The following is a 56,469-nucleotide window of genomic DNA, read 5'->3' as shown; positions in this document are numbered from 1 at the left end:
GGCGCGACCATATGATTGAGGGCGAAGTCGATCGTTGACGACATGGCGGCAGTCCTCCCCTCCGGCTGCGCGTTCTTGTGCGCGTTCTGCCGGCCAAGATGGAACGTTTGTAACATTCCAATTGGTGTTTAGACTGCCCGTTCCATTCCGGAAGTGTCAAACCGGAAGATTGTTTCCTATCACGAACCTATCATTGCCCATCATTTTGGTGATGATAGGCGATGACGGAAACTTCAGGGTTCAGATGTTCTCGCTGATATAGAGGTCTGCCGGTAGCAGGACCTGGGTCATGCCGCGCTGCGGCTCGGACACGGCCTGCGCCAGGACCTCGACCGTTCGCTGGGCCAGCGCCGGAACCGGCGTTCCCAGGACCAGGTCGATAACGCCATCGATGAGCGCCTGCCGGGTTACCGGCGTGAGCTCGTTGCAGACCGTGACGATGCGCCGTCCCCTGGCCTCTTCGCGCAGGGCCCGCACCAGCCCCTCCTCGCCGCCGCCACAGCAGTAGATCCCGACGAGATCCGGATGCGAGGTCACGAGGTCGATGACCGCCTCGTAGCAGAGCTGGTGGTCATCGAGGTTCACCACCGGCTCGAGCAGAGTGAATTGCGGCGCATTCTCCCGCATGTAGCTGCGAAAGCTGATCTCCGACGTCTCCTGGCTGAGATAGCGATGACTGCCGATCACGATGCCGACCTTGCCTGCCTCCGGCGACAGCCGGGAGATCGCCCAGGCGGCAGTGCGCCCCGACTTATGCCGATCGGCCATCAGGCAGCCGGCCCGGTTGGGCGCCGTCACGTCGGTGATCAGCGTCACCACCGGCTTGCCACTGGCAGCGAGTTCGCCGATCGCCTCGTTGACGATCGGATGGTCGACGGCAACGACAGCGACGGCATCCACGCGTGGCGCGATCTCGCGCAGGCGTGCGGCGATGCTCGACGGCACGATCTCGTCTATATGCTCGACGATGGCGCGGCCCTGGATAAAGCTGGCGCTGCGCGTCGCCTCGATGAGAGCCTCCGCAAGCGCTGTGTAGTAGGCGTTGCGGCGCTGCAGCAGGAACCCGAACGTGCGCTGCGGCACCTCGTTCAGCCGCTGCTTCAACAGGCCCGTTGCGTGATAGCCGATCGCTTCAGCCGCCTCGACCACGCGCAGCGCTGTCGCCTCGCGGACGGGTAGGCGTCGGTTCAGCACACGGTCCACTGTGGCCACGCTCACGCCGGCGACATCGGCGAGATCGGCAATGGTTGGTCGCTTCATCGTGGCACGTTCCGCTCATTGGCTGATGGGGCAGATGATTGTTTCTGATAGAATACATCATGGCGGCGTTGCGCCACAACGACTATTGCGGGTAGCCGTTGCTCGACGTTGCCGGTCCATCCGGCAGTGTGGAGGAGACGATGACGAACCCAACAACGACCAGGCGCGACTACAGCCTGTTCGGGCCTGACGCCCAACGCGCCGTGGAAAGCGGCCTCGCTGCCGCCGAGTGGTACCACACCGATGTGCCGCGCAAGCAGATGAAGGAGCTGATGCAGCGCTCGGATGCGCCCGCCATCCGCGACACCATCATATGGCTGGGCCTGATGGCTATCTTTGCGGCCGGCGGCATCTACTTCTGGGGCTCGTGGTGGGCCGTGCCGCTCTTCCTCGCCTATGGCGTGCTCTACGGCTCGGCCACAGACTCGCGCTGGCACGAATGCGGCCACGGCACAGCGTTCAAGACGCAGTGGATGAACCGCGCCGTCTATCAGCTCGCGTGCTTCATGATCATGCGCAACCCGGTGACCTGGCGCTGGAGCCACGCCCGGCACCACACCGACACGGTTATCGTCGGGCGCGATCCCGAGATCGCGGTGATGCGGCCGCCGGACCTGTTGCGGCTCATCGCCAACTTCGTCGGCCTCTACGACGCCTGGTTCGCGATCGGCGACATGCTGCGCAACGCCGCCGGCAACCTCAGCTCGGCCGAAAAGAGCTTCATCCCTGAGATGGAGCAGCACAAGGTGATCCGCGTCGCCCGGATCTGGCTCGCGATCTACGCCGTGGTGATCGGCCTCGCCCTGTACATGCAGTCGATCCTGCCGCTGATGCTGGTCGGGCTGCCCCGGCTCTACGGCGCCTGGCACCACGTGATGACCGGGCTGTTGCAGCATGGCGGGCTGGCCGAGAACGTCACCGACCACCGGCTCAATTCGCGCAGCGTCCTGATGAACCCGATCAGCCGGTTCATCTACTGGAACATGAACTACCACGTGGAGCACCACATGTTCCCGATGGTGCCCTACCACGCGCTGCCCAGGCTGCACGAGGCGATCAAGCATGACCTGCCGGCGCCGACCCCGTCCGTTCTCGCCGGCTATCGCGAGATGATCCCGGCCTTCCTGCGCCAGCTGAAATACGAGGACTATTTCCTCAAGCGCGAGCTGCCGCCGACGGCCAAACCGTACCGCGAAGAGCTGCACGCTGCGCCAGTGCCGGCCGCAGCCGAATAGACGAACTGACTGGGAGGAGAGCCCGATGGGCCAGTGGGTACAAGCCTGCAGCGTGGACGATGTCGACGAGGAGGACCTGATCCGCTTCGATCACGCCGGGCGGGTGTTCGCCATCTACAAGAGCCCCGACGGCGAGTTCTTCGCTACGGACGGCATCTGCACGCACGAGCATGCGTTCCTGTCGGACGGGCTTGTCATGGGCGACGTGATCGAGTGCCCCAAGCACAATGGCCGCTTCAGCTACAAGACCGGCGTGGCGAAGAGCGCCCCGGCCTGCGTCAACCTCGTGACCTATCCGGTGAAGGTCGAGGACGACGCGGTCCTCGTGGAGATCGGTTGAGCCATGCGCGCCGGCATGGTCATCGTTGGAGCGGGCGAATGCGGATTGCGCGCTGCCCTTGCCCTGCGCAGCAAGGGCTATGACGGCCCCATCGACCTGATCGGCTCCGAGCCGCATCTCCCCTACGAGCGCCCGCCGCTGTCGAAGGCTGTCCTCGCCACAGACGATGCGCCGGCGCGGTTCGTGACGCATCGCGACCAACTGGCTGAGGCGCGGATCACGCATCGGGTAAGCCTCGTCACCGCCATCGACCGACACCGCAAACGGATCAGCCTCGGCGACGGCGACACCCTTGCATACGATCGGCTGCTGCTTGCCACCGGAGCGCGACCGCGCAAGCTCATGCACGAAGGGATCTACATCCCCGGCATCGCCTATCTGCGCACGATCGACGACTGCGTCTCGCTACGCGATCGCCTGCCGCAAGGCGCGGAGCTCCTTGTCCTCGGGGGCGGCTTTCTCGGTCTCGAGATCGCTGCGACGGCCCGCGACCGCGGTGCGAAAGTGACCGTTATCGAGACGCAGCCGCGCATCCTCATGCGCGGCGTCCCCGAGGCGATCGCTGAAGTGGTTGCGGCGCGGCACGCCATGGCCGGCGTCGAGATCCATTGCGGCACGCCCGTCGAGCGCATCGATACCAACGCCACCGACGCAGCGGTCACGCTCGCCGACGGCCGCACCTTCCTCGGCGACCTGCTGGTCGCGAGTATCGGTGCAGTCCCCAATGCCGAGCTTGCGGCGGCGGCAGGCCTCACCGTCGATAACGGCATCGTCGTCGATACCCGGCTTGCGACGACCGACCCCGACATCTTTGCCGCCGGCGATTGCTGCGCCTTTCCGCTCGCGAGCCGCGATGGCCGCATCGTGCGCCTCGAATCCTGGCGCAACGCCACCGACCAGGCCGAAATCGCCGCCGCCAACATGCTGGGCGAGGCGACACAGCATTCGGCCGTGCCCTGGTTCTGGTCCGATCAGTACGACCTCACGCTGCAGGTCGCCGGCCTCGCCGATCCGGACCACAAGACTGTCCGCCGCGATCTCGGCGATGGCGCCTTCATTCTGTTCCATCTCGACGAGGGCGGCCGGCTGCTGGCCGCCAGTGGCATCGGGGTGGGCGGCGCCGTCGCACGCGACATCCGGCTTGCCGAAATGCTGATCGCACGCGGCACGCGGCCGGATCCGATACTGTTGGCCCGAGCCGACGCGAAATTGAAAACGATGCTCGCCGCCTGACGAAGATCGGGGGAGTTCGACAAACGGGAGAGTTGAGACATGCAGTTCGCCAAGTTCAGGGATGACGCCACCCGCGTCAGCCGGCTGGGGTTCGGCGCAATGGGCTTTGCGGGCTGGTTCGGCGCGCAAAGCGACAGAGAACACGTGCACGCCCTGCACCTCGCCATGGAGCGCGGAGTGAACTTCATCGACACGGCACGTGCCTACGGTGAATCCGAGCGCATCGTCGGTGTCGCCATCAAGGAGTGGAGCGGCCTCCGACCGTTCGTCGCCACCAAGGTCGCGGGCTTGGCCGGACAGCGCCAATGGGGCACGCCGGTCGACGTGAACGCGGCTTATCCAAAAGGTCACTGCACCGCCGATTGCGAGCGGTCGCTCAGGACGCTGGGGCTCGAGCAGATCGACCTACTGCAGCTGCACACCTATTGGGCCTCCTGGGGCACTTCCGGTCATTGGCTGGACGAGCTGCAGAGGCTCAAGGAGCAGGGCAAGGTGCGCTATATCGGGGTATCGATCCCCGATCACCGCTCCGACATGGCGCTGGCACTGGCGCAAAACGGCGCGATCGACAGCATCCAGACCATCATCAACATCTTCGATCCGCTGGCGCTCGAGATGCTGGTGCCGGCCTGTGCCGCCAACTCCGTGGCAGTGATTGCGCGCTGCGTCCTCGATGAGGGCGGGCTCACGGGCTATCTGCAGCGCGACACCCGGTTCGAGCCGGGCGATTTCCGCGATGGCTATTTCGATCTATCGGTGCCGCGAGAGGCCTACATTGCCAAGGTCGATCGCCTGCGCCGCTACATCCCGAAATACGCCTCTTCTCTTGCCGCCCTCGCTCTACGCTTCGTGCTGCAGCACCCCGGCGTCACCACCGCCATTTCCTCGATGCATGTGCCGCAGCACGCGCAGATGAATATCGACGCGGTCGCCGAGGGCCCGCTACCCGACGAGGTCTTCACCGAGCTGTTCGAAAAGCACCGCTGGACGAAGAACTTCGCCGACTTCAAGAACTTCGGCTTGCTCGAGGACGCCTGACGGATTGTCCCGTCGACCGAGGGCTAGCTCAGCGGGCCGCCTTGTTCCTTGACCATCTGGACCAGTCGCTTGAAGACACTGGCGCTCTGGCGGATGCCGTCATGCTCGAACTCGTTGGTGATCCACGGCGTGAGGTTGCCGACCTCCGAGGCGGTCTCGAGCGACAGCCCGGCATCGACATAGAGATCGTCATGATAGACGACCGCCGCGACGGGAACGTCGTTCGCCGTCAGGCGGGCGGGGTCGTAGAGCGGTAGATATGTCTCTCTTTTGGCGAGGGCCTCGGTGGCCGCGCGGAAGGGACGGAGAGAGCGGATTTCCTCGAACATCCACGGGAACATCATCTCGCCGGTGAACAGCAGCGGCCGGGCCGCCGGCGAGAACTCGGGATGGTTGAGGCGTTCGCGCTCGGCGGCCCAATTGGTGGCGCCGGCATTGTGGCCGTAAATGCTCTCCTGCAAGGCGGCGAAGAGCGGGCCACCGTCGTAGCTGGTCTCGCTCATGATCGTCGCAAGGAAATGGTCCGAGAGATGCTCGGGTGAAGAGAATGCCTCGTCGATCAACCAATGGATGTTCTCGAGCCCGGGTCCCATGCCCAGGTCGATGCCGACGATCTGGAGGCGCCTGACCGTCAGCCGGTCGCCGTCCGGCAACCGCACATCATTGGCATCGATGAAATCGGCCAGAGCGGCAACGCGGGCCACATCGTCGGGGTAGCGCTTGTAGAAGCGCGCCGATTTGGCCGCGGCGCGTGGGTAGGTGCGACGATAGACTTCTTCGGCCGATGGCCTGAGGCTCCCGAGACCGCCGGCGACGTAGCAGGCGCCAAGGGCGTCGGGGTAGCGCGACAGGTAGGTGAGGGTCAAAAAGCCGCCGTAGCTTTGCCCGAGCGACTCCCAGCGCTTGCCGGCGAAAAGCGTCTTCCGCACATGCTCGAAGTCATCGACGATCGAATCGGCGCGGAACTTGACGAGATAGTCCGCACCGGCTGCGCCATCGGCGAACTGCGCCATCGTCGCGGCCTCGATGCGGGTGGAGCGTCCGGTGCCGCGTTGATCGGGGAGGATGACGCGATGGGTTTTCAGCGCCTCGGCGAGCCACGATGGGCTGCCGGCGGTGGGACGTGGCGACTTGCCCCCGGGGCCGCCCTGGAGAAACACCAGCAGCGGCAGATTGTCAGCCTTCTTGGTCGGGTCGACGACTTCGCGCACGAACACTTCGATCATGGGCGAGCTGGTCGGATCGGCCCAGTCGAGCGGCACCGGAACCAGATGGTCGCGAATGTGCATGCCGGGAATGGTGTATTCGGCGACTGGCATGTCGGTCTTTCCTAGCGGACGCGCGGGTCGAGCAAAACGTAGATGATGTCGACGGCGATGTTGGCAATGACGATGAAGAAGCCGCCCAGGAGGACGACGCCGATAATGATGGGCCGATCGAGATTGGCCACGGCCTGCACGGCCAGCGCGCCCACGCCCTGAAGCCCATAAACCTGCTCGATGACGATGGCACCGCCCAGCAGCAGCGCGACATCGGCGCCGAGCTGGCTGACGAGCGGCGTCAGCGTCGCGCGCATGGCGTGCTTCCAGACGACCTTGCGCTCACTGAGGCCCTTGGCGCGGGCGGTGCGGATGTAGTCCTCGCCCATCACCTCGAGCATCTGCCCGCGCGTCAATCGCGCATAGACGGCCGAGGTAGTGAGAGCGAGTGTCGACCATGGCAGGATCAGGTGCCAGGCCCAGATTGCAGGGTTGGGCAGGAATGGCTTGAAACCGCCCGCAGGGAGCAAAGTGAAGCCCGCCTGTCGCGGCAGGAAATAGAACAGGTAGAGCGACACCATGCCGAGGACGAAGGTTGGAAAGCTCAGCCCGATGAGGATGAAGCCCTGCCCCACCCGATCGCGCAGACCTCCCGCATGCCGTGCCGACATGATGCCGACGGGAATGCCCACTGCAAGCCAGACGATGACGCCGCCGATGACCAGCGAAAGGGTCGCCGGCAGCCGGTTGATGATCAGTTTCGCGACCGGCTGCTGGTTGCGATACGAGAAGCCGAGATCGCCGTGGAGCGCATTGCCGATGAAGCGGACATATTGCTCGGTGATGGGGCGATCGAGTCCGAGATTGGTGCGGATCTGGATGAGCTGCGTTTCGGTCGCCTTGTCGCCGGCGATCATGCGGGCGGGATCGCCGGGCGCGATGAAGAACAGGAAGAAGACGAAGACGCTGAGCGCGAACAGCACCAGTGCGCCGAACATCACGCGGCCGGCGAGAAAGCGGATCATGGCTTCGTCCTCACCTGGCCTACCACCCGCCTGCCCTTCGGATCGAGCGCATCGCGGAGCCCATCGCCGAGGATGTTGAAGGCCAGCGTGGTGAGGAGCAGGGCCAGACCGGGAATCAGCACCAGCCACCAGGCGACGAGATAGATCGAGTTCGCGGCGGCATCGGCGAGCATCCCGCCCCAGCTTGGCGCCGGAGGCACGATACCCATGCCGAGGAAGGACAGCGTGGCCTCGAAGACGATCGAGCCGGGGATCATCATGGTCGTGTAGACGATGATGGGCACGCTGAGATTGGGCAGGATGTCGACGAACATGATCGACAGCGGCCCTGCCCCCAGCGAGCGGCTCGCTTCCACGAACTCCTGCCGGCGCAGCGAGATCACCTGGCCGCGGATGACGCGGCCCATCGTGGTCCAGCTGAAAAAGACGATAACGCCGATGCTGAGAGAGAGGCTGGGCCCGAAGACGGAAACCAGCGCGAGGGCGCAGAGCAGGAACGGCACGCTCATCACGAGGTCCATGGCGCGGCTCAGCACCGTGTCGACCCAGCCACCGAAGAAGCCGGCGACCATGCCGACCGTGACGCCAACGACGGCGGCGGCAAGTGCCGCGAGAATGCCGACGGTCAGCGATACGCTCGCCCCATACGCGAGGCGCACCAGCACGTCGCGGCCAAGATGATCGGTACCGAAGACGAACTCGCTGTTGGGCGCGACCGGCAGGCCCATGGGTGACAGGCCGGTGTCGCGATACTGCTCGATCGGCGAGTGGCCTGTGGCCGACGCGATCAGCGGCGCGGAGAAGGCGAAGATCACCGTGAGGATGATGAAGCAGAAGGCGGCAACGCTCGCCGGATCGCGCAAGAGGCGGCGCAGGGTGAGCGCGAGCGAGCTGCGCTGGACAACGGGGGAGGCCGCGCCGACGCTCATGCCAGCTCCGTGGCGACGGAGGTGACGAGGCGGCGACCGGCAACCGGATGGCGCGGCGGCGGTGAGACCGATGCGGCAAGCAGCGTGCGCGTATAAGGATGCTGGGGCGCGGCGTAGAGCGTTTCGGTGTCCGCCATCTCGACGATCCGGCCCGCCTCCATCACCGCGACACGGTCGCAGACATGCCGCACCACGGCGAGGTCGTGCGAGATGAAGAGGTAGGTCAGGCCCAGCTGTTCTTGCAGTGAGCGCATGAGGTTGAGGATCTGCGCCTGGATGGAGACATCGAGCGCGGAGACCGGCTCGTCATAGATGATCAGGGCGGGGTTGAGCGCCAGCGCCCGGGCGATGCCGATGCGCTGCCGCTGGCCGCCGGAGAATTCGGAGGGGAAGCGGTTGTAGTGCTCCGGATTGAGGCCGACCAGTTCCATCAGGCGCTGTACTTCGGTCTTGCGCTCGGGACCCGAGGCGATGCCGTGGATGCGGAATGGATCGCCGATGATGGCGCCGACGCGCCGGCGTGGATTGAGGGCGCCGTAGGGGTTCTGGAACACGAGCTGGACTTGCCGCCGCAGCGCCTGCCAGGCGGCGGTATCGAGCGTTGAGATGTCCTGTCCGAGCAGCGTGACGCGACCGGCGGTCATCGGGATGAGCCCCGCGATGACGCGCGCCAGCGTGGACTTGCCGCAGCCGCTCTCGCCCACCAGTCCCAGTGTCGCTCCGCGCCGCAGTTCGAGGTTGATGCCCTTGAGGACTTCGACCTCCTGCCCCCGCCAGAGCGGCCCGCCGCCCCGGAAGCTCAGGCGCACCCCTTCCACGGTGACGACGACATCGGAGGATTCGACTTTGCCTTGGCTTGCCGACGCTGGGACGGCGGCGGGCACGGGCGTGGTTTCCAGCCAGCATAAGGCTTCGAGGCCGTCGCTATAGACGCGAAGCGGCGGCGGCATGCTGCAGGCCGGCATCGCGCTCGAGCAGCGCGGCGCGAATACGCAGCCGGTCGGGTTCTGCAGCAGGCTCGGTGGGCGGCCCGGGATCGGCACCAGCTCGGCACCGGCCGCGTAGTTGGATGGCGACGAGGCAAGCAGGCCCGCCGTGTAGGGATGGCTTGGTGCCGCAAAGAGCGGCGCACTCGGCCCGATCTCCATGCGGCGCCCGGCATACATCACCATGATGTGGTCGGCGACACTCGACAGCAGCCCGAGATCGTGGGTGATCATGATCACCGTGGTACCCAGTTCGCGGCGCATCTCGTCGAGCAGGGCCACGACCTGTGCCTGTACGGTAACGTCGAGCGCTGTGGTCGGTTCGTCGGCGATCACCAGCGGCGGCCGCAGCACCAGCGCCATGGCGATCATCACGCGCTGCCGCATGCCGCCGGAGAACTGATGCGGAAAATGATCGTACCGCTCGTCGGGCGAAGTGATGCCGACGCGCGCAAGGATATCGACGACGCGCCGGCGCGCCGCTTCGCGCGACACCTTCTCATGGGCGTGGATCATCTCGGCGACCTGGCTGCCCACCGAGTAGTAGGGATGAAGGCTCGACATCGGATCCTGAAAGATCATGCCGATGCGGGAGCCTCGTATCGATTGCTGCTCACGCTGCGACAGATCGAGGAGACTTCGACCTTCGAACAGCACCTCGCCGCTGACGCGCGCCATGGGCAACAGACCGAGGATCGACTGGGCCAGAACGCTCTTTCCGGAGCCGGACTCGCCGGCGATACCGAACAGCTCGCCAGCCTCGATCGAGAACGAGACATCGCGGACCGCGTGGATGATGCCGTCTTCGGTTGGGATATCGACGCTGAGATGCCGCGCTTCCAGAACAGCCAAGCCACGCACTCCGCTAGCGAGGAGAGACCCGCGCACCTCATGGGCGCGCGGGCGTGCCTTCAGATCAGAGCCTAGCGTTGCAGCCAGACATTGGTCCAGTCACCCTGGACGCCCAGCGAGTAGGGCTCGAAACCCTGCACCGCGGCTCCATGATAGAGCACGATGAGGTTGGCGATGAGCGGAACTACGGGCGCGTCGGCCATGACCAGTTCGTCGACCTGCCCCCAGAGCTTGCCGACTTCTTCGGCGGTCGGCGCATTGATGGCCTGGTCGGCCAGCGCGTTCGCCTTGTCGTTGTTGTAGTCGGTGTAGTTGTAGGTCTGGTGCGTGCCGTCGTAGCTGAACTGGGGCTGGAACACGGAGCGCGCGGCGCCACCGGCCCAGTCGGGCGTCCAGCCCACGGGCGCGATGTCCCAGGTGCCGTCCTTGGTGTTCACCGGGTTGGTCATGAACTTCGAATAGTAGTCGGAAGCGGTGACCGGGGTGAGCTCGAGGGTGATGCCCGCACGTGCCATCGAGGCCTGGATGGTCTGGGCGATGTTGGGCTCGATGCCCTTGTTGCGGTACGGCATCTTGAGGGTGATGCCGTTGGGGAAGCCGGCCTCGGCGAGCAGCGCCTTGGCCTTTTCCGGATCACCCTTGTCGCCATCGGACGGATAGAGGTTGAACTCGTGATAGCCCAGCACACCGACACCGAAGATGCCGTTGACCGGCTTGGCGATCTCGGGGCCGCCCTGCTGTTGCACCACCGCCGCCTTGTCGACGGCATAGTTCAGCGCTTGGCGGACGCGCAGGTCCTTGAGCGCGCCATTGTTGTTGCCCGAGACGGTGTTGATGAAGATGAAATTGGTGTTGCCTGACGACACCGTCACCAGCTTGTCGTCGCCTGCAGCGATCAGCGTCTGCAGCACGGCCGGCGGAATGGTGACGTCATAGGTCATGTCGCCATCGCCCGACTGCAATTGCTGCATGATGGCATCGACGGTGAGCCCAAAGGTGAGTTGGATCTCATCGACATAGGCTTTGCGCAGCGGATCGCTGTCGGCTTTCCAGGATGGATTGCGCACCAGCTGCATCGAGCTGTCCGGCGTGTATTCGGCCGGGGTATAGGGGCCGCTGGCGATGAAGTTGGCGCGGTAGTCCGGGCCATCCGGCATGTAGTCGAGAACTTCGACCGGAGCCGGCGCGGAAGTGGGCAGCGACAGCATGAAGATGAAGTCGCCGGCACGCTGCTTGAGCTTGATGACGATGGTTTCGTCGTCCGGCGTCTCGATGCCGGGGATGTCGTTGCCTTCGATATAGGCCTTCATGGCCTCGACGGTCGGCTCGACCTTGGCAAACCCGTCGCAGAACTCGGCGAGGCCCGCGATCAGACCCGTATAGTAGGTCAGCGCCGCCGAGCCCAGGGCCGGGTTGCACATGCGTTTGACGCCACGCTCGAAATCGGCCGAGGTGATCTGGCGGGCGCCGGACGCCGCATTCCACATCGCGCCCTGGCGCAGCTTGAACGTGTAGGTCAGCCCATCGTCGGTGGGCTGCGGGACTTCCGTCGCGAGGTCACCCTCGGGCGTCACGCGGACCAGCTCGTCATTGGACGATTTGTAGGAGATCAGCTGGCGCGTCGTGGCGCGCAGGAAGTTATTCGACGTGACGAGAGCCGCCGAGGTTGGATCGAAATGGTCAATATCCTCGGTGCCCAGAATGCGCAGTACCCCACCCGCTTCCTGTGCGGAGGCCGTTAGCGCCGGGATTGAACAGGCGCCAGCCAGCAGCCCTACGAGCGCCAGCCGCGACAACAGTCTCGAACGTCCCATGAAGACCCTCCTGTGTTTTTCGGCGCGATCGTCCCTGCTGGGCCGTCGCTGCCGGTCGCATACTTGTCCGCTCCCAAATTCACGTCAAGCGTATTGTCGACATCTTGCCGACAGAAGATCGCGGCCCTATGAGTGGGGCTCGTGACCGTTGTCGAACGGTGCCTTCACAGTCCCGAGGTTCAGATGAACAAGAGCGATTTTCGCGGCGTACTTCCCGCCCTCACCACCAAGCTCAAGGCCGATCAGGAGGTGGATTATGCGGGCGTGAGAGCCGACGTCGCCTTCCAGATCGAGGCGGGCGTCGACGGCGTCATCATGTGCGGATCGCTCGGCGAAGCGAGCAGCCTCGTGCGCGAAGAAAAGCTGGCGATCGCGCGGGCGGCGATCGAGGAAGCGGCCGGTCGGGTCCCGGTACTGCTGACCATTGCCGAGGACTCGACGCGCGCCGGCGCCGAACTCGCCGCCGAGGCAGCCAAGGCCGGCATCGAGGGTCTGATGGTGCTGCCCGCCATGCGCTACCTCGCCGATGACCGCGAGGTGGTCACCCATTACCGCGCCATCGCCGCGGCCTCGCCATTGCCCATCATCATCTACAACAACCCCCTCGCCTACGGCATCGATATCAATGCCGCGATGCTGCAGGAGATGTCGGACGAACCCAAATTCGTCGCCATCAAAGAGTCGACCGGTGACACGCGGCGCATCAACGAAACACTCAACGCCGTCGGCGATCGCTACCAACTTCTCACAGGCGTCGATGACCTTGCGCTCGAGAGTCTTATCCTCGGCTGCAGCGGGTGGATTGCCGGCCTCGTCGTCGCCTTTCCGCATGAGACCGTCGCGATCTACAAGCTCGTGCAACAGGGCCGGATCGCCGAGGCACTAGAAATCTACCGCTGGTTCCTGCCGCTCCTGCACATGGATATCGGCCCGAAATTCGTCCAGAACATCAAGCTGGTCGAGCACATCGTCCGCGGCACCTCGCCCCTTGTGCGCCAGCCTCGCCTGCCATTGATCGGTGCCGAGGAGGCGCATGTACGCAAGGTCACGGAAACCGGCCTCAAGAACCGGCCGAACCTCGCCCGCTACGGCTTCTGACGATGGCCACGAACGACGTTCTCCCGCTTCTGAGGCGCCATCTATCCTCGGTTGGGCTCGATGGCATGGTGGTTCCCCGCTTCGACGCCCATCAGGGCGAGAGCGTTGCGCCACACGACGAGCGCCTGCGCCATGTGACCGGCTTCAGTGGTTCAGCCGGCATCGCACTGGTGCTCGCCAACCGGGCGGTGATCTTCGTCGATGGCCGCTACCAGGTTCAGGTGCGCAAGGAGATCGATCTGGGGGCCATCGAGATCGCGCATTTCTACGATTTCCCCATCGAGCGCTGGATCGCTGAGAATTTGCCGCGCGGCAGCCGCATTGGCGTCAACGCGATGCTGGTGCCATCGGAACTCTACGGGAAGCTCGAGCGCGCCGTAACGGAGGCCGGCGGCTCGCTGGTCCTCGTCGACGGCGATCCTGTCGATGCGATCTGGGCCGACCAACCGCCACCGCCGATGGGCCGCATCTCGAACTTCCCGTTGGGCTTTGCGGGTGAAACTTCGCAGAGTAAGCGCCGGCGGATCGGCGAGCGACTGGCCGAACTGGGCGCCGACCTCATGGTCGAGACCCAGCCGGACAATATTGCGTGGCTGCTCAACGTGCGAGGCAGCGATATCGCCCACATGCCGATGCCGCATTCCTTCGTGCTGCTCGACCGCACCGGCAACACCGAGTGGTTCGTCGCCGAGGGCAAGCTGCCCAATGATCGGAGCGAATACGAGCTTGATGGCGTCGATATCCGCGACCCGGCGGCACTGCTGCCCACACTGGAGAAGCGCTCCGATGGTCAGGCCGTGCTGGTCGACCCGACCTTCGCATCCGCGGCGGCCGGGCTGTCGGTCACCCGCGGCAATGGTCGCATCGTCGGAGCAATCAGCCCGATCACGGTTGCCAAAGCGCTCAAGAACCCTGCCGAGTTGCAGGGCTTCCGCGATTCCCACGTGGCGGACGGCATTGCCTGGACGGAGTTCATGACCTGGCTTCACGACAATGTTGCGGGGCGTCATGCATCAGGCCGGCCCATCACTGAACTCGAGGCGGAAGACAAGATCCTCGAGTTCCGCCAGCAGGGCGCGAACTTCGTTGAGGCGAGCTTCCATACCATCGCGGCGTCCGCCGCCAACGCCGCCATGTGCCACTACAGTTCGAGCGACGCGACCAATACGGCAATCACCGCGGCGGCGCCCTTCCTGCTCGATTCCGGCGGGCAGTATCTCGGGGGCACCACCGATGCGACGCGCACCACTGCTTTCGGCCCGGTCGCCGATGACGTGCGCAGCGCCTACACGGCGGTGCTGAAGGGCTTCATCGCGCTCATGATCGCGCAATTCCCCAAGGGCACGACGGGCCATCAGCTCGATGCGCTGGCGCGCCGCCCACTATGGGACCTGGGGCTCGATTTCGATCATGGGACCGGGCACGGCGTCGGCCACTACCTTGCCGTACATGAGCATCCCCATCGCTTCGGCAAGACACACAACCCCCATGCCCTCGAAGCGGGCGTGATCATGACGATCGAGCCGGGCTATTATCGCGAGGATGCGTTCGGCCTCAGGATCGAGAACGAGGTGGAAACGGTGGCCGGCAGCAACGGCTTCCTCCGCTTCGAGACATTGACGCTGGTGCCGATTGACCTGTCGCTGGCCGATCTCGATGCACTGACGCGCAGCGAGGTCACCTTTCTCGACGCGTACCATGCGCGTGTGCGCAGCGTGCTGTGGGATGGCCTGTCCGAGGCCGCGCGACGGCGGGTCGAACGCTGGACCGCACCGGTCGCGGAGCAGCGCGCCTAGCGCTCCATGTCTTCGAGCGGCACCTGCGTCACCGTTTCGCGCGCAAGGTAACTGCGGATCTGCTGCACGATCTGGGCGGCATGCGCACTCGCCAGCCGGTCGCACAGCTCGGCGTCGCCCGCTTCGATTGCGCCGACGATGGCGTCGTGCTCGGCGACATATTGCTGGGGCAGCTTGTCGCCGAACGATTGGTAATAGAGGCGCAGGATGCGCCTGCCCTCGTCCAGCAGCCGCGTGAACAGCGCGGTGAAGTAGTCGTTGCCACCCGCCTCGGCGATGGCGACGTGGAAGTCGCGGTTCGACACGATCATGCCGACGGCGTCACGACGATTGACAGCTTCGGCGAAAGCCGCCTGATGGCCACGGATCGCGACCATGTGCTCCTCGCCGTGGTGAACCGCAGCCGAGCGCGTGGTCACACGATACATCAGCGTCAGCGCCTCGAAGTAGATCGGCAGGCGGACGAAATCGATGACCGACACGATGGTGCTGCGGTTGGGCAAGGTGGTCACGAGGCCGTCGGCTGCAAGGCGAACCAGCGCCTCTCGGATCGGGCTGCGCGACATGTCGAACTGCGTCGACAGGCTCACCTCGTCCAGCGGACTGCCGGGCTCCAGCTCAAGGTCGAGAATGGCGTGCCGGAGCGTCTCGTAGACGATGCGCGAGCCGTGGCCACGCGAGCGAGCGGGTTTCTCCGCCCCTGTCTCGGACACTCTGGCCTTACCCACCTGTGTGGCTGGCACGTTCAACTCCCTGCCTCATGCGACTCCTCTATGCCGAAGGCACTCGTCTCACAACTACCTCGGCACGTGCGAAAATATGCGAAATATCGAGAAATCAATTTCTCGAATGTGCGAAAATAGTGACGCGTGTTCATCGACTCTCGGTTCGACCCATTGCTAGCGTCTTGGTAGCCAGGCGCCACATGGGGCGCCGGTCCACGGAGGGAGTGCGAAATGAGAAAAAGGTATCTTGCCAGCTTTTCGCTAGGCTTGCTGCTGGCGGGGGCCGCGATCGGCCAATCCGCAGCCGAAGAAATCAACCTATGGGTGCGTACGTCGTCGGGAGCCGTGCTTCAGGCCCTGGCCGACCAGTTCAATGCCAGCCATGAGGACAAGGTCGTCATCACGCAGATCACTGCCGAGCAGATGGTGACCAAGCTCGGCGCCTCGATCGCCGCCGGCGCACCGCCGGACGGCGCAGTGCTCGACCTGATCTATCTGCCGACCTTCGCGGCTACCGACAGCCTCGAGGACATCACCGACTTCATCGACGGCCTGTCCTACGCCAACAGCATGAGCCCGTCGCACTTGCGTCTGGGCACCTACAATGGCCGGAAATACGCTGTGCCGACGCTGCCGGATGCCTCGGTCATCGCTTACAACAAGGATCTGTTCGCGAAGGCCGGCCTCGATCCCGAGAAGGGACCGACCTCGCTCAAGGAAGTTGCTGCCGATGCAGCCAAGGTCCGCGCCCTCAGCGACGACATCTACGGCTTCTTCTTCGTCGCCCCGTCGGGCAGCTGGCAGGTCTACACCTTCACGCCGCACGTGTGGGCGGCGGGCGCCGACATCCTCTCCGCCGACGGTCGCACTGCCACGATCGACACGCCGGAACTGCGCGCCGTCCTCGGCCTCTACAACCAGATGTGGAAGGATGGTTCCATCCACCCGACCTCGCGCTCAGGCAATGGCAGCGACGCCGTCGCGGCCTTCGCGTCGGGCAAGGTCGGCGTGCTGATGACCGGCTCGTACATCGTCAACCTGCTCACCAGCCAGTATCCGGACGTGAACTTCGGCATCGTGCCGATCTCGGGTCCGGATGGCGGGCAGTCGAGCTTTGCCGGCGGCGATGCCCTTACGCTGATGAAGGGCATCTCGCCCGAGAAGAAGGCGGTCGCCGAAGCTTTCGTCGACTTCTACATGCAGCCCGCCCAGCAGGTGTTCATCACCAAGGAATCGGGCATGCCGCCGCGCACCGACGTGGCCGACGAGGCCTATGCGCAGTTCGATCCGCGCAACCTCATCGCCTACAACATGCTGGCCAATGCCAAGACCCCCTACACGTTTGCGTCGGACGAGCTTTTCGTCAGCCGCACGGGTCCGTGGCTCAACCTGCTCAATCGCGCAATCTTCGATGGCGACATCGATGGGGCGATCGCGGCCGGCCAGGCCGAGTTCACCAAGATCCTCGACCGGACCAACCCCGAGTAAGTCCTCCCGGACGGGGTCGGCGCTTCGGCGCCGGCCCTCCGCTATCACCACCGAGTCCCGCGATGACCGACACCACCGCCTCCAAGACCATCCCGCACGTCGCACGCAAGACCATCTCGCGCGTCGGGCGCGAGCCCAAGCAATGGCTCGGCCTCGCCTTCATCTCGCCAAGCATCTTGATGATTGCGGTGTTCTTCCTGCTGCCGCTGGGCATGACGGTGTGGATGAGCTTTTACAACTGGCCGCTGCTCGGCAAAGCCAGCTTCATTGGCGGCGACAACTATCTCGAGCTCATCGGCGACCAGCAGCTCTGGCGCAGCCTGGGCTTCACCGCGCTCTACACCGTCCTCGTCACCGTTGCGCTGTTCGTCGTGGCGATGCCGCTGGCGCTGCTGGTGGACAGGCCCCTGCGCGCTGCCGGCCTGTTCCGCACCATCTATTTCATGCCCGTCGTCATCGGCTTCGGCGCTGCCTCAACTCTCTGGATCTGGCTGCTCAACCCCGATAGCGGCGTGTTTGCGAAACTCCTCTTGGGCCTCGGACTCATCAACTCCGCGCCGCGGCCATTGGAACAGTTCTGGCCTGCGATGGGGGTCATCATCCTGATGGTCGTGTGGAAGAGCGCAGGCTTCTCCATGGTGATCCTGCTGACCGGCCTTCAAAGCGTTCCCAACGAACTCATCGAAGCTGCCAAGATCGATGGTGCCAGCCCATGGAGCAGGTTCCGCCTCATTACGCTGCCGCTGATCCGCAACTCGATCCTCCTGGTCCTCGTGCTCAACATCACCTCATCCATGCTGGCGTTCGACCAGTTCTTCATCATCACGCAAGGCGGGCCGCAGAACTCGACCATCTCGGCGGTGTTCTCGATCTTCCTCGCGTCCTTCACCTCGTACCGGCTGGGCTATGGATCGGCATTGTCGCTGGTGCTCCTGGTCGTGCTCGTCGCCATCAGCTCCATCCAGCTTGCTTTCCTGCGCAGCCGGCCGGAGGAAAGCTGATGCCCATGACGCCTTTGCAGCGCACCGGGCTCTACCTCGCCTGGGTCCTCCTCGCGGTCTTCTTTCTGGGGCCGATGGTCTGGTCGGTTGCCAATTCCTTCAAGCCCGCCGCGGCGGCGCTCGCTGACCCCGTGTCACTCTTTTCGAACCGCTTTTCGCTTGAGAATTACGGGCGGCTCCAGACTGTCGGCGCGGGCTGGCACGTCTACGCCACCAATTCCGTGCTCATTGCCGCCGGTACGGTGGCGCTGACGCTCCTCGTAGCCGTGCCGGCGGGGTACGGCTTCTCCAAGTTCAAGTTTCCGGGGCAGCTCGCGCTCTTCGTCGTCGTGATGGCGACGCTGATGATCCCCTTCCAGTCGATCCTGACGCCGCTCTTCCTCGTGCTGAAGTTCCTGAGGCTCCAGAACAGCCAGCTCGGCCTCGTGCTGATCTACACAACCTTCCAGCTGCCCTTCTCGATCTTCATGATGCGCAACGCGTTCGACGCCGTGCCCAAGGCGCTGGTCGAAGCCGCGAGGATCGATGGCGCATCGCAATGGACGCTGCTGATGGGCATCATGGTGCCAATCGCTTTCCCCGGCGTCGCGACCGTTGCCCTGTTCGCCTTCCTCAATTCCTGGAACGAGTTTCTGGCCGCGTTGATTTTCCTCTCCGATCAGAACAAGTTCACGCTCCCCATCATGCTGGTGAACGTCTCGTCGGGCCTCTACGGCATCATCGACTGGGGCGCCCTGCAGGCGGGCGTCACCCTCACCATGCTTCCCTGTCTCGTCCTCTTCCTGCTGCTGCAGCGCTACTACGTGCGCGGCATGACGGCAGGCGCCGTGAAATAACCCAGAGCCAACATGTCAGACCTTTCCAATCCGCGCCGTATCGAACGCTATTTGCCGGCCGACCACACCAAGGTCGACTTTGCCGGCGGCTTTTGGGAGAGCTGGTCCGAGACTGTGCGCAAGGTCACGGTACCTTCCCAGCACAGGCGGCTCGACGAGGAAGGCTTCCTCGAGGTCCTCAATTTCCGCAATCCTCCCGCTCCGCTGGTCCGTCCGATCCAGCCGAGCGGCCTGTCGATGCAGCACTTCTTCGACAGCGACTTCGGCAAGTGGATCGAGGCATCGAGTTACACGCTGCGCGCCCACCCCAACCCCGAGCTTGAAGCCAAGATCGACGATATCGTCGACAAGCTCGCCGACGGACAGCTTGCGGATGGCTATCTCAACTCGTGGTTCATTCGCCGCGAGCCCGACAAGCGCTGGACCAATCTGCGCGACCTGCACGAAATGTACTCGATGGGCCACCTGCTGGAAGGCGCGGTCGCTTATTTCGAGGCAACGGGGAAGCGGCGCTTCCTCGACGTCATGCTGAAGCTTGTCGATCACATCATCGACACGTTCGGCCCCGAGCCCGGCAAGAAGCAGGGCTACGATGCGCATGAAGAAATGGAAATCGCGCTCATCAAGCTCTACCGCGTGACCAAGGATCCGCGGCATCTCGAACTGGCGAAGTTCTTCATCGATGCCCGCGGCCAGATGCCGTCATACTATGACGACGAAGCGCGGCGCCGCGGCGACGATCCCGCCAGGTACATCTTCAAGGATTATTCCTACAGCCAGGCCCACATGCCCGTGCGCGAGCAGACGCAGGTCGTCGGTCACGCCGTTCGGGCAATGTATCTGTTCTCGGCGATGGCCGATGTCGCGGTCGAGACCGGCGACATGTCGCTGCTGGCGGCCTGCAACCGGCTCTTCGACAACCTGACCACTCGCCAGCTCTACGTAACGGGCGGCCTTGGTCCGGCGCATTCCAACGAGGGCTTCACCCGCGAATACGACCTGCCCAACGACACGGCTTACGCCGAAACTTGCGCCGCGGTTGCGCTCGCCTTCTGGGGTCACCGCATGGCGCAGATCGATCTCGATGCGCGCTTCACCGATCACGTCGAGCTCGTGTTGTTCAACGGAGCGCTCTCGGGCATCTCCCGCGACGGCGAGCACTACTTCTACGACAACGTTCTCGAGAGCCACGGCGAAAACCGACGCTGGAAGTGGCACTACTGCCCGTGCTGCCCGACCAACATCGCCCGCCTGCTGGCGTCGCTGGGCAGCTATTTCTACACGACGCGCGGCGCTGATCTGGCAGTCCACCTCTATGGCGCCAATACTGCCGAGCTGACCGTCGACGGCCAGCGCGTCACCGTCGCCCAGACCACACATTACCCCTGGGACGGAGACGTCCGGATCAGCGTGTCGCCGGAGGTACCACGGCGCATGGCGCTCAAGCTTCGGGTGCCGGGCTGGTGCCGCGGCGCAAGATTTGCGGTGAACGGCGACGCGGTGCAGCCGCCGATCGCCAAAGGCTACGCGACGATCGACCGAGAATGGCGGGCAGGCGACGAGATCAGGATGCACCTCGATATGCCGGTCGAGCGCCTGAGCGCCCACCCGGCGGTGAGCCAGGATATGGGTCGTATCGCGCTGAAGCGCGGACCTATCGTCTATTGCCTCGAGGAAGTCGACAATGCGATGGCGCCGCAACGCTTCGTGCTGAAGGACGGTCCCATCGAGACCCAGTTCGTACCGAGCCTGCTTGGTGGCGCGGTCGTTCTCACCGGGGAGGCCGAGGTGACATCAGAAGACGGTTGGACAGGTGCGCTGTACCGGTCGGAACCGCCATTGCGAGAGCCCCGGCGTTTCCGCGCGATTCCCTATCACTTGTGGGCCAACCGCGAGGCGGGAGGCATGCAGGTCTGGATACGCGCGGAAGGTGCGTAGCGGCGATGCCGGAGCGGTGAACCACGTGGATAAGTCAGCCATGCACGCCCAGCGCGAGAATCCGTTTCCCTGCTGAAGCTCGGCTCGGATAGACAACGATGGCCGGGTTGGCGCGGCGACGTTCAGGCGACGACAATGAACAGTTCGGACAGTTCCAAGACAGTCAAATCGCCGACGCTGGCCGACGTCTCGCAGCGCGCCGGGGTCTCGATGGCGACTGCCTCGAAGGCCCTCAACGGCCGCGAACGTGTGAGCGAGGCAACCCGTCGACGCGTCGAGCAGGCGGCGCGTGACCTGACCTATCTCCATGCGGGCAGCGTCCGCCCGTTTCACGGCAAATCGGGAACGGTTGGCCTGCTGACTTCCGATCTCGAAGGGCGCTTCAGCCTCCCCATCCTCATGGCGGCCGAGGACACGTTCGGAGCCGGACAAGTCTCGGTCTTCCTCTGCGACGCGCGTGGGGACGTCATCCGGGAAAAGCACTACATCAACGAACTGCTCAACCGGAACGTCGACGCCATCATGGTCGTTGGCAGCCGAACCGACCACAGGCTGCCGATCGCGCCGGATCTGCCGGTGCCGGTCGTCTACGTCTACACGCCTTCAGCCGACCCTCGTGATCTCTCGATCACGCCCGACAATATCGGCGGTGGTCGTCTCGCCATTCAGCATTTGCTGGAGACGGGCCGCAAGCGGATCGCCCACATCACCGGCCCGCAAAACGAGCGCGCCAGCATCGACCGGGCCGAAGGCATTCGCAGTGTGCTCGAAGCCCAAGGGACGAACCTCGTCTACGAGACCTCGCATGGCGAGTGGACGGAACGCTGGGGCCGCTCGGCTTGTGCCATGATCCTTGATCAGGGGCTCGAGATCGATGCGATTATCTGCGACTCCGACCAGATCGCGCGGGGCGCTATCGACGCCCTGCGCGAACGCGGAAAGTCGATCCCGCGCGACGTCGCCATCATGGGTTTCGACAATTGGGACGTGATCGTCGACGGCACCTACCCCACCCTCACCAGCATCGACATGAACCTGACGCTGCTCGGTCAGCTGGCGGCGACGCGGCTTTACGAAGCCATCGACGGCAAGCCGCTGCCGACCGGCATCGACTACCAGCCGTGCCGACTCACCATCCGCGCCTCGACGGTGGGCTAGGCGACCTCGTCTGTCGCGGCCTCGAACTCAGCTCGACGGTGGCGCGGCGACGGAGCTTCGCAGGACCAGCTCGCACTCGAGCTTGACCACGCGGTAGCTCTCCGCCCTGGCCGTTGCCAGGTCGAGCGCCAGCTCGACGGCCCGAGCGCCCATCAAATGGCGGGGGAACTTGAGGGTCGTAAGCTCGGGCATGAGGTGGCTGGCGATCTCATCGTCATCGAAACCGACAACGGAAACATCGTCGGGGATGCGATAGCCGAGCTCCTTGAGCGCCTCGTAGCAGCCTATGGCCATGCGGTCGTTGCCGCAGAAGATCGCCGTGGGTGGCCGGGAGAGCGTCATCAGGTCCTTGGTGGCGGCATAGCCGGAACTGAGCTGCCAGTTGCCTTCGCGGACCAGCGCCGGATCGAATGGAATGTCGGCCGTTGCCAGGGCATCGCGATAGCCGCGCAGGCGATCCTTCGACACCTCCATCCAGGCTTCGCCGGTTATGTGGGCGATGCGCTTGTGTCCGGCCTCGACAAGGGTCGTCGTCGCGGTGTTGCCGCCGGCCACGTCGCCGGGGACAATCGCCGGGAACGCCCGATCCTTGGAATAGCAGTTGAGTAGCACCACCGGCACTTCGGTGGCACGAAGCTGCGCCGGCACGTCCACCTCGCGCGTCCGCACCGTTGCGTAGATGACGGCTTCCATCTTGCTGCGCAGCACCGCCGCGAGGGTGCGCTGCTCCATTTCGGCGTCGCCATGGCTGTTGTAGACGCTGACGATGTCGCCGGTCTCCCAGGTCGCTTCGCGCACGCCGTCCGCGGCAATCACTGCCTCAGGGCACACCGTGAGGTCGTCGAACACGACGGCGATGCGGCGCAGCGGCTGCAGGCGTGGCGGCAGCACGGTCTCGGCGCGATAGCCAAGGGTCTCGGCTGCCTGCAGGATGCGATTGCGCATCGAGGGCGAGATCTTGACCTTGGAGTCGGGGTTGAGCACGACCGACACCGTGGACTGCGAGCATTGTGCCAGCTGCGCAATGTCGGCCATGGTCACGCGCTTCTTCTCGACGAATTGCGAGTCGGTCATTTGAACAGTCCAGTCCAGATCGTGGGGATCATAGCGAGGAGCGACGGTCCTCGTCATCATTCCTGAGCTGGCGGCGGCGCAGCCGTTCGAGGCGGCCGATCCTCAGGGCATCGACGAACACCGCCAGGAAGATGATCGCGGCGAGAGCGATCGGCTGCAGGTAGAGGTTGACCTTGATGAAGATCATCCCGGACTGCACCATCTGCACCAGTGTCGAACCAAGGACCGCCCCGAAGGCGGAGCCGACGCCACCGAAGAGGCTGGTGCCTCCGAGCACGGCGGCGGTAATCACGTCGAACTCGCGGCCGACGCCGAAGGTCTGGTTGAGGCGACCGATCAGGGCAATCAGCGTCACGCCTCCAATGGCGGCGCAGAAGCCGCAGATCACATAGACCGCGAACGTGATGCGATCGACATCGAGGCCAGCCTTGCGTGCCGCTTCGACGTCGTTGCCAACGGCGTAGATCTGGCGGCCGAACTGAGTGCGCGTGAGCACGAAGTGGGCGATGAAGACAACAATGGCGAAGACCCAGATCGGCATCGGTATGCCCAGGATCTGCAACGCCCCGAAGGCCAGGTAGCCCGCCGGATACTCGATGCCGTAGGACTCGGTGATGGCCGTGCCCAGCCCCCGTCCAGCCACCAGCGTCGCGAGGGTGACCAGGAACGGCGTGATCCTCAGGACCACGACGCAGAACGCATTGAGTGCGCCGAACAGCGTGCCGGCGAGAAGACCGGCGAGAATGGCGACCATCACGCCGCCTGGGTTCTGCAGAGCGGGGACCTGCAGGACATAGCCCGTCGCCATAGCGGAAAGGTACATGTTCGAGCCGACGCTGAGGTCGATACCGGCCGTCAACAGCACGAAGGTCATGCCGACCGCGATGATGCCGGTGAAGCTTGCCTGCTTAAGGATGTTGGCAAGCGAGTCGATGCCCAGGAAGCGCGGTGCCTGCGAACCGAAATAGATGAGGATGATCGCAAAGACGATGAGCGCCGCGTAGCGAAGCAGCAATTCGTTCAGCTGCCGGGCGGTCATGCGGCCCGCTCCGTCTCGCGGAAGGCGGCGCGAAGGATCGCGTCCTTGGACATGTCCGGCCGTGCGAGCTCGTCGACGATCTTGCCGCGGCTCATCACCAGCACGCGGTCGCTCATGGCGATCACTTCCTCGATCTCGGAGGAGATCAGCAGCAGGCCACACCCCTCGGCCGCCAGTTGGTCGATCATCCCGTAGATCTCCAGACGGGCGGCGACGTCGATGCCGCGCGTCGGCTCATCGAGGATGATGAGGCGAGGACCGGCCATCAGCCACTTGCCGAGCACCACCTTCTGCTGGTTGCCACCCGACAGGTTCTTGACCGGCTGGCTGGCAATGGCCCCGGACTTCAGCTTGAGCCTCGCGGCCATTTCTTCAGCGGCGCCAAGCAGCGCAACCTCGTCGACGAACCGCAACGGCGGGGCAGCGAAACGATGAAGCGCGGCCAGCGCCAGGTTGCCGGCGACCGGGACATTCAGCAGCAGCCCCTCCTCCCGCCGGTTCTCGGTGACGAAGGCAACGCGTGAACGGATGGCATCGAGCGGCGACATTCGGGTACGGACGGTCCCGGCAATGGCAACGGTGCCGGCATCGAAACTGTCGAGGCCGAAGATCATCCGCGCCAGCTCGGTGCGCCCCGATCCCATCAGGCCGAACAGCCCGACGATCTCGCCCTTGTGTACGGTCAGCGAGATGTCGCGCACCACGCCGCGGGCGGAAAGGCCACGCGTTTCGAGCAGCACCTCGTCCTGCTGCGAGGCGCCGCGCGGTGGATAGAGCTGGTCGATGTCGCGACCGAGCATGAGATTGATCATCCGCGCAATGTCGAAATCTGCGGCCGGTCCGGCGGCGGCGAGGCGGCCGTCGCGCAGCACAGCGATGTCATCGGCCAGGGCCTGCACGTCGGCCAGGATGTGCGAGATGTAGATGATGGTCTTGCCGTCGGATCTCAGCCGGCCGATGAGTTCGAAGAGCCGAGCCGTCTCGCGCGCCGTGAGTGACGTCGTCGGCTCATCGAAAATGATGAGGCGGGCATCGGCCTCGAGCGCCTTGGCGACCTCCACCAGTTGCCGCTCGCCCGGCGACAACCGCTCGACCAGGGTCGTCGGCGCAATGTCGAGATCGACTGCCGCGAGCAGCTCCGCTGTCCGCTGCCGCATCCGGTGCCGATCGATCATGCCACTTCGCTTCGGAAAGCCTGCAATGAAGATGTTCTCGGCGACCGAGAGGTTGGCGGACAGGTTGAGCTCCTGGTGGATGAAGGCGATGCCGGCGGCCTTGGCGTCAGCAGGTCGTTTCGGCGCGTAGGCCACGCCCTCGATCGTCATGGTGCCGCTAGCAGCCATGTGCACGCCACCGAGAATGTTCATCAGCGTCGACTTGCCGGCGCCGTTCTGGCCGATGAGGCCAAGCAGGCGGCCATGGCCGAGTTCGAGCGTGACGTCTCGGACGGCGGGGACGCCGAAGAAGTTCTTGCCGATCCCGCTCATGGATAGCATCGAGCCGGTCATCGCCCCTGCTCCGCGACGAGCCGCGTCCGCAGCACATCGAGCAGCGCAGCTGCGAGGATGATGGCGCCCTTGACCACATCGATGTGGAAGGCGGAGAGGCGCATGTAGTTGAGCGTGTTGGAGAGCAGTACGAAGAACAGCACGCCGATCAGCGTCCAGGCGATCTTGCCCCTGCCGCCGCTCAGCGACGTTCCGCCGATCACCGTTGCACCGATGATATCGAGCAGCGCCGAGCCGCCGCCTATCGTGGGCCGGCCGCCTTCGAGGCGGGCCGAGTAGAGCACCGCCGCGACGGCCGCGCAGAAGCCGGCGATCATGAACACGATGACGATGACGCGCCGCACCGGGATACCTGAGATGGCCGCCGCCCTGGCATTGTTGCCGACTGCGTAGACCTGCCGACCGAGGACGGTCCGGCTCAGCACCAAATGCGCCACGACGGCGAGCGCCAGCGTGATCAGCATCGGATAGGTGACGAACGGCAGGACATCGCGGCGCTTGATCTCGGGCGTCAGCTTCTCGCCGAAATACACCGAGACGAGGTCGCCCGAGCCGAGCTGATTGAAGCTATCGGGCAGGTTGACGATGTTCTGGCTCTGCGTGATCCAGATCGCTGCCGACGAGAAGAGCATCAGCGTCACCAGCGTCATCATGAAAGCCGGCAGCCGGAACCGGGCGATGAAGAACCCGTTGATGAAGCCGATCAGCAGCCCCGCGGCCAGCATGACGGCGATGGCAGCGACTGCGCCGAGCGGGTGTGCCGCAAGGATGCCGCCCTGTTCCGCCAGCAGCGTGCCCCATACCGGGCTGTTGCCGAGCAGGAGCCTGTCCGCAGCGGTGGTCATGACAATGGCGCCGGCAACACTCGCGAAGCCCATCGTGGCACCGAGCGAGAGATCGATGCCGGCAATGATGATCACGAATGTCTGCCCGATCGCTACCGCGGCAAGCGGCCAGACATTGGAGAGCTGGTTGGAGAGGTTGCGCGGTTCGACCAGCGCCGGGAAAAACAGGGCGACGGCAAGGAAGTACGCGATCGTCAGGTAAAGAACGAAGTACTCCGAGACGAGCAGGCGCCGCAGGACTCGGGAGAATGAGGAGAGCGGGTCCCGCCGTATATCCGTATGCAGCCCCTCGTCAGATGTCGATGCCGTCACCGTTCACCCCGTCGCCCTGAGTTAGGGCGTTGGCAGAGGAGGACCGTCTCCGCCAACGCCAGGCTCGCGCGCGCCACCGCGCGGCCGTTCCTTGCTACATGCCCTTGAGGACCTGGCAGCCCCAGGTCTTGTCGCCCATTTCGGCGAAGTTGGCCTGGCTGAGGGCGAACCCCGGATCGAGCTTGACCGCGTTGGGCTGGGTTTCCCCCGCCGTGATTGCGTCCATGATGCCATTCAGTGCCAGTTCGGCCTCGAGATAGACGTCCTGGACGCCGGTCGAGTCGACATAGCCTTCCTGGATCAGCTTGCAGGCGCCGTCGTCACCATCGAGACCTCCCAGGATCATGTGACCGTCCTCACCGGCCTTCTTCCACCGGCCCAGCGGTTCGAGAACCGACTGGATCGTGGGGAACAGGAAGTCCGAAGAAGTGAAGAGGAAATCGATCGCAGGATCGGCAGTCATCGCAGCCTCGAGGCCGGCCAGTGCCACCTGCGAGTTCCACTTGGTCGCGACCTCGACGGGCGCCTCGAAAAGCTCGGGATGGGCGCCGATCGAGTTCATGAATCCGGCACGGCGCTGCACGGCATTGGGATCGGCGAGATCGCCCATCAAGATCAGCGGCCTCAGCTTCTTGCCGGTGGCGTCGAACTTCTTCTGCGCTTCCGCGACCATGGCGTCGACTGCCGCACGCGCCACCGCCTCGTTGTCGGCGACCACGATGATGCCCTTGGTCATGTCGGATGGCGGGCGGTTGAAGGTTGCGATCGGCACGTCCGATTCCTGCGCCTCGGCCACGACGACCGTCCCCGAGTCGCCATCGTCGGCGGTCAGGATGATGCCGTCGCCGCCTTGCGCGATACAGTCCTTGACCTGCTCGAGCTGGCGGTTGGCATCGTGCCCGCCGTTCAATTCGATGACTTGCACGCCCGCGGCTTCGAGCGTGGTGACGATGGCCTTGTGGCCGGCGACCCAGAATCCGGTCGACAGGTCCTGGAACGCGTAACACACGGTCTTGTCATCGGCGGAGGCCGCCCCACCGCTCATGGCAAGCAAAAGACCGACCGCTCCCGCGGCCGCCAGCAAAGATTTCATTGACCCCTCCCTCAGGGCGTTTTGCCCGTTTGCCCGGTCGATCGACCGGCAGGAACAGGTCTCCACCCAAGTCGGAAAACCTTTTCCCATTGCATTAATGCATGGACTCGATATCGTGACAATCGAAATCGACTAATAATCGACAACGCATCGATCGTCGATCGACTCTAGAGGAGGAACTCCGACTTGCCGTCTTCGACCACACTTGCCGTCCCAACTCTTGCAGGTGGCGTCGCCAACATCCCGCGCCTTGGTTTCGGCACCTGGCAGCTCAGGGGCGAGGCCTGTGCCGAAATCGTCTCTGCAGCGCTGCAGCTCGGTTACACGCATGTCGACACAGCGCAGGGCTACGGCAACGAAGCAGCCGTCGGAGAGGGCCTCGTGGCATCCGGCATCGACCGCAACACGGTCTTCGTCACCACCAAGGTCCAGCCGCAATACATGGCCCCGGCCGACCTCGAGCGTTCGGTGGATGCCAGCCTCGAGAAGCTTCGCGTCGACCGGATCGATCTGCTGCTGCTCCATTGGCCCAATCCGGAAGTTGCCCTTGCCGGGACGATCCGCGCCCTCAATGCGGTGAAGCGCGACGGCCGTGCCGCCCATATCGGGCTGTCGAACTTTCCCACCGCATTGCTCGACGAAGCCTGGCGCCTTACCACCGAGCCATTCGCGGCCGAGCAGTTCGAATACCACCCTTATCTCGACCAGCGCGTGATGCTGAAGGCGCTGCGCAACCGCGGCATGGCGGCGATCGCCTATTGCCCGCTGGCGCTCGGGAAGATTGTCGGCGATCCGGTCATCGAGGAAATCGCCCGGGCGCGCGGCCGGACCGCCGCGCAGGTGACCCTGCGCTGGCTGCTGCAGCAGGACGGGGTTGCCGCGATCCCCAAGACCGCCAGGATCGAGCGGCTGCGCGAGAACCTCGCCGCACTCGAGTTCACGCTGACGGCCGAGGAGATGCAGCGAATGGGTACGCTGGCCCTCCCGGGCTCGCGACTGATCAACGAGCCACAATGGGTGGCCGACTGGGACTAACAGGCCCCCGAAGAAAGGGAGGGAAGCCACGGCGCCAACTCGCGCAGGCCCGCGCCGGCCTAGAACCCGCCGCGGACTCCCGCATTGAGCGACCAGGTCCGCTGTGGTGAGAACAGCCCGCCCAGTTCGCCACCAATGTCGATCGCGGCGCCGGCGCTGACGCTGAGCCTGACGCCCGCACGTACGCGACCCTCGAGGCCGGTCGTCGTCTTGCCCCCGGAGTTGTCGAAGCGGTAGTCGGCGAAGAGTCCGAAATAGGGCAAGAGGGTCATATCCTCCAGCAGCAGGCATTTGCCCGAGAAGGTGACGCCGCCGCTGGCCGTGCCGTCGGAGAAGGATTTGGCGGCATGCGCGGTGGCGAGGCTATCGGTCCAGCCCTCCTGGTTTTCCCAGAGCGCCGACACCCGGGCCGACGGCGACACCGTCAGGTTCTCGCCCAGTTCGAAATCGCCGGTGAGGCCTGAGGTGACGAGCCAGCGCGAGGCATCGAATTGACCCGTCGCCGTCCCTGAGGTGACTTCATAGCCGAGTGTCGTCCCGACCAGCGCCGCGTCGAACATGGCCTGGTCCGAGAACCGCCATGCGACATAGCCGCCGGCCGACAGGCCGCTGCCGCTCAAGAGCCCATTGCTGTCGGCGGAATAGCTGAACGACTCCTGGCCTCCGATGACGCCGGCGACGAAATCCTCGGTGAAGCGATAGCCGAGGCCGCCGGTGAGGTTGAGCTGTTGGCCGCTGCCGCCGGTGAGCAGGCCGGAGCCCTGGACGTCGAGCCAGAGGCTCCATTGCTCGGCCGGGTTGATGAAGCCCGGCCCGTCGAAGCCGTCGAACGCATGGGTTGCGGCGGCCTCGGGGGCGTAGGCCATGAAGGCGCTCTCGGCCGCGAGGGCGATATCGGCGGTCGGACCGCCGTGGCCAAAACCCAGCACGATGCCCTTCATGACGGCGCCGGTGATGGCCCGGCCGGAGTTCCGGGCGACGATTGGGCTGAACTGGTCCTGCACCTGCTCGGCCTTGACGCTGTCTGCAGGTGGGCCGGGCGGAATGTAGGTGAAGGTGCCGTTCGGCGCATTGGTGCAGCACGGCGCATCGACGAAGATGTCGACCGTGCCGACACCGGGTGGCGAGATGGCGGTGATCTCGCCGCTATTGACCACGGTGAAGCTGGTGGCCGGAACGGTGCCGAACAGCACAGCCGAGGCGCCGCTGAAGTCGCTGCCGGTGATGGTGACGCTGGTGCCGCCCGCCTCCGGGCCGGCGGATGGCGTGACGCCGGTCAGGACTGGCTGGGGTGCGCCGTAGTAGAAAACGTTCCCCGGGCCCGTCCCGCTGACGCCGCCGGGCGTAGTGACCGTCACGTTGACGTTGCCCGTACCGGCAGGTGCGACGGCCGTGATCTGCGTGTCGCTGTTGATCGTGACGCCGGTAGCCGGTGTTGCCCCGAAGAACACTGCAGTAGCTCCGGTGAATGCCGAGCCGGTGATGATGACGGTATCGCCGCCGGCGGCGCTCCCGCCATTGCGGACGAGCCTCGTCACGGCCGGCCCGGGTATGTAGGTGAATATCGGCGCGGGATTGCTGCTGGCAACACCGATGAGATTGGTGACGAAGATATCGACGCTCCCAACTCCCGCCGGCGCAACAGCGGTGAGGGTCGTATCGTCCACCACGACAACGCTCGTCGCCGGGGTCGTGCCGAATTTGACCGCGCTGGCCCCGGTGAAGGACGTGCCGGTGATGGTCACGGCTGTGCCGCCCGCCAAAGGACCAGACGATGGGGCCACCGAGCTGACGCCGGGCTGACGGATGCTGCTGTAGGTGAGGAGCTTCGTACTTGGCGCGCTGGTGCCGCCAGGCGTTGTCACGGTGACACTGACGCTGGTGCCGAAAGTGCCTGATGGCGCGGAGGCTTGGATCGTGGTGTCATTGACGATGAAAAAATGCGCTGATGGAACGCCACCGATGTGCACAGCGGTGGCGCCGGTGAAACCGCTGCCCATGATGGTGACCGAGCTCGAGCCATTGAATTGGATGAGTTCCTGGCCGTGAAAGGCGAAGCCGCCCCAGAGATCGGTGATCGCCGGCACGGGGATATAGGTGAAGCGCGTCGCAGGGTCGGAGCAGCAGCCGTCGGTGCCGGTGGCGTTGTAGACCACGACATCCACGGTGCCAGTTCCCGGCGGAGCGATCGCCGTGATCGTTTGGTCATCGTCCACGGCAAAGCTTGTCGCTGGCACATTGCCGAAATTGACTTGTGACGCATTGGTGAAGTAGCTGCCGGTGAACGTCACCGTCGTGCCCCCGGACGCCGGACCGGACGAAGGGCTCACCGAAGTGTAGCCGGGCTGGTAGTCACTGTAGTTGTAGCCGTAGGGCGAGGTTCCCGTGTCACCATTGACGGTGACGCTGACATCAACGTTGCCGAAGGTGTGAGACGTAACCCCCCCAAGGGTGCGAATAGGCGAGGCCGGCGTCGTCGCCGTGATGGACGTCGGATCATTGACCACGACACTGGTCGCGGGGATCGTGCCAAAGAGCACGGTCGCCCCCCACTGAAAGCCCGTACCGGTAATGGTGACGACCGATCCGCCGACCCCTGTTCCCCACCACGGATCGACGTTGGTGACTGTTGGCTGCGCCAGTGCCGCGCCGGCCGCGCTCACCCACATCAAGGCGGCGAACAGGACGACAAGACCACGCGTCGCGGCGGAGGCCGCCTGCTGGCACCAGTTACGCAATGAAAGCCCCCAATACCCCGACGCACCGATCATGCCAAAGGCGACCGGCAGTCCGACCCGGTCCAGTCCTCCCACGCCTTCAGGCAAAGAGTCCTGACGCCGGGGGCTCGGTTTCTGAAGACTTTCTGATATTGTCGTCAGAAGGGGCGAAACCGGGCGTTTCCTGCTATGGGGGCGGCGGTTTGGGGACATGGGAGGCAAGGTGGTCCGGTTTGCCGGTTTTGAACTCGACCGCCAGCGGGCCGAGCTGCGCGGTGCCGACGGCACGGTCACCAAGCTGCGGCCCAAGACCTTCGCAATGCTCAGCCTGTTTGTCGCCAACCCCGGACGGGTGTTCGGCAAACAGGACCTGATGGAGGCCGTCTGGCCGGACGTCCATGTCGGCGAAGACAGCCTGTTCCAGCGCATCCGCGAGCTCAGGTCCGCACTGGGCGACGACAAGCGCCAGATGATCCGGCTGGTGTCCGGCCAGGGCTACGTGTTCGACGTGGACGTTCCGACGCCGGAGGACGGCGTCGAACCGAACGCCAACGACGGGCGGCCGGCCCTCCCACCACCGGTGCGCCGGTCTCGCCTTCGTCCTCTGCTGGTCTTCAGCTTGGCGGCAGCGGCAGTTGTTGTCGGCCTGACGGTCACCGCGCTATTGCTTGCCGCACCCCCAAAACACGGCCCGACGACGATTGCGGTGATGCCGTTCACCGGCACCGGCGATGGCGGTCAGGTCGCCGAGACGGCGGCCGGCGTCACCACCCGCCTGACGGATGGATTGGCGAGGGTCGACAATATCCGCGTCGCAGTCGCGTCGGACGGGACGGGAGCCGATCCGGCCCTGGACTATGTCGTGACCGGCGAGATCCGGGTGGACGCAAAGACCTGGACCGCCGAAGCGCGGATGGTGGATACTGCCACCCATGAGGTTCAGTCGGTGACCGCGATCACCGTCGAAATCGGCGATACCGCCCTGCCGCTGCAGCAGTCGCGGCTCGCCGCCGGCATCGGCCACGTGCTGGCGCTGCGCCTCAACGCGCTGCTCAATGGCGATGCCGAGGCAGCCCGGCAGGACACCAAGGTGGTGATCGAGCAGGCGACGGCGTTCCTTACCCAGACCTCGCCGGAGCGCTTCGGCGAGGCCGAGCGGATGCTCGACGCCGCGATCGCCGCCGATCCCGACAATGTCGACCTCGCCGTTGCTCTTGCGGCTCTGCAACTGCGCGGCATTCAGATGGTCTGGTACGCACCTGCCGACGGCAAGGCCGCCGAAACCAGCGCCAAGGCGGCGCTGGAGCGCGCCCGGCGCCTCAAACCCAGCAGCCTCCCGGTGCTCGAGGCCTATTGCCGCTTCCTCAATGCCACCACCCGCTTCAACGAAAGCCTGGTGGCCTGCGCACAGGCGCTCAGCTTTGATCCCTGGAACGGTATCGCGCTCTACCACATCGGCCTCGCGCAATTGCAGCTGGGACGCTTCGAGGACGCCCTGGCGACGTTCACCCAGGCCGATCAGTTCGATACGCCGGCGGTCGCACGCTGGACCTGGCTGCTCGGCGCCGGCTGGGTCAACCTGCTGATGGACCGCGACGCAGTTGCGTTGGGTTGGCTGCAGCGCTCCATTGCCATCACCCCTGCCTCCGGCCGTCCGATGATGCTGCTGGCCGCTGCCTACCAGCGGCTCGGGCGGCAAACGGAGGCCGAGGCAACGCTCTCGAAAGCGCTAGGGCTGCGGCCCGGCACCACGGCCGTCAACGTGGCTCCGCCGACGACGGGTGCCAGCCCGGTGTTTCTTGCCGCCAGTACGCGGATCATCGCGGCGATGGTCGACGCCGGGTTACCCGAACACTAGGGTCCGCTTGGCCAATGTAGCGAGGTCGCTATGGCGCGGCGCGGCGGTCTGAGCACTAACCCAAACGAGACTGGCGTCCGGCCGTTGGCGCTGGCCGGACGATCGTTCCCGCGAACAGCAGAAGACCTGCGCCGGTGAGCACCAGGCCGGCCCAGACAGCGGACAATAGGCCAAAGCCAGCTCCGATGGTTACGCCGCCGGCCCAGGCTCCCAAGGCGTTGGCCACGTTGAGCGAAGCGAGGTTCATCGCGCCCATCAACGTCGGGGACTCGGGCGCAAGGCTGACGAGGCGGACCTGGATAGTCGGGATGGCGGCCATCATCGCCGCGCCGACGACAAAGAAGCCCGCGAACAGGACCCAGCCGTTCGTTCCGAGCAGGCCCATGGCGAGGAGGGCCGCCAAGGTTACGCCATAGCCCGCGACGATGCCGCGATCCGGGAAACGATCAGCAAGGCGCCCACCGTAGAGGTTGCCCAGCATCATGCCGATGCCGAATAGCGCGAGCGCCAGCGGAATGGTTTGCGGCGACAGCAGGAGCAGGTCGGTAACGAACGGACCGATGAAGGTGTAGACGGCGAAGATGGAGGAGATGCCGAGCGCCGCCACCCCCATCATCAGCCAAACCCTGGGCTTTACCAGACCATGCAGCTCGTGCACCACCGAGGCACCGTTGAGCGCCGCGCTGCGGGGCACGTAGAACCACAGCGACAGGAACGAGGTGCCGCCCAGCGCCGCGATGCAGAGATAGGTCTGCCGCCAGCCGACGGTCTGGCCGAGGAAGGTTGCGATGGGTGACCCGAAGATTGTCGCGACGGTCAATCCAGCCATGACGATGGCAAAGGCCCGCCCCGCATGTCCGGCGCCCACCACATACGAGGCAACGACCGCCCCGGCGCCGAAATAGGCACCTTGCGGCAGGCCGGTGATGAAGCGGGCAGCGATGAACAGCTCGAGGTCGCCGGCAATGGAGGACAGAACGTTGCCCAGAACGAAGATACAGATCAGCGCGAGCAGGAGCGTGCGGCGGTTGAAGCGGGCCGCAACCAGCGTCAGCGCGGGCGCACCGATCACCACGCCCACCGCATAGGCGGTAATGGCGTGTGTGGCCGTCGGAATGTCGATACCCAGTTCCGCCGAGAACAGCTGGATCATGCCCATGCTGGCGAACTCGGTGGTGCCGATGCAGAACGTGCCGAGCGCTAGAGCCAACAGGCTCAGCCGGCGCCGGCCGGGGGCTGCAATCACATCGTCGCCCGCCACGGCGGGATCGGCATCGTCAATGACGGACATTTCGGTGCTCTTGTCTTGGGGGATGGATCGCCGGCGATGCCGGGAGGAGGCAGCATCGCCGGCCGGGGGGCGGGATCGCTACTCGGCGCTGTCCACTGCGGCGAGGATCGCATCGGCCACCACCTGAGGCTGGGACAGCATGGGGACGTGGCTGGAGGCCACATGCACCGTCGTCGCCTTCATGCCGTCGGCAAACATCTGCTGCAGCACCGGTGGGATGATCTGATCGTTGTCGGCGATCACGTACCAACTGGGCTTGGTGCTGTAGGCGGTGGCGGCCACCTGACCGTCGAAGGCGCCGGCGAACAGCGGTGCCTGGGTGGCGGCCAGCAGCGCGGCGCTTTCGGGCGAAAGATCGGGCGCAAAATACTTGGCCATGCCGGAGGCCGACCAGGTCAGCCAACCCTGGGCGTCGGCGTGGATTTCGCCCTGCCATGGCGGCGGCGCGGGTGCGGCGCTGACGATCGAGTTCACCGATTGCCCGACACCGGGCGCGAAGGCGGCAACATAGACCAGCCCCACCACCTTGTCGTTGTTGCCGGCCTCGGTGATGACGGCGCCTCCGTAGGAGTGGCCGACCAGGATCACGTCGCCAGGCTGATCGTCGATGACGCGCCGCGTGGCGGCAACATCGGCCTCGAAGGACGAGGCGGGATTGTGCACGGCGACAACGTGGAGGCCGCGCTGCTGCAGCAGCGGCACGACGGCCTCCCAACTGGACCCGTTGGCCCAGGCGCCGTGTACCAGGACCACGGACAGGTTGTCGGCGGCGTGAACGGTGGGCACCATGGTGGCCGCACCGATCGCCGCGGTGGCGATGGCTGTCTTGATCGACATTCTAGTCTCCTTGGCTTGGATGCCGCGTGGGTGCGACCCGACCACCAGACCAGAGACCCGTCCGCCGATATTTCCGGAACTTGCCGACCTATTGACCGAAATTGCCGTTCGGCGCGGCCACAGCGACGGGACGAGCGCGATGAAGCTCGCGATAGGCCTTGGGGCTGACACCTGTCGCCTTGCGGAAGGCGCGGCAGAAGTTGGCCTGCGATCCGAAGCCGGTGTCGAGCGCCACTTCGACAAGGGACGCACCGCCGCTGGCGATCATCTGCTTGGCGCTCCGGATGCGCCGCTCGGTCAGGTAGCGGTGCGGCGCCGAGCCAGTCGCCTGCCGGAACAGGCGGGCGAAATGAAACGGGCTGAGACAGGCCTCCCCGGCGAGATCGTCGAGCGAGATGCTCTCGCCCAGCCGTGCCTCGATATAGTCAAGCACACGCTGGAGCCGCCGCGGTTCGAGCGAGGGTTGGCGGGAGGCCGGCTGCCAGTCGCCGACATTGTAGTTGGCAACGAGATGCGCTCCCAGCGCCGCCCGAATGCCATCCGCGAACAGTCGATCGATAGGCTGGGGGGGCCGCTCGAGCAGACCGCATATCGCTTGGCTCAACAGCGCCAGCACGGGATCGGCGAAGCCGCCCTCGTAGACCAGTCCTCCCCCGTCGGGGGCGATGTCGTATTCGGCCAGCGCGCTTTGCTCCAGCAATTGTGCCGGCAGGTAGACGATCAGGCACTCGGTCGAGCCATCGAGTTCGAGCAGCGTCTCCTCAGTGCCCGCAGGAACAAGCCAGCTCGTGCCCGGTAGCGCGACGCGCTCGCGCAACGGGCCATCGGCCCGGTATCGGACCGTCGCCTTGCCGGAAATGACATGGAGGAGTTCAGTGCAGTCAGCGCGCACCGGGTTCTGCGGTCCTGTCGCGATCTGACGGTGCTCGACACGCATGGCGGTCCACTCGCGGGGCTCCCCCAGGAGTGAGCTTGGTCGATATTTCTCGTCACCATGACTCGGTAACATCGCACCCTTGCCACTGCTCAGCCGCGAATAGGCGGCAGGGCACATTTGCCCAGGCTGCAGGCATCGGCGAGTTAAGCGCGGTTAAACTTGCCGCGGGCTGTGCTAGGCTGCCCGAGGGGATATGGGTTCAACAGCATGACCGACCTGGCGCTGGAACAGTTCAGCCAGTCCTATGCGTTCGGGCCGTTTCGGCTGCTGCCGGAGCGGCGCCTGCTGCTGCGCGATGGGGCGCCGGTGCGGATCGGCGGCCGCGCCTTCGATATGCTCACGGTGCTGGTCCGGCGCTCCGGCGAAGTCGTCGGCAAGCGCGAGCTGATGGCCCTGGTCTGGCCGACGCTGTTCGTCGAGGAGAGCAACCTCAAGGTGAACATGAATGCGCTGCGCCGATCGCTGGGCGACGCGCCGGATGGGACGCCCTATATCGCCACAGTGATCGGCCGCGGCTATCGCTTCGTGGCTCCTGTCACCCTGGCGATGGACTCCGATATCGGCGTGGCGGTCGGCGCCGGCAGCCGGGCGAGCAACCTGCCCACCGCCACCACCAGGATCGTTGGGCGCCAGTCGGTCATCGACGCCGTTCACGCCGAACTGAGCGAAGCGCGGATCGTCTCTATCGTCGGCCCCGGGGGCGTCGGCAAGACCACCGTGGCCCTGGCCGTCGCCGAGGGCGAGATTGCGAACCATCGCGACGGCGCGTGGCTGGTCGACCTCTCGCCGCTGACCGACGCCGCCCTGGTGCCCAACGCCATTGCCACCGCCATCGGCCTGACGGCTCACTCGGCCAATATGCTCGAGGCGCTTTGCCACTACCTGCGCGACCGGGAGATGCTGCTGGTGCTCGACAGCTGCGAGCATGTCATTGATGGCGTCAGCGCCGCTGCCGATCGAATCCTCGCCGAAAGCGGCAGCACCAGAGTTCTGGCCACCAGCCGCGAGCCGCTGCGGGTTCGGGGCGAGCGCGTCCGGCGGTTGCCGGGTCTGGCGACGCCTGCTGATGCGGCGGGGCTGACAGCCGCCGAAGCGCTGACCTTCCCCGCCATCCAGCTGTTCGTCGATCGCGCCGTCGACCGCAACGAAGCCTTCACGCTGAGCGATGTGGATGCCCCGGATGCGGCCGAGATCTGCCGCAGACTCGATGGCCTCGCCCTCGCCATCGAACTGGCAGCGACCAATGTCGAGGCGCTTGGCGTCGCCGGCCTGCTGCACGCTCTCAACGATCGCTTCAGCCTGCTCGAGGGACGGCGTGGCGGCCCCGAACGGCACCGCACCCTGCTGGCGACGATCGACTGGAGCTATCATCTGCTCTCGCCGGCCGAGCAGGCGCTGATGCGCAAGCTTTCGGTCTTTGCCGGCAGCTTCAGCCTCAATTCGGCCTGCGCCATCGATGGTCGAGTGGACCGGCCGGAGGTTACGGCGGATCTCGCCCGCCTCGTCGCCAAATCGCTGGTCACGGCCGAGGTGCATGACAGCGGCATCGAATACCGCCAGCTCGATTCCACCCGCGCCTATGCACTCGAAAAGCTCGCAGAAAGCGATGAGCTGAACCGGGTTCGCCGCCGCCATGCCGAACACTGCATCGCGCTGCTCGGGGCGGCAAAGGCCGATATGGAACGGCTCCCGCACGCCGATTGGCTCGACCGCCACGCCGGTAAGGTTGGCGACGTTCGCGCCGCGCTGCGCTGGACCTTCGAGGATCCCAGTTCGGGTGAATTATGTGTCCGGGTGACGGTTGCGGCCATCCCCTTCGGCAAGCAGATGTCGCTGATCGAGGAGTTCCGCATTGCTGTCGAGCGCGCGCTGGACGACCGGCTGGCGCCCTACCGTAGCGATCGCGACGAGTTGCTGCTCAATCTCACCCTCGGCGCGACGCTGCTCCACTCACGCGGGCCGTTGCTGGCGGTGAAGGTCTCGCTGACCAAGGCGCTCGGCATCGCCGAAGGGCTTGATGACACCGACCTGCAGCTCGAATGCCTGCGCGGCCTCTCGGAATATGAGCTTTGGACTGGCGACTCCCGCGCCGCCATGACGGTTTCCGATCGCATCCTGGCCCTTGAAGGCAAGGGACAGAGGGCGGCCGCGGGCGATGCTGACGCGCAGGCCGGATCGGCGCTGCACTGGCTCGGCGCGCTCGGAGCGGCTCGCTACCGGCTCGAGGGCATCGTTCAGAAACCCTTCGTCGCCGGCCAACGCCCCGATGCCATGCGCTTCGAATTCGACCAGCGCCTTATCGCCCGCGGCGCACTCGCGACGGTCCTTTGGCTGCAGGGGTTCGCCGACCAGGCGCTGGCCACTGCCCGCCAGCAACTCGAGGACGCGGAGGCGTCGAACTATGCGGTGTCGCTGTGTTCTGCGCTGCTGCACGGCTCGGCAATGATCGCCATGTATGTGCGGGATTACACGGGCGCCCGGAGCTTCATCGATCGCGGCATCGAACATGCCAGGCGCCATGGACTGACGATCTGGCGGGCAATGGCGACCGGCGGCAGCTCCCGGCTCAGCCTGTATCTGGGCGAGCAACTGGACCTGCCACATCTTCGCGACAACCTTGCCGAAGTGCGCGAGGGCGGCTTCCGCCTGCGCTACCCAAACTACCTCACCAACTTTGGCGAGGCGCTCGCCCGACAGGGCGACGTCGAGGGCGGTCTCGCCGCTATCGACGAGGCGTTGGCGATTTGCAGGGATAACGGCCAGGTTGTCGGCATCCCCGAGATCCTGAGGATCAAGGGCAACGTCATCCGCTTCGAGGCGCCCGACCGCTGGGAGCGCGCGGTCGAGTGCTACCTGCAGTCGATCGAACTGGCGCAACGCGACCACGCGCTGGGTTGGGAACTGCGATCGGCAATCAGCCTCGTGAAACTCTGGCGCACGCGGGGTGGAAATGCCGCAGCCGAGGATGGGCTCTCCACCACGCTCGCTCGCTTCACCGAGGGTTTCGGCACTGGCGACGTGCAACGGGCCGGGGCACTCGTCGTCAGCCGACCCGCCTAGCTCGCCTCAGCACTCGCAGTTCCGGCGCGAAGAAAACCGATCCCACGCCGGATCGACGGTAGCACGATGACCAGCGCTAGCAGGGCCGCCGCCAAACTCACGCTGGCCATGGCCGCCTGGAGCGCACCGGCGCCATCGAAGATGTGCTCCGCCACCAGCGGCACCAGCGTCGGACCCAGGCCGATGCCGAGCAGCGCAGTGATGGTCAGCGACAGCGCGATCGTCGTCGCCCGCATCTCGTTGGGCACGCCCTCCTGCATCACCACATGCCCGATCACATAGCCGCTGATCGACCCGAGCGCCCAGACGGCGAAGGCGATCGCCGCCTGCTGGCCTGTGCCCGCCAGGAATGTCGCCGAGGCACCGACCAACGTCAGCGAGTAGCACCCGAGCAGCAGCACCACGCGCGATGGCACGCCCCAGCGCCGCACGAACCAGTCCGAGAGCGCCCCGCCCGCCACCGACGCGATCACGCCGCTGGTGGTGATCGACAGTGCCACGAGGCCACCGGCCTCGAGCGGCGTCATCCCGTGCGAACGCTGCAGCAGCGTGGGCAGCCACGAGATCAGCGCATAGTCGCCGATCCCGAGCGCGCCCTTGACAAGGCAGACGCGCAGCACGGCGCCATTGTCGGCCAGCAGCTGCCGTACCACCGCAGCCAAAGGCAACAGCCCTGAGCTGTGTGCGCGTTGCGGTTCACGGATCAGCAGCAGCAGCGGCACCAGCACGAAGCCCGGGATGCCCACCAGAACGAAGAGTTGCCGCCACGCCTCGAGCGGCCCGATCAAGGGGATACCGTCAAACCAGCCGGCAGCACTCCAGCCCAGCAGCAGGCCGCCGACAAACAGGGCCGTTCCCGTACCGAAGGTCGCTCCGAGCGCGAATATCCCCAACGCCGTGCCGCGACGGCGCGGCGAGAAGCAATCGATGATCAGCGATGAGGCGGCTGGGATCAGGGCCGCCTCGCCGAGGCCCACGCCGACGCGGGCGACGAAGAAGCTCCAGAAGTCGCCGGCGAGCCCACAGGCAATCGTCGCCGCGGACCACAGCGAGATGCCGGCGATGATGACATTGCGGCGGTTGGCCCAATCGGCGAGCCGGCCGCTCGGGAGGCCGGCCAGCGCGAAGATGACGGCAAATCCCGCACCCTGCAGCAGGCTGATCTGGAAGTCGGTCAGGCCCAGTCCGCTGCGGATCGGATCAACCACCAGATTGATGACCAGCCGGTCGGTGAATGAGACCAGCAGCGCCAGGCAAAGGACGGCGACAGCGTACCAGCCGGCGCGCGCCGAGATCGTGGTCTGGTCCGGCGTTCGGTCCGTTGCCATCTGGTGGTCCCCATCTGTCTGTCACTGCTCAGATAATCAGTGGCATGGCAGCGCTAGGGCGACAAGTTGGCGGGGCCTTGGCGGTGGGCGCAAAATAGCAACATCGGCCTTGTCGGAGGCAAGCGCCGCAAAGAACAGCCCGTCTCGCCGCCCTATTGTGGTGCAAACCATAAGCCGCGAGGTCGCCATGATGCAGTCGAGCCCTGTAAACCAGAAGCGGGGGTTCCAGATCCACGCCTTTGTCTTCGTTGTCGCCATGATCTTTCTTGCCGCGCTCAACTACTATCTTGGCGAGCCCTACTGGGTCGTCTGGCCCCTCATCGGCTGGGGCATCGGCGTCCTCGCGCACTGGTGGTTCGTCCTCGGGCCGGGTGCCGGCGCGAGCAAGTGAGGACGAAGGCCCAAACGCTCGACCCGATGTCCGCTTCAGGCCGAGCGGACGGCTCGAGAGTTCGCAGCTTTATTCGAGTGGTGTGGGATTTGGCGCACCCGACGAGATTCGAACTCATGACCTCTGCCTTCGGAGGGCAAGGGTTTGCGGTTTCTTGCCGCTTCCTCGCGTTTCCGAAAGTCCTCATACCCCTTGTAAATCATCGCTTTTCTGCCATAACTCAATTTCTCACGGTTACTGCAAGTTCCCCTCGACGTGTTACCCCGGTGTTACCCCGTCGATCGAGCTGCACAGTGGAGGACGGGAAAATGGCGGCGGGACGGATCACCAAGCGGACGGTTGATGCCCTTCAGGTGACGGGCAAGGACTACGTGCATTGGGACGGCGAATTGACCGGCTTCGGGGTGCGCGTTCGGGCAACCGGCGCGAAGTCATTCGTCGTGGTCTATCGCACCGGTGGGCGGAACACTCCTCAGCGCCGCGTCACCATTGGTGCGGTCGGCAAGATCGAGGCAGACAAGGCCCGCGACGAAGCCAAGACTATCATTAACCAAGCCGAGCTTGGACTGGACCGCGCGGCGGAGAAGGCCAAACTTCGCGCCGAAATGACTTTCGACAAGGTTTGCGATCTCTATCTTCAAGAGGGCTGCGAAACCAAGAAGGCCAGCACCATCGCCACCGACACGGGCCGGATCGAGCGGCATATCAAACCACTGCTCGGCAAGAAGCGGATTGGCGAGATTACCCGGACGGACGTCGAAAAGTTCATGCGCGATGTGGCGAATGGCAAGACGGCCGCCGACGAGAAAACCAAGCGGCACGGGCGCGCTATCGTCGAAGGCGGCAAAGGCACTGCCACCCGCACTGTCGGCCTGCTCGGCGGGATCATGACTTTCGCCGTGTCGCGCCAGCTTCGCACCGACAACCCAGTGCGGGGGGTTAAGCGCTATGCCGACAAGAAAGGTGAAACGTTCTTGTCGGCGGCTGACCTCGCGAAGGTTGGCGCGGCGTTGACCGCATTGGAGGCCGAAAGCGCCAACCCTTCAGCGATGGCGATCATCCGGCTGCTTGCCTTCACCGGCGCTCGCAAGAGCGAGATCGCCGCGCTTCGCTGGTCTGAAGTTGACCTTGAGCGCGGCTACCTTCGCCTTGGCGACTCCAAGACCGGGGCAAAGGTGATCCCGATCGGTGCGCCGGCTTGTGAAGTGCTGGCAAGCGTCGACGCCATCGAGGGCAGTGAATTCGTGTTCCCGGCAGCGAGCGGGGAAAGTCACTTCCAAGGCGTCGAGAAGATATGGCGGAAAGCGCGGACCGCCGCCGGTCTTCCCGATCTTCGGTTGCACGATCTACGCCACAGCTTCGCGTCGGTGGGTTTGGCACGCGGCGACGCCTTGCCGGTGATCGGCGCTATCCTCGGCCATGCCGACGTAAAGACGACCAGCCGTTATGCGCATCTTTCTGATGACCCGGTGAAGGTTGCGGCGGATGCAATCTCTAGATCCATTTCCGCGGCATTTGGCGGCAAAGGCCAGGCGGAGATTGTCGATATCGGAAAGAGACGGACAACCAAATAGCTCGGCCAGTCTCGAGCGGCGGCGGGGGTGGTGCCGGGACCATGCCGAGTCGGCGACCACCATTGGCGAGAACGGGCAGCCCGAGTAGCATCGCGCAATGTGTCACGCCTACTCCATCACCACCAATCTCGAAGCCTTGAGGGCTCTTAGATTCACCTTCGAGGTGGCCTCGAACATCGGCAACCTGCCGCCGCAGACCGGAGTCTATCCCGACATGCTGGCGCCAATCATCCGCAACCAGCCGAGCTTCCGCGAACTGATCAAGGTCCGCTGGGGCATGCCCACCTCATCGCAAGCTCTCTACCAAGCGGCCCAGGCACGCGCGGACAAGATTGCGAAGAAGCAAGGCCGCGACCTCACCGCAGACGAGTTCGCCGACCTGGTGCGAATGGAGCCCGACCGCGGCACCCACAACGTGCGGAACACCAAGAGCCAGCACTGGAAGCGATGGCTGGCGCCGGAGTTCCGCTGCATCGTGCCATTCACCAGCTTTGCCGAGGTGAGTAGTGAGATCGGCCCGGACGGCAAGAAACTGGGCAACACCTGGTTCGCCTTCGACAACAGTCGGCCGCTCGCGTTCTTCGCCGGCATCTTCGCGCCGCAGTGGACCAGCGTGCGGAAGACCTCCGAGGGCATGATAACCAGCGACCTCTTCGCCTTCCTCACTACCGATCCGAACGACGTCGTGGCGCAGGCGAATCCTGACGCCATGCCAGTGATCCTCACCACGCCCGAAGAGATCGAGATTTGGATGACAGCGCCATGGGAGGAGGCCAAACTACTGCAGCGGCCACTGCCGCCCGGCGTGCTGCAGGTGGTTTCGGTCGGCCCGAAAGAGGACCCGCCGGAGCCGGTCGAAGAGCCGTCCCTGTTCTGAGACCCTTTCGGCACGGTGGCTAAGGCTTGTAGTTCGAAAGGTTGTCAATGAGTTCTGATCCAGTGAATGCCGGGCYAAGACGGGCTGTCCTGATCGTGGCCCTGCTTAATCTGGGCTACTTTGGGATCGAGTTCGCAGTCGCCCTTTCGATAGGGTCGGTCTCACTCTTCGCCGACAGTGTCGATTTCCTTGAGGACGCTTCGGTAAACCTGCTGATCTTCTTCGCCTTGGCGTGGACGCCTATCACCCGTGCCCGCGTCGGAATGGTGCTCGCCGGGATCCTGCTGGTGCCGGCCCTGGCGCTCCTCTTGGCGCTGTGGGGGAAATTCACCAACCCGGTTCCACCCGAACCGTTTGCCTTGTCGCTGACAGGCGCGGGTGCGTTGACGGTCAACCTTGCCTGCGCCTTCATCCTTGCTCGGTTTAGGGCCCACAGCGGCAGCCTCACACGGGCAGCATTCCTGTCAGCTCGCAACGATGCCATTGCAAACGTGGCGATCATCCTAGCGGGGCTGGTAACGGCCTACATCTGGCAGTCCGTGTGGCCTGACGTGATTGTCGGACTGGCGATTGCCGCGATGAACATCGATGCCGCTCGCGAGGTCTGGGAAGCCGCTCGAGGGGAGCACAAGGAAGCTGCTTAGCAGCAGCCAAGATCTATTCGCGCCGGCCGAAAGGGCCAGAACCGGATGCTGCTCTACCCTGCCCGGCGCAGCGGCACTGGCTCCGTAGCTCGCGGCCGCGGAGGTGTACTCCAGTACAGCGACACATGCCGGCTGCCACAGCGAGGACAGCACATTTTCCGCTGCAGCTGTTCGATTGGAAACTCGTGACCCAGCCCGGCGACCAGGCTTTCGAGGTCGATCGAGAACGCCTGAATGCAGGGCTTCTTTGTCTTCAGACCCTCGTGCCTGCCCTCGCATCGGAGGCTAAGGGTCCACCCAGCGTGAAGCGCAGCGCCAAGGCTGCGAACCTCATTGGCAATGTACTTTCGGGCAAAATGGGCAGTGCAGTCGGTGCCGGGGTACTGCATCGCTTTCGGGCACTGGCCGGCCATGGCGACCAACCGGCAGACGTCGGCCAACGGCGAATTGCCGAACTTTCTGCGAAGGGATCCGACGCTGTATTCGCCGTTGCGGCCGCAGGGCGTGCAAACAATCGTCAACCGGGGGTGCCGGAAGTCCGAAAGGTGGCCGCTGAAGGGATCGTCGGATGGGCTCATTCCCGATTGATACATCCGTGAACGAAGTGAGAACAAGCCAGCGGGGCTAGTACGTCTGCATCACGGCCGACAAAGCCTGCACGAGCACTCTTTCCGCCCACGGGGTGGGCGGTGAACTGCAGGGGGGAAGGCACTAGCCCTTAGGTCGCGCAACGGGAGGCCATGGTGGTGGTTCAGGTTTCTCAACTTCTTTTAGATCGCCAATGTGACAGCCTGCCACAGCTAGCATCGTACCAATGTCATCGAACCGCTATCGGCCAATTCTCTCGGACCTCGCGCAAAGCGGGCCATTCGAGTTCTCTGCCCTAACTGACGAGTGGGGAACCCTCGCGGTGGTTGTTCATGATGTCACCAACAGGGAAACGAGAGTGGCCTTTGAAGACTACCTCGCCTATCGAAAGCGCGACGAAGGAGACGCCCTTACCGAACTGCACCAGATAAGTTCCCAAGGCGTAATCGGCCGTTGGTTCTATGAGGTCGACGGGCCGTCGGAGTTTGTCGAGTGGTTCCACGCTCACAGCCTTGGCATTCGGAAAAAACTGGCCCCCCGGCATTTCCTTCTCGCTCTAAACAACGATCTGATTGACGTCTTGAGCCTCAATCCGCCCCTCGTCACCGGCCCTACCCCCTAGAATACGGGGGTGCCCCCGCACCCTGTGTGGGGGTACATATCGCCAGAGCCCGATACCTTTGGTACCACTCCTGTCATGCCATCTTCCCACCTAACTATCGCGTTTGAGGACAACTTTGGGCATAGCGCCATGGCGGCACTCACTCGGCAGGGATACCTGTGGTGTAGAGATACGTCGCACAACCGCGCCAACGCCGAGGGGCTGTGGTCCACCGTCGAAACGATGCGATTGACGCTCACGAGTGGACTGGCACGTACGCCGGATGCGCTTGCAACGATCCTAGACAGCGCTCTTGAGCATCATCCCGAGGTAACGTCGCTAGTCGTCACTGGCTTTGCAGACCAGTCGGCAGCCGACGGTGAGGCTATTGCTCGAGAATTTGCATCGACTGAGGTAGCGTTCTCCTATCGCCGCAACCCCACTGCCTAGCTCCGGTCGTGCCCCCGCACCCCATCACTACGTGTGGGGTAAGTTCGTCTCACAGGAGCAGCACTTGCGCTCGCTAACCGAATTCACGTTCGAGATTGAGGGGGGCTCTGAAATACCCGAGAGCCAACAAGGCCCTCTCGGGCCGCGCGCTGAGCTTGTGCCATTCCTCCCCCAGCCGGTCGCAGAGACGGAGGTGCTAGGGCGTCCCATCGACGAGATCAGCCAGAACATTGGCACCTATGGCATGGGAGGCGCTGGATTCTTTGGTTTACTTCTGGGCAAGGAGTGGCTGACGATCGCCCTTTGGGGCGCCGAGAACTGGCTGAGGTTCAACGATCGCATCCTGGGGAACATCAACTACGTGCCTGGAGATGGTATGGCCCCGTGGGATCGGGACGAACTCACCCGGTCAATGATCGGCCGCACTATCGTCAGCCTACGAGTTGACAGGACGACAATGGAACTCACCTTGTCGGACGGTGGTGAGCTTCGATTAGACGCAGAACCGGAGAGGCGCCCGATCTTTGCAGGTTGCAAATCGCCTCGGGTGTTTGAGGATGACGACGATTTGCGGCGCGTGGTTTTCCTGATGCCTGACCTGCCGCTATGGGTCTAGCTTTGCTCGCCACCGGTTATGACACGCCTCCACACCCGTAGTGCGGGCGTGGATTGGGGCGCCCACGTTCACTCCGGCGAGTACCGGGCTTCCTGCAAGAGCCGGTCCACTGCGCCTTCGTCGAAGTGCACGGAGCCCAAATCCGGCTCGACCTGGAAAAAGGTGATGAATACCTTCGGATCGCCTTCGCCCCATATGAACCAAGAACGGTCTTCGACGCCTTTGGTGGTGTGGGCTGCGCTTAAGATGGAAAATTGATGGGTCCCAAAAGTGCGAAATCTCATGCTGGCATCCAGGGCGTCTGGCCAAAGCGTTCGGGCAAACGCCTTCACCGTCTCGGTGTCGTTGCTTGCCGGGAAGGGCGATAGCACATTGGCGGGAACATCTTGCGCCGTGACCATTCCACGTTGATCTGAAGCGGACCGTCCAGTGGCCTTCGCGTTGACCGTGAAGTCATCCGGGAGCTCCATCAAAACGTGCGACGAGCCAAGCCGCCGCAACTCGTCGGCTGATGCCGACGCAGCGCACACAGCCAATATGGCTGTCGAGTAAGCTGCTAGATGCTTCATCAATGACTATCCTCCGGAGCAACCGTCCCGGAACAATAGACTACCGGCGGTTGCACATGTGAAGCCCCCACACCCTAACCTCGGGCGTGCCCCCCGCACCCCATCACTATCTGTTGGGCTTGAGGCTGGCGGCTGCGATTGCCCAAAATACCAAGCCACCAAAGGCGCCGTAGACTGCGATCTGGCCGAATATTGCAGAAAGCTGCAACCAGCCGGCGACGGTTGGAAGCCCGCCTACTCGCATCAACTCCCCTTCGAAGTAAGATTGGTCGGGTCCCACAAAAGCAAAGATCACGAACCATGGAACAGCGGCTATGATGGCCCCTGAAAGCATGCAGTTGAATGGAGACAGACGCATCATCCGTGACAGCACGGCATACGTTGGTATCCCGAGGACAACTGTTGGAAGGTATGCGCCGACGGCGATCATCCACGGCACGAAGGTCCAAATCACAGGGTCTAGAGCGGTGCCGCGCAGCGCGGACACAACCGGGAAGAGTATCACCGGCGAGGCGGGTGCAAGGGCGAATGCCAGCATTACGCGCCACCCGGAAGATTGCACCTTTCCTAGGCTTCGATGTTCGTCTGTGATGCTCGGCGAGGGCTGAGGCTTGTCCATCAAGGCAGCAATCTCCGAGGGTGCAGTTGAAGCGGCAACCTCCCTACGCGAGCTTGGCCGCCCCAACACCCTCGCTACGGGCGTGCCCTCCACACCCCATCACTATTTGTGGGGATCGGCACCCTGTGCGTCAGCTTTGAAGCCAAGCCCGGGAGCATCAACCATGACCGGGAAGCGAACTAGCACCCTCCGCACCTCAGCGCCCAACTGGGACAAGTACGATTGGTCGCAGTTGAACTCGGCCTCCATGGCAGACGTCCATGCTCCTCCGGGCCACAACCGCAACGTGCTGAGGATGTGACCTGTAGATCCTTTTGCTCCCAGCGTTGCCACGAGGCCCATATCGCTCCCGTCAAGCGTCGCTAGGCCGCTGAGGTCGCGGTGGAGCGCCTCCAGTTCGACAGCGAAGAAACGAAAGTTGCGACTTGGGATCGCTCCGTCCAGCTCGACGGTAACGCCAGCGTCGGAAACCACTATCCGACAAACGACCTCATCTATCCACCACGGGTCGGGAGAGGGAACCGATAGTCGCCCGATGGCCCACAGTGACAATGGCCCAAGGCGGATGTCTGGAGCTGCCGCTTCTTCAATCATGGCCATGGCTAGCACGGGGGAACAATGGCTGGCCACCCACACCCGGCGCCACAGGCGTGCCCCCACGCCCCATCACTATGTGTGGCTGTAGCGACTAGAATGAGTTTGGCATCATTTTCCAGCCTCTCACGCGAACCACGCGGCATGTTCTATCGACGTCAAGTGCAACTAGGTAGCCGGGGCGCTGCAGAGCGTAGGAAGCCCCGCTTTCCGGTGCTGCCCCCCGAGCAGTGCCAGCAATTGGGACCTGTCGGGTTCCGCAGAACTGATGATCAACCTCGGGGAGGACAGCGAAGTTCTCACGAAACCCCTCGCTTTCCAGCCCCTTAACTGTCGGCTCCAGTGCCAACGTCTCACCCGCTTCCAGCAGCTCATGGGGCATATAATCGTCGGTGACCACTGAGACCAATTTGCGCACCAGCGGGTCTTCCGGCGGAGACAACGCGCTGCACCCGCTCAGGGTCACCGAACAGCACAACGCCAACAAGCTCGTGGTCCGCAGGATCGAACTATCCATCGCACCTTCCCGACCAAAAGTGGTGCCGGTGAGCATCGTCAACAACCCCACGCCCTAAGCTCGGGCGTGCCCCGCGCACCCCATCCCTATTTGTGGGGAGCGCCAACGGTTACAGCTTGCCGCTCCGATGTTCGATACCCTTCGCACGCTAGATCGATAGCGGCTTCGAGGTAGCAGTCCGCAAACTCGGAGAAACTATTGAACACATGCCAGTGATCGCGATCCTTTAGCAGTGCAATACGGCCGCGGTCGGGTCCGTCACCGCAGTTTAGGGCCCAAGCCCAACACCAGCCCATGAGGTCCGCAAAAACAACATACTCGTCCAGCGGATCGTTGGCGGAGTTATAGTGGTCGTTCCCTAGTTCCGAGCGAACTGTGGCAAGTCGGTCTAGGGCCCAAAAGGTAATCATGTTCTCCGCGTCGTCATGATCGCTGGACAAAAAGCCTCGCAAGATGTGCTCGCGAAACTCTTCTGGGAAGGTAAGCGCAAGCAGCTTCTCTTTGGCCGCGACTAGTTCTTCGTTTGCCATAGGCAATCCCAAGTCCGCCAACGGGCAGTCCTGCATCTCCCGCGGGCCGTGCCACGCGTGGTAGCACTCCTCGATCCACCTTTGATGGAGTCGCTCTGCTGGTGTCATACTCAAACCTTGGGCTTTAGCTATCGCGGAAACAACCCCCGACACCCGCGCTACATCTGTTGGCCTAGTTGGGATCGTCGACCAACAATTTTCCGCTCGACCAGAAGTCCTTGAGCTTCTCCCACCATCTGAGGCCTTCCCGGCCTAGAAGGATGGTGATCCGCTCTTCGGGCAACTGTTGAACTTCCACACGGTCCTGGAGCCTCTCAAGAAGCCCAACCGTCGCGGCCTCGCGAACGTAGTTATCGCCCTTGATCAGCCATTGCTCGCAGACACCTAGGCCGGCCACCACTTCCCGGGTCTCTCCGATATGAAGTTGATCGACAAAATAGGTCGCGAGTTCGGCGAGCAAAAGGTAGTTTGGCAGATCGCCAACCGGATAACCGTCCACGTTTTCGGGGCTTGTCCAATAGGCAACGAACGCATCCCGCTGATGCCGAAAGCCGGGAACAGCCTCAACTAGGGGTTCAAACATGTTGTGACGTGTGATCATCGAACGACAATGGCCCATTTCGCTGAGGCCGTTAAGTGGTCCCCCACACCAGCACTACGGGCGTGGTCCCACACCCCATCACCGTGTGGTGGGGACCGAATTTGGTGGCAGTGAAATCGGCCTAGCCAAGCCGGGGGGCAAGACTTGGCGAGGCGATCAGCTGGCACCTCAGCAATGAGGTAGAGGGCTCTCTCCCAGTCCGCCAGCACCATGCCCCCACACCTGCCCTACGTTTGAGGGGGCTCGACGGCTCAGGCCAGCTACCTTTAACTTGGAGCCTATGAAGACTCTCTCCGACTATCCGTCGTTCTTGCACCCGTTGTTTGAGGCAGTCGGTCGGGCAATGGACAGGCCACAAGTTCATCCCGGCGTGCTGGCGACCCTGCCAAGCGAGTTCGCAGGCTTTGCTCCTGGGCAGGTAGTGCGCATTCGCCACGTCTCAGCCGCTGAGGCGGGTGGACGGAGGGGCCACTATGAAGTGAAGCTAAGCAGTCCGGAGACCTCACTTCGCTGGAAAGTTTGGCCGAGAGAGCTGCAGGCCTTAGCTAACGATGCCCTGCGGCAGTCCCCGTCGAACAAACCCAAACCCTAGACACATCTGTGGGGATGCTGACTGACTAGTGAAGCGGTTCCAAGTAGGTCAGCACCTGAGAGTTGAGGATGCGCAGTGATGCCGGTCCTTCACCCTCAATCAGCGCGAAATCCCAACCGTAGTATTTCCGATCAACCGCTTCGTAGATCGATCCCAACACCAAGGGATCGTCATCGTCGGTGGCAGCAGGCGTCACGACCCGCATGCGGTCGCCAATCCTGCACACCAACTTGGCTTCATCAACAGGCGGAAGGTTGTCCGATAGGTTCGCGCTCGACACACCGGCACTCCGAATTCGGGACGAGACAAGCAACAACACGATGCCACTGTCTACCCCACGCCCCTGTTAAGGGCGTGCCCCCGCACCCCATCCCTATCTGCTGGGGCGATCTCGCGTGATCGCAGCTTGCCTGCTAGGATTGTTGGATGGACGTGCAGGACCCATCGCCGACAACTGGCGAAATGACCCCCCGGCTGGGCATCCAAGAGGCGAAGCGGGTTTGCTTGGGCGCGGCTTCGACTGGAATGGCTATTGCCCGCTTTGAGGGCTTCATTCGTCACGAAGACGGCTTTGAGGCCCGGCTTGATTGCATCTGGGAGCCTAAGCCCGCGAGGACGCTGGAGGATGTTGTGGCGAACAACGCCGATGCCGCTCACCAAGTCGAGCATGACAACGACGGTTGCGATCACTTCATCCTGACGATGTGGCCTGTCGAAGCTGAGCTTGCCTCTTGGCGAAAAAAGTCCCCGACACCCTAGCTACGGGCGTGCCCCCGCACCCCATCCCTATCTGTGGGGGCAATCCCTTCAGCTTAGGACGTAGTACTCCATCGGAGCAGCTAGCTCCGCGCGGAACTCGCCACACTCTCCGCGAAACAAAAAGTGGGTCTCGCGTTCAGCCAACTCTTCGACAAAACCAAAATCGACCGACCCATCCGGATCGATCTTCGGCACCATGTCAATTTTAGACCAGTCGACCGACGTCGAATGCCCCAGCACTACCAATATTTCATACTCGTAGGCGCTCCCTGGTGCGGGATTGCCCCCTCGTACGGCGGCTAGCAAGTGAATGCTGAACGTGGTCTCGTTTTCTGACACGCTCAGCACGTAGCTGTCTTCCAAAGTGTAGCGAGTTACCGGCGAGCGAACGTGCAATTTCTGAATGGCCATCGACAAACTTCTCGGCGCCACAGGGGCCAAGTCAAGTGGTAAGACCCGGCACAGTATCGGTTAGGTCGCCCACCAATCGCACTGCGGGCGCTCCCCCCGCACCCCATCACTGGGCGTGCCCCCCGCACCCCATCCCTGTTTGTGAGGGATTGACCCGCAGCTGCAAACTGCCAGTTTCAGACGATGACGGCGAACTTCGACATCGCAAAGCGCACGATCGATACTGCCGCTCAGGATGGCTATTGCCCAATATGGGACGTTGTCGATGAGGTCGCACAGGAATGCGAAATCTCCCGCGACAAGGCAGTGTCCCTTGTCAGGCAACTCGGTGATGAGCTGATCGCTAGCGGTCAGTACTCTTTCTGGTCATCGGTCGAGCCGTATGGACCACCCACCGTTGCCGACCCGAGCGCCTTCTTCGGCGACGGATTGGAAAGGCATAGCCGAATCTCCGACGGCCCGCCGTTTTACTATCTGCACAAGGGTCCACGCCGCCACTAAGCCCCAACACCCGTAGGTAATCTGGTAGTGTCTCAGTTTGAATTTGGCGGCCCTCGACGCCTATGGTTCCAAGGTCCGAATGCCCTATGCTTAGCGCAAAGCATGTATGGGTTATGGCTATCGAAGACTTAGGCGATCAGGGGTTGCCCGGCTGGACGTTCAGCATGGACGAAGTGTCTGCCGGCGTGTGGCGAGTTCGGGGTTGGCACCTTGATGGTCGCTCAGTAGAGCGCACTGGGACGGAAGAATCGCTGCTCCTAAAAGAGTGCGTCGAGGACGCAAAACGGCTGATGGGGAAGCGATATACCAACCGGTCCTAAAGGCGAGAAGCGCCCCGCTGACGCCATCGGCAACGCGGTTCGCGTTGCGCGCATTGCCACTGGTGAAGCGGCCCCTTTTTATTGCTGATCCCCACCGCTGAAGGTGGTTTCCGTCGGGCCGAAGGAGGACCCACCCCAGCCTGTTGGAGAGCCGTCCCTGTTCTGACAACTGGGTTAGGCTCCGGCGCCCATCATTGGCGCAAAGTCATGCGGCTGGGGGCCTCGCCAGTCGAACAAAGTTGCGGCAGAAGTATCAACTCGGGCGAAGCTGGGGAGGAGTTGAAAATGTCGCTAGGACACGATTCCGTGGAAGGTTCCTGTCACTGCGGGGCGGTGAAGATCCGCGCCGCCTCGATGCCCACTGAGCTTAACGACTGCCAGTGTGAACACTGCCAGAAGCGGGGAGCTCTTTGGGCATACTACCCGCCCGATCAGATCAATATTAGCGGACCGACCTCGGTCTATGTTTGGAACAAACGGCTTCTCGAATTTCATTTCTGCCCAACCTGCGGGATGACCACACATTGGTGGCCCGTCGATGCCAAGAGTGTGCCATGGATGGGGCTTAACGCCCGCGTTCTCGGCCGGGATGTCTTCCAGCAAATTCAGGTGACCAGGGGCGCAAACGACTAGGGGCGTCCGGCGCTACAGGTTCGTTTTGCAAGCGCCCCATCATCATTTGTGTGGGGCGGCTCCCGCTCAGCTTGACGACAGATTTGTCTGCTGCTCACGCTGGCGCCCGATGTGTGGCCGTCACGTGTATGACTTTGGAAAGCAGAACCTTCCGATGCCACGCAGGCAAAAGCGCAATCCCAACTTCCTCGACAACATTGTCTTGTCGAGGTTTGAACGCTTGAAGAAGTTTGAAGTCGATGACCACACGGACCTTTTCGTGGGGCAAAGGGCCAAGGACGGTAGCCGCCACATAATCCTGAAATCAAGATATCCCGGAAACACTCAATATCTGTGGTGGGACGAAGCGCACGCTCGCAACTTGGCCGAGTGCATCACTGATCTGCTTGATACGAAGATGGACTAGGCGAGCTCGGGCGGCCCCCCTGTGGGGTTTCTCCCGACCTCCACATCGCGAAATCACCAGTTGCGTTTGAGCCTCGTCTCGAGAACTGTCGGTGCTGTGCGATTGGGCACAGACAACAACGGGTCGGTTTTCGGCGTCTTTTGTTTTTGGGAGGCGTTTCAGGGGTTTCACCTAAAAGCCGGAACTGACATGGACGCTGGTCTTGCCGAGCGCATGCTCACCCCGCCGTCGGAAAGGCAGCACCACGCGAAGCGACTTGGCGCCGAGGTATCGAACCCTTCCAACATAGCGGAGCGACGTTGGATCAAGCGCGGTGCGTTGTTGATCGGCGCTGGTCTTTTGGTAATTCTGTTACCCTTGGCGATTGACGTTTTGACCTAGGCACTCGCCGTGAGGATCGACGTTAGGTGAGGTGGTCCCCGCTAATCGACAGGACCGTTCCGGTGTCGAGCCGAACGCTGATGGTCTCCTGTCCGAAGGGCGCCCTGACCAATCCTTGTGATCGTCCAGGTGGTCCTCTACCAGTTCATGCACGGCGACGCCCTCGGTCCGAGGATCGAGACGCTCAAGGGAGGTCTCTCGCAGCGTCGCCGGGGTGGCCCACCCTTCGAGGACGATAGCCACGCCTGAGGAGCAAACGAATCAGTGATCGCCGGCCGACTCGGATTCGTTCGGCATCCGCAATAAATTGGGATCATGCTCCTCGATAAGCCCGCCCTCCGGTTCATCCAGCCCGCCAGGCCCCGCTTGGTTGACACCGCGCCGAGCGGTGAAGGTTGGCTGCACGAGGTGAAATTCGACGGCTATCGCACCCAACTGCATGTCGAGGCGGGCACCGCGAAAGCCTTCACCAGCAGCGGAGCCAACTGGACCGACAAGTATCCGCAGATCGTTGCGGCCGCAGCCCAACTCCGCTGCACGTCTGCCATCCTCGACGGCGAGATCTACCTGCCCGACGCCCGTGGCGCGGCCGACTTCTCAGGCTTACCAGCGGCCATCCGCTGGCGTCCGCAGGATCTGATCTTCGTCGCCTTCGACCTGCTGCACCTGGACGGGGAGGATGTCCGCAGCAGGCCGATAGAGAGCCGGCGCGCCAAACTGCACGAGCTCCTGCAGAGCGCGCCGGCACCTTGCCTGGCGTTCAGTGAGGAACTCGGAGTAGACGGCTCAGAGGCCTTCGCCGCGGTCGATGCATTGGGCCTCGAGGGGATCGTCTCGAAGAAGCGCGGCAGCCGCTATAAGAGCGGCGACACCGATGCCTGGCTGAAGACCAAGACTTTCACCGAGGGAGAGTTCGAAGTCCTCGGCGCGGACTTGTCGCCGACAGGGGCGCCGGTGGCGATCCTTGCCCGCCGAAACGAGCACGGCCTGCACTATGTGGGGGATGCCTTCATCACGCTGAAGGCGGCCGACCGGGAGGACTTCTGGGCATACGTCGAGGCGAACACCATCGACACCCCTGCCCTGCCCTTAAGACGGCGCGGCACCTGGTTGAAGCCCGGGCTCATGGCCAAGGTGAAACACTTGCGTGGTGACGGCACCTTGCGAGCTGCCTCACTCAAGGGGCTACGTCATGATCACCGCTAAGCAGCACCCGCCAGAGCCGGGGATGCCCAAGGTCGAGTTTGTCGAGCCGGACCTTGCGCGCTGGACCTTCACCAGTGCTGATCGCGAGGTGCAGAACATTGAGTTCCGTTATTGGCGCGGGTGGTTCGGGTTCGACGAGGACGACGAGCCGCACGAGGATGGCGTCACCTGGCTCGTGCGCCGCAGCTACGGGTGAAGCGACAAAGGCGGGTAGGTGGCTAAAGAAAAGGGGCCCGACGGGCCCCTTCGCATTTTCGTTCGAGGGTCGAGGCTTAGTCCAGGGTCTCGGCCCAGGAAGCGGCCCGATACGGCAGCGCACTCGTACCCAGCGGGTTGAGCGCGTCCGAAGCCGTCGTGGAGTCGCCGAACGGGATGGAGAGGCCAACCTTGATGGTGTGGGAGAACCCATCGTCTTCGGTGTTGGCCTGGTAGGCCGCGTATTCGTAGCCAGCGGTCAGGAACGCATCAAAATCGGTCGGGAGACGGAAGGCACCCTTGATCCCAGCCGACCAGAACGTGCCCTCGTCGCCGGCATCCTCGAAATCGTCGGTGTGGCCGTAGGAGGCATCCACGAGAACAGCAAAGTCGTCGCTGAGCGCAAACATGGCGCCCGCGCGGACGAAGCCACCGGTGAAGCCACTGTCCGTGTCGTCGGTGCGGATATCGGCATAACCGAGCTGTCCGAAGAGACCGAAGCTGTCGAACTTGGCCAGGCCTTCGACACCGACGGTGTAGCCGCCCTGTGCCTCATCGGCGAAATTGGGGGTAAAGCCGCCCGAAACAAAGCCGCCGAGCATCAGGTCGGCAGTGCCGAAGCCAAGGTGTCCGCCGATGGTACCGACATAGGTCGGCGCGAATTCATCGGTGTTATCAAAGGTGTTGCCTTCGAGGTACCCGTCAATGCCCCAATAGAAGCTATCGGATAGCCCCCAAACGCTAGCGCCGAGGTACGCACCGCCGGCCCATGCAGTAGTGGGGTCATCCGTCTGGTCGATGTAGGTCGCGAGCAAACCCACGTCCACTACGCCCTTGATGCCCGATACAGCCGCGGGGGCCATCACGGGCGCTTCATCGACAATCAGATCGGCGGCGTTGGCCGCGCCTGCCGCCACTACAAGGGCTGCCGCTGAGACTGACAGTAGAA

Annotated in this window: 52 protein-coding genes and 1 tRNA gene (1 of these 53 only partly in view); 26 read left to right on the top strand and 27 right to left on the bottom strand. The window is 63.9% G+C overall.

Annotation, left to right across the window (positions count from 1 at the left end; genetic code table 11):
- Window positions 1–44: the beginning of a TIM barrel protein gene (locus AC1DWU_RS15360; protein ID WP_477150872.1), read on the bottom strand. Its footprint begins 787 nt before the window's first position; only the first 44 of its 831 coding nucleotides appear in the window; the start codon lies at window positions 42–44; its stop codon lies beyond the left edge, outside the window.
- A gap of 196 nt (window positions 45–240) precedes the next feature.
- On the bottom strand, window positions 241–1,260 hold the full coding sequence (locus AC1DWU_RS15355) for a LacI family DNA-binding transcriptional regulator (RefSeq protein ID WP_477150871.1): 1,020 nt from the start codon (window positions 1,258–1,260) through the stop codon (window positions 241–243).
- A 140-nt stretch (window positions 1,261–1,400) separates the two neighbouring features.
- On the opposite strand from AC1DWU_RS15355, the gene AC1DWU_RS15350 reads away from it, so the two are divergent.
- From AC1DWU_RS15350 to AC1DWU_RS15335, 4 genes are read left to right on the top strand one after another with little or no spacing between them, the layout of a single operon-like run.
- On the top strand, window positions 1,401–2,495 hold the full coding sequence (locus AC1DWU_RS15350; protein ID WP_477150870.1) for a fatty acid desaturase family protein: 1,095 nt from the start codon (window positions 1,401–1,403) through the stop codon (window positions 2,493–2,495).
- 25 nt (window positions 2,496–2,520) lie between these two features.
- Window positions 2,521–2,835 (top strand): MocE family 2Fe-2S type ferredoxin, encoded by a 315-nt coding sequence (locus AC1DWU_RS15345; protein ID WP_477150869.1) that lies wholly within the window; start codon window positions 2,521–2,523, stop codon window positions 2,833–2,835.
- Between the two features lie 3 nt (window positions 2,836–2,838).
- Window positions 2,839–4,068, top strand: a complete 1,230-nt coding sequence (locus AC1DWU_RS15340; RefSeq protein WP_477150868.1) for an NAD(P)/FAD-dependent oxidoreductase — start codon at window positions 2,839–2,841, stop codon at window positions 4,066–4,068.
- A 39-nt stretch (window positions 4,069–4,107) separates the two neighbouring features.
- Window positions 4,108–5,106 carry an aldo/keto reductase gene (locus AC1DWU_RS15335; RefSeq protein ID WP_477150867.1) on the top strand — a complete coding sequence of 333 codons (999 nt, stop codon included), beginning with the start codon at window positions 4,108–4,110 and terminating at the stop codon, window positions 5,104–5,106.
- A gap of 23 nt (window positions 5,107–5,129) precedes the next feature.
- Here AC1DWU_RS15335 and AC1DWU_RS15330 read toward each other — a convergent pair whose 3' ends face one another.
- The 5 genes from AC1DWU_RS15330 to AC1DWU_RS15310 all read right to left on the bottom strand — a co-directional run bounded on the left by AC1DWU_RS15330 (window position 5,130) and on the right by AC1DWU_RS15310 (window position 11,971).
- Entirely contained in the window at window positions 5,130–6,425 is a 1,296-nt protein-coding gene (locus tag AC1DWU_RS15330) for an alpha/beta fold hydrolase (protein WP_477150866.1), read from the bottom strand.
- A gap of 11 nt (window positions 6,426–6,436) precedes the next feature.
- Window positions 6,437–7,390, bottom strand: coding sequence for an ABC transporter permease (locus AC1DWU_RS15325; protein ID WP_477150865.1), 954 nt, complete (start codon window positions 7,388–7,390; stop codon window positions 6,437–6,439).
- Entirely contained in the window at window positions 7,387–8,319 is a 933-nt protein-coding gene (locus AC1DWU_RS15320) for an ABC transporter permease (protein WP_477150864.1), read from the bottom strand. The genes AC1DWU_RS15325 and AC1DWU_RS15320 overlap by 4 nt, the downstream gene beginning before the upstream one ends.
- On the bottom strand, window positions 8,316–10,157 hold the full coding sequence (locus AC1DWU_RS15315) for an ABC transporter ATP-binding protein (RefSeq protein WP_477150863.1): 1,842 nt from the start codon (window positions 10,155–10,157) through the stop codon (window positions 8,316–8,318). The genes AC1DWU_RS15320 and AC1DWU_RS15315 overlap by 4 nt, the downstream gene beginning before the upstream one ends.
- A 71-nt stretch (window positions 10,158–10,228) precedes the next feature.
- Entirely contained in the window at window positions 10,229–11,971 is a 1,743-nt protein-coding gene (locus AC1DWU_RS15310; RefSeq protein WP_477150862.1) for an ABC transporter substrate-binding protein, read from the bottom strand.
- Between the two features lie 183 nt (window positions 11,972–12,154).
- Between AC1DWU_RS15310 and AC1DWU_RS15305 the strand changes: the two genes are divergently transcribed.
- Together AC1DWU_RS15305 and AC1DWU_RS15300 are read left to right on the top strand one after the other, a co-directional pair.
- Window positions 12,155–13,069 (top strand): dihydrodipicolinate synthase family protein, encoded by a 915-nt coding sequence (locus AC1DWU_RS15305; protein WP_477150861.1) that lies wholly within the window; start codon window positions 12,155–12,157, stop codon window positions 13,067–13,069.
- Window positions 13,070–13,071: 2 nt separating this feature from the next.
- Window positions 13,072–14,865 carry an aminopeptidase P family protein gene (locus AC1DWU_RS15300; protein WP_477150860.1) on the top strand — a complete coding sequence of 598 codons (1,794 nt, stop codon included), beginning with the start codon at window positions 13,072–13,074 and terminating at the stop codon, window positions 14,863–14,865.
- Here AC1DWU_RS15300 and AC1DWU_RS15295 read toward each other — a convergent pair.
- Window positions 14,862–15,578 (bottom strand): GntR family transcriptional regulator, encoded by a 717-nt coding sequence (locus AC1DWU_RS15295; protein WP_477150859.1) that lies wholly within the window; start codon window positions 15,576–15,578, stop codon window positions 14,862–14,864. The two genes, AC1DWU_RS15300 and AC1DWU_RS15295, sit on opposite strands and share 4 nt — an antisense overlap.
- Window positions 15,579–15,821: 243 nt before the next feature.
- On the opposite strand from AC1DWU_RS15295, the gene AC1DWU_RS15290 reads away from it, so the two are divergent.
- The 5 genes from AC1DWU_RS15290 to AC1DWU_RS15270 all read left to right on the top strand — a co-directional run bounded on the left by AC1DWU_RS15290 (window position 15,822) and on the right by AC1DWU_RS15270 (window position 22,011).
- Window positions 15,822–17,078 carry an ABC transporter substrate-binding protein gene (locus AC1DWU_RS15290; protein ID WP_477150858.1) on the top strand — a complete coding sequence of 419 codons (1,257 nt, stop codon included), beginning with the start codon at window positions 15,822–15,824 and terminating at the stop codon, window positions 17,076–17,078.
- A 62-nt stretch (window positions 17,079–17,140) separates the two neighbouring features.
- Window positions 17,141–18,079 carry a carbohydrate ABC transporter permease gene (locus AC1DWU_RS15285; RefSeq protein WP_477150857.1) on the top strand — a complete coding sequence of 313 codons (939 nt, stop codon included), beginning with the start codon at window positions 17,141–17,143 and terminating at the stop codon, window positions 18,077–18,079.
- Window positions 18,079–18,915: a carbohydrate ABC transporter permease gene (locus tag AC1DWU_RS15280; RefSeq protein WP_477150856.1), complete on the top strand. Its 837-nt coding sequence runs from the start codon at window positions 18,079–18,081 to the stop codon at window positions 18,913–18,915. Before AC1DWU_RS15285 ends, AC1DWU_RS15280 begins: the two co-directional genes overlap by 1 nt.
- 12 nt (window positions 18,916–18,927) lie before the next feature.
- A complete protein-coding gene (locus AC1DWU_RS15275) occupies window positions 18,928–20,853 on the top strand; it encodes a glycoside hydrolase family 127 protein (protein WP_477150855.1) in 1,926 nt (641 codons plus the stop codon).
- Between the two features lie 135 nt (window positions 20,854–20,988).
- A complete protein-coding gene (locus tag AC1DWU_RS15270; protein WP_477150854.1) occupies window positions 20,989–22,011 on the top strand; it encodes a LacI family DNA-binding transcriptional regulator in 1,023 nt (340 codons plus the stop codon).
- Window positions 22,012–22,038: 27 nt separating this feature from the next.
- On the opposite strand, the gene AC1DWU_RS15265 is transcribed toward AC1DWU_RS15270, so the two are convergent.
- The 5 genes from AC1DWU_RS15265 to AC1DWU_RS15245 form a co-directional block, all read right to left on the bottom strand.
- Window positions 22,039–23,085: a LacI family DNA-binding transcriptional regulator gene (locus AC1DWU_RS15265; RefSeq protein ID WP_477150853.1), complete on the bottom strand. Its 1,047-nt coding sequence runs from the start codon at window positions 23,083–23,085 to the stop codon at window positions 22,039–22,041.
- A 28-nt stretch (window positions 23,086–23,113) separates the two neighbouring features.
- Window positions 23,114–24,124, bottom strand: coding sequence for an ABC transporter permease (locus AC1DWU_RS15260; protein WP_477150852.1), 1,011 nt, complete (start codon window positions 24,122–24,124; stop codon window positions 23,114–23,116).
- Complete coding sequence (locus AC1DWU_RS15255; RefSeq protein ID WP_477150851.1) at window positions 24,121–25,632, bottom strand: sugar ABC transporter ATP-binding protein; 1,512 nt, start codon at window positions 25,630–25,632, stop codon at window positions 24,121–24,123. Before AC1DWU_RS15255 ends, AC1DWU_RS15260 begins: the two co-directional genes overlap by 4 nt.
- Window positions 25,629–26,789: an ABC transporter permease gene (locus AC1DWU_RS15250; RefSeq protein ID WP_477150850.1), complete on the bottom strand. Its 1,161-nt coding sequence runs from the start codon at window positions 26,787–26,789 to the stop codon at window positions 25,629–25,631. Before AC1DWU_RS15250 ends, AC1DWU_RS15255 begins: the two co-directional genes overlap by 4 nt.
- Window positions 26,790–26,883: 94 nt before the next feature.
- Window positions 26,884–27,882 carry a sugar ABC transporter substrate-binding protein gene (locus tag AC1DWU_RS15245; RefSeq protein ID WP_477150849.1) on the bottom strand — a complete coding sequence of 333 codons (999 nt, stop codon included), beginning with the start codon at window positions 27,880–27,882 and terminating at the stop codon, window positions 26,884–26,886.
- 186 nt (window positions 27,883–28,068) lie between these two features.
- Here AC1DWU_RS15245 and AC1DWU_RS15240 point away from each other — a divergent pair, with 186 nt between their 5' ends.
- Window positions 28,069–28,917: an aldo/keto reductase gene (locus tag AC1DWU_RS15240; protein ID WP_477150848.1), complete on the top strand. Its 849-nt coding sequence runs from the start codon at window positions 28,069–28,071 to the stop codon at window positions 28,915–28,917.
- 59 nt (window positions 28,918–28,976) lie between these two features.
- Here AC1DWU_RS15240 and AC1DWU_RS15235 read toward each other — a convergent pair whose 3' ends face one another.
- A complete protein-coding gene (locus tag AC1DWU_RS15235) occupies window positions 28,977–31,655 on the bottom strand; it encodes an IPT/TIG domain-containing protein (RefSeq protein ID WP_477150847.1) in 2,679 nt (892 codons plus the stop codon).
- Between the two features lie 202 nt (window positions 31,656–31,857).
- Here AC1DWU_RS15235 and AC1DWU_RS15230 point away from each other — a divergent pair, with 202 nt between their 5' ends.
- Entirely contained in the window at window positions 31,858–33,492 is a 1,635-nt protein-coding gene (locus AC1DWU_RS15230) for a winged helix-turn-helix domain-containing protein (RefSeq protein ID WP_477150846.1), read from the top strand.
- A gap of 55 nt (window positions 33,493–33,547) precedes the next feature.
- Here AC1DWU_RS15230 and AC1DWU_RS15225 read toward each other — a convergent pair whose 3' ends face one another.
- From AC1DWU_RS15225 to AC1DWU_RS15215, 3 genes are all read right to left on the bottom strand, one after another.
- Complete coding sequence (locus tag AC1DWU_RS15225) at window positions 33,548–34,783, bottom strand: MFS transporter (protein WP_477150845.1); 1,236 nt, start codon at window positions 34,781–34,783, stop codon at window positions 33,548–33,550.
- 78 nt (window positions 34,784–34,861) lie between these two features.
- Entirely contained in the window at window positions 34,862–35,620 is a 759-nt protein-coding gene (locus AC1DWU_RS15220; RefSeq protein ID WP_477150844.1) for an alpha/beta fold hydrolase, read from the bottom strand.
- Between the two features lie 88 nt (window positions 35,621–35,708).
- On the bottom strand, window positions 35,709–36,557 hold the full coding sequence (locus AC1DWU_RS15215; RefSeq protein WP_477150843.1) for a helix-turn-helix domain-containing protein: 849 nt from the start codon (window positions 36,555–36,557) through the stop codon (window positions 35,709–35,711).
- A gap of 207 nt (window positions 36,558–36,764) precedes the next feature.
- On the opposite strand from AC1DWU_RS15215, the gene AC1DWU_RS15210 reads away from it, so the two are divergent.
- Window positions 36,765–39,617: an ATP-binding protein gene (locus AC1DWU_RS15210; RefSeq protein WP_477150842.1), complete on the top strand. Its 2,853-nt coding sequence runs from the start codon at window positions 36,765–36,767 to the stop codon at window positions 39,615–39,617.
- On the opposite strand, the gene AC1DWU_RS15205 is transcribed toward AC1DWU_RS15210, so the two are convergent.
- Entirely contained in the window at window positions 39,614–40,945 is a 1,332-nt protein-coding gene (locus AC1DWU_RS15205) for an MFS transporter (RefSeq protein ID WP_477150841.1), read from the bottom strand. The two genes, AC1DWU_RS15210 and AC1DWU_RS15205, sit on opposite strands and share 4 nt — an antisense overlap.
- Before the next feature lie 187 nt (window positions 40,946–41,132).
- On the opposite strand from AC1DWU_RS15205, the gene AC1DWU_RS15200 reads away from it, so the two are divergent.
- Window positions 41,133–41,336: a 2TM domain-containing protein gene (locus AC1DWU_RS15200; protein WP_477150840.1), complete on the top strand. Its 204-nt coding sequence runs from the start codon at window positions 41,133–41,135 to the stop codon at window positions 41,334–41,336.
- Between the two features lie 90 nt (window positions 41,337–41,426).
- Here the strand turns inward: AC1DWU_RS15200 and AC1DWU_RS15195 are convergent.
- Window positions 41,427–41,505: transfer RNA gene (locus AC1DWU_RS15195), tRNA-Arg, on the bottom strand.
- Window positions 41,506–41,644: 139 nt separating this feature from the next.
- Here AC1DWU_RS15195 and AC1DWU_RS15190 point away from each other — a divergent pair.
- From AC1DWU_RS15190 to AC1DWU_RS15165, 6 genes are all read left to right on the top strand, one after another.
- Window positions 41,645–42,910, top strand: coding sequence for a tyrosine-type recombinase/integrase (locus tag AC1DWU_RS15190; RefSeq protein ID WP_477150839.1), 1,266 nt, complete (start codon window positions 41,645–41,647; stop codon window positions 42,908–42,910).
- 97 nt (window positions 42,911–43,007) lie between these two features.
- Window positions 43,008–43,787 carry an SOS response-associated peptidase family protein gene (locus AC1DWU_RS15185; protein ID WP_477150838.1) on the top strand — a complete coding sequence of 260 codons (780 nt, stop codon included), beginning with the start codon at window positions 43,008–43,010 and terminating at the stop codon, window positions 43,785–43,787.
- 47 nt (window positions 43,788–43,834) lie between these two features.
- Window positions 43,835–44,431: a cation efflux transmembrane domain-containing protein gene (locus AC1DWU_RS15180; RefSeq protein ID WP_477150837.1), complete on the top strand. Its 597-nt coding sequence runs from the start codon at window positions 43,835–43,837 to the stop codon at window positions 44,429–44,431.
- A gap of 125 nt (window positions 44,432–44,556) precedes the next feature.
- Window positions 44,557–45,030 (top strand): hypothetical protein, encoded by a 474-nt coding sequence (locus AC1DWU_RS15175; RefSeq protein ID WP_477150836.1) that lies wholly within the window; start codon window positions 44,557–44,559, stop codon window positions 45,028–45,030.
- Between the two features lie 215 nt (window positions 45,031–45,245).
- Window positions 45,246–45,641 carry a hypothetical protein gene (locus tag AC1DWU_RS15170; RefSeq protein ID WP_477150835.1) on the top strand — a complete coding sequence of 132 codons (396 nt, stop codon included), beginning with the start codon at window positions 45,246–45,248 and terminating at the stop codon, window positions 45,639–45,641.
- A gap of 493 nt (window positions 45,642–46,134) precedes the next feature.
- Window positions 46,135–46,686 (top strand): hypothetical protein, encoded by a 552-nt coding sequence (locus tag AC1DWU_RS15165; protein ID WP_477150834.1) that lies wholly within the window; start codon window positions 46,135–46,137, stop codon window positions 46,684–46,686.
- 68 nt (window positions 46,687–46,754) lie between these two features.
- Here AC1DWU_RS15165 and AC1DWU_RS15160 read toward each other — a convergent pair whose 3' ends face one another.
- The 6 genes from AC1DWU_RS15160 to AC1DWU_RS15135 form a co-directional block, all read right to left on the bottom strand.
- Entirely contained in the window at window positions 46,755–47,255 is a 501-nt protein-coding gene (locus tag AC1DWU_RS15160; protein ID WP_477150833.1) for a hypothetical protein, read from the bottom strand.
- A 106-nt stretch (window positions 47,256–47,361) separates the two neighbouring features.
- Window positions 47,362–47,793: a hypothetical protein gene (locus tag AC1DWU_RS15155; RefSeq protein WP_477150832.1), complete on the bottom strand. Its 432-nt coding sequence runs from the start codon at window positions 47,791–47,793 to the stop codon at window positions 47,362–47,364.
- 769 nt (window positions 47,794–48,562) lie between these two features.
- Window positions 48,563–49,021, bottom strand: coding sequence for a hypothetical protein (locus AC1DWU_RS15150; protein WP_477150831.1), 459 nt, complete (start codon window positions 49,019–49,021; stop codon window positions 48,563–48,565).
- Window positions 49,022–49,071: 50 nt separating this feature from the next.
- On the bottom strand, window positions 49,072–49,515 hold the full coding sequence (locus AC1DWU_RS15145; protein WP_477150830.1) for an SMI1/KNR4 family protein: 444 nt from the start codon (window positions 49,513–49,515) through the stop codon (window positions 49,072–49,074).
- Window positions 49,516–49,687: 172 nt separating this feature from the next.
- On the bottom strand, window positions 49,688–50,116 hold the full coding sequence (locus AC1DWU_RS15140) for a DUF7674 family protein (RefSeq protein ID WP_477150829.1): 429 nt from the start codon (window positions 50,114–50,116) through the stop codon (window positions 49,688–49,690).
- A gap of 617 nt (window positions 50,117–50,733) precedes the next feature.
- Window positions 50,734–50,988: a hypothetical protein gene (locus tag AC1DWU_RS15135; protein WP_477150828.1), complete on the bottom strand. Its 255-nt coding sequence runs from the start codon at window positions 50,986–50,988 to the stop codon at window positions 50,734–50,736.
- A 146-nt stretch (window positions 50,989–51,134) separates the two neighbouring features.
- On the opposite strand from AC1DWU_RS15135, the gene AC1DWU_RS15130 reads away from it, so the two are divergent.
- The gene (locus tag AC1DWU_RS15130; RefSeq protein ID WP_477150827.1) at window positions 51,135–51,467 is read left to right on the top strand and encodes a hypothetical protein; all 333 of its coding nucleotides are present in this window, start codon (window positions 51,135–51,137) and stop codon (window positions 51,465–51,467) included.
- A gap of 48 nt (window positions 51,468–51,515) precedes the next feature.
- Here AC1DWU_RS15130 and AC1DWU_RS15125 read toward each other — a convergent pair whose 3' ends face one another.
- Complete coding sequence (locus tag AC1DWU_RS15125) at window positions 51,516–51,878, bottom strand: hypothetical protein (RefSeq protein ID WP_477150826.1); 363 nt, start codon at window positions 51,876–51,878, stop codon at window positions 51,516–51,518.
- Between the two features lie 183 nt (window positions 51,879–52,061).
- On the opposite strand from AC1DWU_RS15125, the gene AC1DWU_RS15120 reads away from it, so the two are divergent.
- From AC1DWU_RS15120 to AC1DWU_RS15105, 4 genes are all read left to right on the top strand, one after another.
- A complete protein-coding gene (locus AC1DWU_RS15120) occupies window positions 52,062–52,379 on the top strand; it encodes a hypothetical protein (RefSeq protein ID WP_477150825.1) in 318 nt (105 codons plus the stop codon).
- Between the two features lie 527 nt (window positions 52,380–52,906).
- A complete protein-coding gene (locus AC1DWU_RS15115; protein ID WP_477150824.1) occupies window positions 52,907–53,332 on the top strand; it encodes a GFA family protein in 426 nt (141 codons plus the stop codon).
- Between the two features lie 1,102 nt (window positions 53,333–54,434).
- Complete coding sequence (locus AC1DWU_RS15110) at window positions 54,435–55,325, top strand: ATP-dependent DNA ligase (RefSeq protein WP_477150823.1); 891 nt, start codon at window positions 54,435–54,437, stop codon at window positions 55,323–55,325.
- On the top strand, window positions 55,312–55,521 hold the full coding sequence (locus AC1DWU_RS15105) for a hypothetical protein (RefSeq protein WP_477150822.1): 210 nt from the start codon (window positions 55,312–55,314) through the stop codon (window positions 55,519–55,521). Before AC1DWU_RS15110 ends, AC1DWU_RS15105 begins: the two co-directional genes overlap by 14 nt.
- 76 nt (window positions 55,522–55,597) lie before the next feature.
- Here the strand turns inward: AC1DWU_RS15105 and AC1DWU_RS15100 are convergent.
- The coding region (locus AC1DWU_RS15100) for a hypothetical protein (protein WP_477150821.1) at window positions 55,598–56,469 on the bottom strand (872 nt) is incomplete at its 5' end.

The organism is Devosia sp. P2_G7 (genome assembly GCF_056403495.1).
This window is presented reverse-complemented; position numbering and strand designations above follow the sequence as displayed.

Excerpts from the sequence above, each read along its gene's own strand:
- AC1DWU_RS15355 (WP_477150871.1), bottom strand. The coding sequence starts at position 1,260 with ATGAAGCGACCAACCATTGCCGATCTCGCCGATGTCGCCGGCGTGAGC.
- AC1DWU_RS15350 (WP_477150870.1), top strand. The coding sequence starts at position 1,401 with ATGACGAACCCAACAACGACCAGGCGCGACTACAGCCTGTTCGGGCCT.
- AC1DWU_RS15345 (WP_477150869.1), top strand. The coding sequence starts at position 2,521 with ATGGGCCAGTGGGTACAAGCCTGCAGCGTGGACGATGTCGACGAGGAG.
- AC1DWU_RS15340 (WP_477150868.1), top strand. The coding sequence starts at position 2,839 with ATGCGCGCCGGCATGGTCATCGTTGGAGCGGGCGAATGCGGATTGCGC.
- AC1DWU_RS15335 (WP_477150867.1), top strand. The coding sequence starts at position 4,108 with ATGCAGTTCGCCAAGTTCAGGGATGACGCCACCCGCGTCAGCCGGCTG.
- AC1DWU_RS15330 (WP_477150866.1), bottom strand. The coding sequence starts at position 6,425 with ATGCCAGTCGCCGAATACACCATTCCCGGCATGCACATTCGCGACCAT.
- AC1DWU_RS15325 (WP_477150865.1), bottom strand. The coding sequence starts at position 7,390 with ATGATCCGCTTTCTCGCCGGCCGCGTGATGTTCGGCGCACTGGTGCTG.
- AC1DWU_RS15320 (WP_477150864.1), bottom strand. The coding sequence starts at position 8,319 with ATGAGCGTCGGCGCGGCCTCCCCCGTTGTCCAGCGCAGCTCGCTCGCG.
- AC1DWU_RS15310 (WP_477150862.1), bottom strand. The coding sequence starts at position 11,971 with ATGGGACGTTCGAGACTGTTGTCGCGGCTGGCGCTCGTAGGGCTGCTG.
- AC1DWU_RS15305 (WP_477150861.1), top strand. The coding sequence starts at position 12,155 with ATGAACAAGAGCGATTTTCGCGGCGTACTTCCCGCCCTCACCACCAAG.
- AC1DWU_RS15300 (WP_477150860.1), top strand. The coding sequence starts at position 13,072 with ATGGCCACGAACGACGTTCTCCCGCTTCTGAGGCGCCATCTATCCTCG.
- AC1DWU_RS15290 (WP_477150858.1), top strand. The coding sequence starts at position 15,822 with ATGAGAAAAAGGTATCTTGCCAGCTTTTCGCTAGGCTTGCTGCTGGCG.
- AC1DWU_RS15285 (WP_477150857.1), top strand. The coding sequence starts at position 17,141 with ATGACCGACACCACCGCCTCCAAGACCATCCCGCACGTCGCACGCAAG.
- AC1DWU_RS15280 (WP_477150856.1), top strand. The coding sequence starts at position 18,079 with ATGCCCATGACGCCTTTGCAGCGCACCGGGCTCTACCTCGCCTGGGTC.
- AC1DWU_RS15275 (WP_477150855.1), top strand. The coding sequence starts at position 18,928 with ATGTCAGACCTTTCCAATCCGCGCCGTATCGAACGCTATTTGCCGGCC.
- AC1DWU_RS15270 (WP_477150854.1), top strand. The coding sequence starts at position 20,989 with ATGAACAGTTCGGACAGTTCCAAGACAGTCAAATCGCCGACGCTGGCC.
- AC1DWU_RS15265 (WP_477150853.1), bottom strand. The coding sequence starts at position 23,085 with ATGACCGACTCGCAATTCGTCGAGAAGAAGCGCGTGACCATGGCCGAC.
- AC1DWU_RS15260 (WP_477150852.1), bottom strand. The coding sequence starts at position 24,124 with ATGACCGCCCGGCAGCTGAACGAATTGCTGCTTCGCTACGCGGCGCTC.
- AC1DWU_RS15255 (WP_477150851.1), bottom strand. The coding sequence starts at position 25,632 with ATGACCGGCTCGATGCTATCCATGAGCGGGATCGGCAAGAACTTCTTC.
- AC1DWU_RS15245 (WP_477150849.1), bottom strand. The coding sequence starts at position 27,882 with ATGAAATCTTTGCTGGCGGCCGCGGGAGCGGTCGGTCTTTTGCTTGCC.
- AC1DWU_RS15225 (WP_477150845.1), bottom strand. The coding sequence starts at position 34,783 with ATGTCCGTCATTGACGATGCCGATCCCGCCGTGGCGGGCGACGATGTG.
- AC1DWU_RS15220 (WP_477150844.1), bottom strand. The coding sequence starts at position 35,620 with ATGTCGATCAAGACAGCCATCGCCACCGCGGCGATCGGTGCGGCCACC.
- AC1DWU_RS15215 (WP_477150843.1), bottom strand. The coding sequence starts at position 36,557 with ATGCGTGTCGAGCACCGTCAGATCGCGACAGGACCGCAGAACCCGGTG.
- AC1DWU_RS15210 (WP_477150842.1), top strand. The coding sequence starts at position 36,765 with ATGACCGACCTGGCGCTGGAACAGTTCAGCCAGTCCTATGCGTTCGGG.
- AC1DWU_RS15205 (WP_477150841.1), bottom strand. The coding sequence starts at position 40,945 with ATGGCAACGGACCGAACGCCGGACCAGACCACGATCTCGGCGCGCGCC.
- AC1DWU_RS15200 (WP_477150840.1), top strand. The coding sequence starts at position 41,133 with ATGATGCAGTCGAGCCCTGTAAACCAGAAGCGGGGGTTCCAGATCCAC.
- AC1DWU_RS15190 (WP_477150839.1), top strand. The coding sequence starts at position 41,645 with ATGGCGGCGGGACGGATCACCAAGCGGACGGTTGATGCCCTTCAGGTG.
- AC1DWU_RS15185 (WP_477150838.1), top strand. The coding sequence starts at position 43,008 with ATGTGTCACGCCTACTCCATCACCACCAATCTCGAAGCCTTGAGGGCT.
- AC1DWU_RS15175 (WP_477150836.1), top strand. The coding sequence starts at position 44,557 with ATGCCGGCTGCCACAGCGAGGACAGCACATTTTCCGCTGCAGCTGTTC.
- AC1DWU_RS15170 (WP_477150835.1), top strand. The coding sequence starts at position 45,246 with ATGTCATCGAACCGCTATCGGCCAATTCTCTCGGACCTCGCGCAAAGC.
- AC1DWU_RS15160 (WP_477150833.1), bottom strand. The coding sequence starts at position 47,255 with ATGAAGCATCTAGCAGCTTACTCGACAGCCATATTGGCTGTGTGCGCT.
- AC1DWU_RS15155 (WP_477150832.1), bottom strand. The coding sequence starts at position 47,793 with ATGCTGGCATTCGCCCTTGCACCCGCCTCGCCGGTGATACTCTTCCCG.
- AC1DWU_RS15150 (WP_477150831.1), bottom strand. The coding sequence starts at position 49,021 with ATGCTCACCGGCACCACTTTTGGTCGGGAAGGTGCGATGGATAGTTCG.
- AC1DWU_RS15145 (WP_477150830.1), bottom strand. The coding sequence starts at position 49,515 with ATGGCAAACGAAGAACTAGTCGCGGCCAAAGAGAAGCTGCTTGCGCTT.
- AC1DWU_RS15140 (WP_477150829.1), bottom strand. The coding sequence starts at position 50,116 with ATGATCACACGTCACAACATGTTTGAACCCCTAGTTGAGGCTGTTCCC.
- AC1DWU_RS15130 (WP_477150827.1), top strand. The coding sequence starts at position 51,135 with ATGGACGTGCAGGACCCATCGCCGACAACTGGCGAAATGACCCCCCGG.
- AC1DWU_RS15125 (WP_477150826.1), bottom strand. The coding sequence starts at position 51,878 with ATGGCCATTCAGAAATTGCACGTTCGCTCGCCGGTAACTCGCTACACT.
- AC1DWU_RS15120 (WP_477150825.1), top strand. The coding sequence starts at position 52,062 with ATGACGGCGAACTTCGACATCGCAAAGCGCACGATCGATACTGCCGCT.
- AC1DWU_RS15115 (WP_477150824.1), top strand. The coding sequence starts at position 52,907 with ATGCGGCTGGGGGCCTCGCCAGTCGAACAAAGTTGCGGCAGAAGTATC.
- AC1DWU_RS15110 (WP_477150823.1), top strand. The coding sequence starts at position 54,435 with ATGCTCCTCGATAAGCCCGCCCTCCGGTTCATCCAGCCCGCCAGGCCC.
- AC1DWU_RS15105 (WP_477150822.1), top strand. The coding sequence starts at position 55,312 with ATGATCACCGCTAAGCAGCACCCGCCAGAGCCGGGGATGCCCAAGGTC.